Source organism: Chromobacterium sinusclupearum (assembly GCF_002902845.1).
In the GTDB taxonomy this organism is placed as follows: Bacteria; Pseudomonadota; Gammaproteobacteria; order Burkholderiales; family Chromobacteriaceae; genus Chromobacterium; species Chromobacterium sinusclupearum.
On the sequence record NZ_PPTF01000016.1, the window covers coordinates 1 to 57,671 of the forward strand.

Annotated in this window: 54 protein-coding genes (1 of these 54 running past the window's edge); 26 read left to right on the top strand and 28 right to left on the bottom strand. The window is 60.3% G+C overall.

Annotated features, from left to right (window positions below):
- From C2134_RS04365 to C2134_RS04400, 8 genes are all read left to right on the top strand, one after another.
- A partial coding sequence (locus tag C2134_RS04365) for a molybdopterin dinucleotide binding domain-containing protein (RefSeq protein ID WP_304529167.1) occupies window positions 1-1,285 on the top strand: 1,285 nt, incomplete at its 5' end.
- 12 nt (window positions 1,286-1,297) lie between these two features.
- A complete protein-coding gene (fdxH, locus tag C2134_RS04370) occupies window positions 1,298-2,185 on the top strand; it encodes a formate dehydrogenase subunit beta (RefSeq protein WP_103317844.1) in 888 nt (295 codons plus the stop codon).
- Window positions 2,182-2,799 (top strand): formate dehydrogenase subunit gamma, encoded by a 618-nt coding sequence (locus C2134_RS04375; RefSeq protein WP_043621945.1) that lies wholly within the window; start codon window positions 2,182-2,184, stop codon window positions 2,797-2,799. The genes fdxH and C2134_RS04375 overlap by 4 nt, the downstream gene beginning before the upstream one ends.
- Before the next feature lie 435 nt (window positions 2,800-3,234).
- Complete coding sequence (gene fdhE / locus C2134_RS04380; RefSeq protein WP_103317846.1) at window positions 3,235-4,131, top strand: formate dehydrogenase accessory protein FdhE domain-containing protein; 897 nt, start codon at window positions 3,235-3,237, stop codon at window positions 4,129-4,131.
- A 63-nt stretch (window positions 4,132-4,194) separates the two neighbouring features.
- Entirely contained in the window at window positions 4,195-4,914 is a 720-nt protein-coding gene (gene rstA / locus C2134_RS04385; protein ID WP_043622070.1) for a two-component system response regulator RstA, read from the top strand.
- Between the two features lie 6 nt (window positions 4,915-4,920).
- Complete coding sequence (gene rstB / locus C2134_RS04390; RefSeq protein WP_043621954.1) at window positions 4,921-6,195, top strand: two-component system sensor histidine kinase RstB; 1,275 nt, start codon at window positions 4,921-4,923, stop codon at window positions 6,193-6,195.
- A 133-nt stretch (window positions 6,196-6,328) separates the two neighbouring features.
- Complete coding sequence (locus C2134_RS21135) at window positions 6,329-7,219, top strand: hypothetical protein (protein WP_146042094.1); 891 nt, start codon at window positions 6,329-6,331, stop codon at window positions 7,217-7,219.
- Between the two features lie 89 nt (window positions 7,220-7,308).
- On the top strand, window positions 7,309-8,127 hold the full coding sequence (locus tag C2134_RS04400) for a trypsin-like serine peptidase (RefSeq protein WP_103317848.1): 819 nt from the start codon (window positions 7,309-7,311) through the stop codon (window positions 8,125-8,127).
- A gap of 44 nt (window positions 8,128-8,171) precedes the next feature.
- Here the strand turns inward: C2134_RS04400 and rph are convergent, their stop codons facing one another.
- From rph to C2134_RS04415, 3 genes are read right to left on the bottom strand one after another with little or no spacing between them, the layout of a single operon-like run.
- Window positions 8,172-8,888 (bottom strand): ribonuclease PH, encoded by a 717-nt coding sequence (rph, locus tag C2134_RS04405; protein ID WP_103317850.1) that lies wholly within the window; start codon window positions 8,886-8,888, stop codon window positions 8,172-8,174.
- Window positions 8,889-8,930: 42 nt separating this feature from the next.
- Window positions 8,931-9,809: a PP2C family protein-serine/threonine phosphatase gene (locus C2134_RS04410; protein ID WP_103317852.1), complete on the bottom strand. Its 879-nt coding sequence runs from the start codon at window positions 9,807-9,809 to the stop codon at window positions 8,931-8,933.
- On the bottom strand, window positions 9,806-10,780 hold the full coding sequence (locus C2134_RS04415) for a serine/threonine-protein kinase (RefSeq protein ID WP_103317853.1): 975 nt from the start codon (window positions 10,778-10,780) through the stop codon (window positions 9,806-9,808). The genes C2134_RS04410 and C2134_RS04415 overlap by 4 nt, the downstream gene beginning before the upstream one ends.
- 100 nt (window positions 10,781-10,880) lie before the next feature.
- Between C2134_RS04415 and C2134_RS04420 the strand changes: the two genes are divergently transcribed.
- The 17 genes from C2134_RS04420 to C2134_RS04490 all read left to right on the top strand — a co-directional run bounded on the left by C2134_RS04420 (window position 10,881) and on the right by C2134_RS04490 (window position 24,757).
- A complete protein-coding gene (locus tag C2134_RS04420) occupies window positions 10,881-11,747 on the top strand; it encodes a YicC/YloC family endoribonuclease (protein ID WP_103317855.1) in 867 nt (288 codons plus the stop codon).
- Between the two features lie 241 nt (window positions 11,748-11,988).
- Window positions 11,989-13,260 (top strand): tyrosine-type recombinase/integrase, encoded by a 1,272-nt coding sequence (locus C2134_RS04425; protein ID WP_103317857.1) that lies wholly within the window; start codon window positions 11,989-11,991, stop codon window positions 13,258-13,260.
- Between the two features lie 94 nt (window positions 13,261-13,354).
- On the top strand, window positions 13,355-14,068 hold the full coding sequence (locus C2134_RS04430; protein ID WP_103317858.1) for a hypothetical protein: 714 nt from the start codon (window positions 13,355-13,357) through the stop codon (window positions 14,066-14,068).
- Window positions 14,069-14,265: 197 nt separating this feature from the next.
- The gene (locus C2134_RS04435) at window positions 14,266-14,529 is read left to right on the top strand and encodes a helix-turn-helix transcriptional regulator (protein ID WP_103317860.1); all 264 of its coding nucleotides are present in this window, start codon (window positions 14,266-14,268) and stop codon (window positions 14,527-14,529) included.
- Window positions 14,530-14,828: 299 nt separating this feature from the next.
- A complete protein-coding gene (locus C2134_RS21695) occupies window positions 14,829-15,005 on the top strand; it encodes a hypothetical protein (protein ID WP_199179871.1) in 177 nt (58 codons plus the stop codon).
- Window positions 15,006-15,007: 2 nt separating this feature from the next.
- Window positions 15,008-15,325 carry a hypothetical protein gene (locus tag C2134_RS04440; RefSeq protein WP_103317862.1) on the top strand — a complete coding sequence of 106 codons (318 nt, stop codon included), beginning with the start codon at window positions 15,008-15,010 and terminating at the stop codon, window positions 15,323-15,325.
- On the top strand, window positions 15,322-15,522 hold the full coding sequence (locus C2134_RS04445) for a hypothetical protein (RefSeq protein WP_103317863.1): 201 nt from the start codon (window positions 15,322-15,324) through the stop codon (window positions 15,520-15,522). The genes C2134_RS04440 and C2134_RS04445 overlap by 4 nt, the downstream gene beginning before the upstream one ends.
- Window positions 15,519-15,812, top strand: a complete 294-nt coding sequence (locus tag C2134_RS04450; protein ID WP_103317865.1) for a hypothetical protein — start codon at window positions 15,519-15,521, stop codon at window positions 15,810-15,812. Before C2134_RS04445 ends, C2134_RS04450 begins: the two co-directional genes overlap by 4 nt.
- A gap of 92 nt (window positions 15,813-15,904) precedes the next feature.
- Window positions 15,905-18,781: a DUF927 domain-containing protein gene (locus C2134_RS04455; protein ID WP_103317867.1), complete on the top strand. Its 2,877-nt coding sequence runs from the start codon at window positions 15,905-15,907 to the stop codon at window positions 18,779-18,781.
- Window positions 18,778-19,599 (top strand): hypothetical protein, encoded by an 822-nt coding sequence (locus C2134_RS04460; protein WP_146042095.1) that lies wholly within the window; start codon window positions 18,778-18,780, stop codon window positions 19,597-19,599. Before C2134_RS04455 ends, C2134_RS04460 begins: the two co-directional genes overlap by 4 nt.
- Window positions 19,596-19,757 (top strand): hypothetical protein, encoded by a 162-nt coding sequence (locus C2134_RS21465; RefSeq protein WP_158248692.1) that lies wholly within the window; start codon window positions 19,596-19,598, stop codon window positions 19,755-19,757. The genes C2134_RS04460 and C2134_RS21465 overlap by 4 nt, the downstream gene beginning before the upstream one ends.
- A 535-nt stretch (window positions 19,758-20,292) precedes the next feature.
- Window positions 20,293-20,505, top strand: coding sequence for a helix-turn-helix transcriptional regulator (locus C2134_RS04470; RefSeq protein ID WP_103317872.1), 213 nt, complete (start codon window positions 20,293-20,295; stop codon window positions 20,503-20,505).
- 3 nt (window positions 20,506-20,508) lie between these two features.
- Window positions 20,509-22,755 (top strand): translocation/assembly module TamB domain-containing protein, encoded by a 2,247-nt coding sequence (locus tag C2134_RS04475; RefSeq protein ID WP_103317874.1) that lies wholly within the window; start codon window positions 20,509-20,511, stop codon window positions 22,753-22,755.
- Between the two features lie 47 nt (window positions 22,756-22,802).
- Window positions 22,803-23,207 (top strand): hypothetical protein, encoded by a 405-nt coding sequence (locus C2134_RS04480; RefSeq protein ID WP_103317876.1) that lies wholly within the window; start codon window positions 22,803-22,805, stop codon window positions 23,205-23,207.
- Between the two features lie 35 nt (window positions 23,208-23,242).
- The gene (locus C2134_RS21470; protein WP_158248693.1) at window positions 23,243-23,392 is read left to right on the top strand and encodes a hypothetical protein; all 150 of its coding nucleotides are present in this window, start codon (window positions 23,243-23,245) and stop codon (window positions 23,390-23,392) included.
- Between the two features lie 129 nt (window positions 23,393-23,521).
- Window positions 23,522-24,172, top strand: a complete 651-nt coding sequence (locus C2134_RS04485) for a hypothetical protein (protein ID WP_103317878.1) — start codon at window positions 23,522-23,524, stop codon at window positions 24,170-24,172.
- Window positions 24,173-24,346: 174 nt separating this feature from the next.
- On the top strand, window positions 24,347-24,757 hold the full coding sequence (locus C2134_RS04490) for a hypothetical protein (RefSeq protein WP_146042096.1): 411 nt from the start codon (window positions 24,347-24,349) through the stop codon (window positions 24,755-24,757).
- 312 nt (window positions 24,758-25,069) lie between these two features.
- On the opposite strand, the gene C2134_RS04495 is transcribed toward C2134_RS04490, so the two are convergent.
- On the bottom strand, window positions 25,070-26,734 hold the full coding sequence (locus tag C2134_RS04495) for a B12-binding domain-containing radical SAM protein (protein WP_103317881.1): 1,665 nt from the start codon (window positions 26,732-26,734) through the stop codon (window positions 25,070-25,072).
- Between the two features lie 944 nt (window positions 26,735-27,678).
- Between C2134_RS04495 and C2134_RS04500 the strand changes: the two genes are divergently transcribed.
- Window positions 27,679-27,948 carry an HU family DNA-binding protein gene (locus C2134_RS04500; RefSeq protein WP_103317883.1) on the top strand — a complete coding sequence of 90 codons (270 nt, stop codon included), beginning with the start codon at window positions 27,679-27,681 and terminating at the stop codon, window positions 27,946-27,948.
- 72 nt (window positions 27,949-28,020) lie between these two features.
- Here C2134_RS04500 and C2134_RS04505 read toward each other — a convergent pair whose 3' ends face one another.
- The 24 genes from C2134_RS04505 to C2134_RS04620 all read right to left on the bottom strand — a co-directional run.
- Window positions 28,021-28,887 carry an NAD(P)-dependent oxidoreductase gene (locus C2134_RS04505; RefSeq protein WP_103317885.1) on the bottom strand — a complete coding sequence of 289 codons (867 nt, stop codon included), beginning with the start codon at window positions 28,885-28,887 and terminating at the stop codon, window positions 28,021-28,023.
- Between the two features lie 67 nt (window positions 28,888-28,954).
- A complete protein-coding gene (locus C2134_RS04510; protein WP_103317887.1) occupies window positions 28,955-29,293 on the bottom strand; it encodes an EscU/YscU/HrcU family type III secretion system export apparatus switch protein in 339 nt (112 codons plus the stop codon).
- Window positions 29,274-30,335, bottom strand: a complete 1,062-nt coding sequence (gene fliK, locus C2134_RS04515; protein WP_103317888.1) for a flagellar hook-length control protein FliK — start codon at window positions 30,333-30,335, stop codon at window positions 29,274-29,276. Before fliK ends, C2134_RS04510 begins: the two co-directional genes overlap by 20 nt.
- A complete protein-coding gene (locus C2134_RS04520) occupies window positions 30,332-30,685 on the bottom strand; it encodes a DUF2802 domain-containing protein (protein WP_071109586.1) in 354 nt (117 codons plus the stop codon). The genes fliK and C2134_RS04520 overlap by 4 nt, the downstream gene beginning before the upstream one ends.
- A 135-nt stretch (window positions 30,686-30,820) precedes the next feature.
- On the bottom strand, window positions 30,821-31,168 hold the full coding sequence (locus tag C2134_RS04525) for a flagellar protein FliT (RefSeq protein ID WP_103317890.1): 348 nt from the start codon (window positions 31,166-31,168) through the stop codon (window positions 30,821-30,823).
- Entirely contained in the window at window positions 31,168-31,590 is a 423-nt protein-coding gene (fliS, locus tag C2134_RS04530; protein ID WP_233196352.1) for a flagellar export chaperone FliS, read from the bottom strand. Before fliS ends, C2134_RS04525 begins: the two co-directional genes overlap by 1 nt.
- Before the next feature lie 68 nt (window positions 31,591-31,658).
- Window positions 31,659-33,020 (bottom strand): flagellar filament capping protein FliD, encoded by a 1,362-nt coding sequence (gene fliD / locus C2134_RS04535; protein ID WP_103317894.1) that lies wholly within the window; start codon window positions 33,018-33,020, stop codon window positions 31,659-31,661.
- A 37-nt stretch (window positions 33,021-33,057) separates the two neighbouring features.
- Window positions 33,058-33,483, bottom strand: a complete 426-nt coding sequence (locus tag C2134_RS04540; RefSeq protein ID WP_103317940.1) for a flagellar protein FlaG — start codon at window positions 33,481-33,483, stop codon at window positions 33,058-33,060.
- 74 nt (window positions 33,484-33,557) lie between these two features.
- Window positions 33,558-34,406 carry a flagellin N-terminal helical domain-containing protein gene (locus C2134_RS04545; protein ID WP_103317896.1) on the bottom strand — a complete coding sequence of 283 codons (849 nt, stop codon included), beginning with the start codon at window positions 34,404-34,406 and terminating at the stop codon, window positions 33,558-33,560.
- Between the two features lie 216 nt (window positions 34,407-34,622).
- Window positions 34,623-35,471 (bottom strand): flagellin N-terminal helical domain-containing protein, encoded by an 849-nt coding sequence (locus tag C2134_RS04550; RefSeq protein ID WP_103317898.1) that lies wholly within the window; start codon window positions 35,469-35,471, stop codon window positions 34,623-34,625.
- Between the two features lie 178 nt (window positions 35,472-35,649).
- A complete protein-coding gene (locus C2134_RS04555; RefSeq protein ID WP_233196353.1) occupies window positions 35,650-39,507 on the bottom strand; it encodes a glycosyltransferase in 3,858 nt (1,285 codons plus the stop codon).
- Between the two features lie 726 nt (window positions 39,508-40,233).
- The gene (locus tag C2134_RS04560; protein ID WP_233196354.1) at window positions 40,234-41,979 is read right to left on the bottom strand and encodes a B12-binding domain-containing radical SAM protein; all 1,746 of its coding nucleotides are present in this window, start codon (window positions 41,977-41,979) and stop codon (window positions 40,234-40,236) included.
- 126 nt (window positions 41,980-42,105) lie between these two features.
- Window positions 42,106-45,651 (bottom strand): hypothetical protein, encoded by a 3,546-nt coding sequence (locus tag C2134_RS04565; RefSeq protein WP_103317900.1) that lies wholly within the window; start codon window positions 45,649-45,651, stop codon window positions 42,106-42,108.
- A gap of 76 nt (window positions 45,652-45,727) precedes the next feature.
- Window positions 45,728-46,801, bottom strand: a complete 1,074-nt coding sequence (locus C2134_RS04570; protein ID WP_103317902.1) for an NAD-dependent epimerase/dehydratase family protein — start codon at window positions 46,799-46,801, stop codon at window positions 45,728-45,730.
- 5 nt (window positions 46,802-46,806) lie between these two features.
- Window positions 46,807-47,607 carry a hypothetical protein gene (locus tag C2134_RS04575; protein ID WP_103317904.1) on the bottom strand — a complete coding sequence of 267 codons (801 nt, stop codon included), beginning with the start codon at window positions 47,605-47,607 and terminating at the stop codon, window positions 46,807-46,809.
- 40 nt (window positions 47,608-47,647) lie between these two features.
- On the bottom strand, window positions 47,648-48,760 hold the full coding sequence (locus tag C2134_RS04580; protein ID WP_103317905.1) for a radical SAM/SPASM domain-containing protein: 1,113 nt from the start codon (window positions 48,758-48,760) through the stop codon (window positions 47,648-47,650).
- 112 nt (window positions 48,761-48,872) lie between these two features.
- Window positions 48,873-49,481: an NUDIX domain-containing protein gene (locus C2134_RS04585; protein WP_103317907.1), complete on the bottom strand. Its 609-nt coding sequence runs from the start codon at window positions 49,479-49,481 to the stop codon at window positions 48,873-48,875.
- Between the two features lie 2 nt (window positions 49,482-49,483).
- Window positions 49,484-50,635: a class I SAM-dependent methyltransferase gene (locus C2134_RS04590; protein ID WP_103317909.1), complete on the bottom strand. Its 1,152-nt coding sequence runs from the start codon at window positions 50,633-50,635 to the stop codon at window positions 49,484-49,486.
- Window positions 50,636-50,638: 3 nt separating this feature from the next.
- Window positions 50,639-52,468 carry a thiamine pyrophosphate-binding protein gene (locus tag C2134_RS04595; RefSeq protein WP_103317911.1) on the bottom strand — a complete coding sequence of 610 codons (1,830 nt, stop codon included), beginning with the start codon at window positions 52,466-52,468 and terminating at the stop codon, window positions 50,639-50,641.
- 2 nt (window positions 52,469-52,470) lie between these two features.
- Entirely contained in the window at window positions 52,471-53,958 is a 1,488-nt protein-coding gene (locus C2134_RS04600; RefSeq protein WP_103317912.1) for an N-acetylneuraminate synthase family protein, read from the bottom strand.
- Between the two features lie 11 nt (window positions 53,959-53,969).
- Window positions 53,970-55,283 carry a lipopolysaccharide biosynthesis protein RfbH gene (rfbH, locus tag C2134_RS04605; RefSeq protein WP_103317914.1) on the bottom strand — a complete coding sequence of 438 codons (1,314 nt, stop codon included), beginning with the start codon at window positions 55,281-55,283 and terminating at the stop codon, window positions 53,970-53,972.
- A 16-nt stretch (window positions 55,284-55,299) separates the two neighbouring features.
- Entirely contained in the window at window positions 55,300-56,346 is a 1,047-nt protein-coding gene (rfbG, locus tag C2134_RS04610; RefSeq protein WP_103317916.1) for a CDP-glucose 4,6-dehydratase, read from the bottom strand.
- Window positions 56,343-57,113 carry a glucose-1-phosphate cytidylyltransferase gene (gene rfbF / locus C2134_RS04615; protein WP_046167903.1) on the bottom strand — a complete coding sequence of 257 codons (771 nt, stop codon included), beginning with the start codon at window positions 57,111-57,113 and terminating at the stop codon, window positions 56,343-56,345. The genes rfbG and rfbF overlap by 4 nt, the downstream gene beginning before the upstream one ends.
- Before the next feature lie 392 nt (window positions 57,114-57,505).
- On the bottom strand, window positions 57,506-57,671 hold the 3' portion of the coding sequence (locus tag C2134_RS04620) for an S-methyl-5'-thioinosine phosphorylase (protein ID WP_103317918.1). It continues 563 nt past the right edge of the window; the window shows 166 of its 729 coding nt (coding positions 564-729); the start codon falls outside the window, past its right edge — the gene reads right to left on this strand; its stop codon occupies window positions 57,506-57,508.

Consider the following 57,671-nt stretch of genomic DNA (forward strand, 5'->3'; position numbering starts at 1 on the left):
CACCTTCTGGCAGAACCACGGCGAAGCGCACGACGTCGACCCGGCCAAGATCCAGACCGAGGTGTTCCGGCTGCCGTCCACCTGTTTCGCCGAGGAAGACGGCTCCATCGTCAACTCCGCGCGCTGGCTGCAATGGCACTGGAAAGGCGCGGAACCACCAGGCCAGGCGCGCGGCGACAACGAGATCATCGGCGAGTTATTCGTCGCCATCCGCGACCTTTACCGCAAGGAAGGCGGCAAGCTGGCCGATCCTATCCTGAAAGTGAACTGGAACTACCGCAACCCCAAGGCCCCGACGCCGAGCGAGCTGGCGATGGAAATGAACGGCAAGGCGCTGGCCGACCTGCCGGACCTGGCCGACCCGTCCAAGGTGCTGGTCAAGAAAGGCGAGCAGTTGCCCGGCTTCGCCGTGCTGCAGGACGATGGCCGCACTGCCTGCGCCTGTTGGATCTTCTCCGGCTGCTGGCCGCAGGCCGGCAACCAGATGGCGCGCCGCGACAACACTGATACCGGCCTAGGCAACACGCCGGGCTGGTCATGGTCGTGGCCGGCCAACCGCCGCATCCTGTACAACCGCGCCTCCTGCGACCCGTCCGGCAAACCGTGGGACCCGAAGCGCAAGTTGATCAGCTGGAACGGCGAAAAATGGGTGGGCGGCGACGTGCCGGACTTCAAGGCCGATGCCGCGCCGGACTCCGGCATGCTGCCCTTCATCATGAACCCCGAAGGCGTGGGCCGGCTGTTCTGCGCCGACAAGCTGGTGGACGGCCCGTTTCCTGAGCACTACGAGCCGATGGAAAGCCCGATCGGCACCAATCCGCTGCATCCTAAAGTCGTCTCCAGCCCGGCGGTGCGGCTGTTCGACAGCGACAAGAAGCGGCTGGGCACCCACCATGACTTCCCCTATGTCGGCACCACCTACCGGCTGACCGAACACTTCCAGTTCTGGACCAAATCGGTGCTGCTGAACGCCATCGCCCAGCCCGAGCAGTTCGTCGAAATCGGCGAAGCCTTGGCCCGCGAAAAAGGCATCGTCCAGGGCGACATGGTCAGGGTCAGCTCCAACCGAGGCTTCGTCAAAGCCAAGGCGGTGGTGACCAAGCGGCTGATGCCGCTGAAGGTCAACGGCCAGACCGTGCACCAGATCGGCATCCCGCTGCACTGGGGCTGGGAGGGCGTGGCGCGGCCGGGTTATCTGACCAACTCGCTGCCGCCGGCCGTGGGCGACTGCAATACGCAGACTCCCGAGTACAAGGCCTTCCTGGTCAAACTGGAAAAACTATAAGGAGCTCCGGCCATGCCATTGCAATCATTGGACATCAACCGCCGCTCCGCCAGCCCGACCGAAAGCCCCAAGGTCCGCAAAACGCTGGAAGTGGCCAAACTGATCGACACCTCCACCTGCATAGGCTGCAAGGCCTGCCAGGTGGCCTGCTCGGAGTGGAACGACATCCGCGAGGAAGTCGGCCACAACATCGGCGTCTACGACAACCCCACCGATCTCACGGCCAAGGCCTGGACCGTGATGCGCTTTGCCGAGGAGGAAAGCAACGGCAAACTGGAATGGCTGATCCGCAAGGATGGCTGCATGCACTGCGCCGATCCGGGCTGTTTGAAAGCCTGCCCGTCGCCGGGCGCCATCGTGCAGTACAGCAACGGCATCGTCGATTTCCACCAGGAAAACTGCATAGGCTGCGGCTACTGCATCGCCGGCTGTCCGTTCAACATCCCGCGCATCAGCAAGGAAGACAACAAGGCCTACAAGTGCACGCTGTGTTCGGACCGCGTCGCCGTGGGCCTGGAGCCGGCCTGCGTCAAGACCTGTCCCACCGGGGCCATACAGTTCGGCTCCAAGGAAGACATGAAGGAAGTGGCGGCGGAACGGGTGGCGGACTTGCAGCGGCGCGGTTATCAAAACGCCGGCCTGTACGACCCGCCAGGCGTGGGCGGCACCCACGTCATGTACGTGCTGCACCACGCCGACAAGCCGGAACAGTACTCCGGCCTGCCCCACAACCCCGAAATCAGCCCCACCGTGCAGCTGTGGAAGGGCTGGCTCAAACCGCTGGCGACGATAGGCATCGCCGCCGCCGGCCTGTTCGGCTTCCTGCATTACATCACCGTCGGCCCCAACCGCGCCGAGGAAGACGATGAAACGGCGCCGCACGAGGAGGACAAGCCATGAAGGAAAAACTGCTGCAACGCTATAGCGCGGCGGAACGGATCAACCACTGGATCGTGGCCATCTGTTTCATCCTGCTGGCGCTATCCGGCCTGGCCCTGTTCTACCCGGCCTTCTTTTGGCTGACCGGCGTGTTCGGCACCCCGCAACTGGCGCGCATGGTCCATCCCTTCGTCGGCGTGCTGATGTTCCTGGGCTTCTTCCGCCAGTTCTTCCGCTACTGGCGGCGCAACCTGATCAATGGCCAGGACATCCAGTGGATGTTGTCGGTCAAAGAAGTGCTGCGCGGCCATGAGACCGTTGAGGTGGGCAAGTACAACGGCGGCCAGAAGGCGATGTTCTGGATCATGACCCTGTGCGTGGCCGTCATGCTGGTCACCGGCATCATCGCCTGGCGCCAGTACTTTTCCGACTACTTCCCTATCCCGGTGATCCGGCTGGCGCTGCTGCTGCACGCCTGGGCCGCCACCGCGCTGATCGCCAGCATCATCGTCCACATCTACGCCGCCTTGTGGGTGAAGGGCACGATACGGGCCATGGTGGAGGGCGTGGTCACCCACGCCTGGGCCAAGAAGCATCATCCGGGCTGGTATAAGGAAATGACGGGAAAAAAATAGCAAGGCTTTGTGTCCGCCGCGCGAACGATATTTAGATGCCGGTTCCAGCCGGCAAACGGGAAAGGGGGCTGCGCGGCCAGCCCCCTATCGCTGAGCGAATCAAAGATTCGCTCGCAGACATAGGCGCGCGTCGAAACCCCTGCTTGCGCTCCAGGGGAAACCGGACCCATTGATTCGACCCTAACGTTAGGGGCTGTTGACGTTTGATGCGAGGATCGCGTTTGAGCTACGCCAAACCCGCAGGGCCGGGCGCCTTTCGCGCCGACTCTTCGTTGTTCCGCGCTGGCAGAGAATGACTATGCGGCGCGCGAAACGCCTCGATTCGCCGCAAAATGCATTCCGGCGCGACCGCTCAGCAAACGTCAACAGCCCCTAGCAAATGCACGTTTTCGGCAATTTGAATTTCAAAATAACCTTCAAACCTCGACCGCCACCATGACATCCACCCACCCCATCCTCCCAGCAGAGCAAATCCGCGCCGGCCAAGCCCCCTTGCTCAGCCCGCCGGTGCTAAGGCCGCCGGCCGATCTGTTCGCCCGCCGCGCCGCCCGGCTGCGCCAATTGGCCGATGGCCATGCCATGGCAGATTTTCTGCGGCTGTGCGCCACGCTATGCGACCGCCAGCAGACGCTGCTGGACGCCGCCGCCGCGCCTTCGCTCGCGCCGGAATGGCTCGCCACCCTATTGCGGCAGCTGGCGGAAGGACTCGCCGGCCAATTGCCCGCGCCGGCGCAAACCGCGCTGGATCAGCTGACGTCACTCCCGCCGGCCGCCTTGCAGACTGTTGCGTCGGCTTTAAGCGAAGGGGCCATCAACGACGACGCGCCTCTGGCGGCGCTGCCGTTGCTGGGCGCCGCGCTGCAGGTGCAATACACCGCATATCATCGCGCCCGGCCGTTGCCGCAACCGGATCATCAAACAGAGCGCTGTCCGTGCTGCGGCGGCCTGCCGCTGGCTTCGGTGCTGACGCGCGGCGACAGCGGCCATGCCCAACGCCACGCGCTGTGCGCCTTATGCGGCCATGCCTGGCCGGTGGGCCGCGTGCGTTGCCTGGGCTGCGGCAATAGCCGCGATCTGCGCTACTACTCGCTGGCGCCTCAGGATTACGAACCGCCGGAACCCGACCATCAGCGGCCGCACCAGACGCGCGGCGCGCAGGAGGTGGAAGCCTGCGGCGAATGCCATGGCGCGCTGAAGCAGGTATCGCTGCTGCAGGACCCGGACGCCGAGGCCGGCGCCGACGATCTGGCCAGCCTGGCGCTGGACCTGCTGGCCGGCGAAGCCGGCTACGCCCGCCTCGGCTTCAACCCGCTGTTCCTGCCCGGCACTTGAGCCCGGCAGCCGGCCGCGCCATACTTGCCGGCAATTCGCTCAATCAATGGTATGGACGCACGCATGACTCATCGCATCGTATTTGTCGAGGACGACGCAGACCTGGCCGAGTTGATCAAGGATTTCCTGGATCGCCATGAAATGGAAGTGGTGATCGAACCGCGCGGCGATACCGCGCTGGACACCATCGCCCGCGAGCAGCCTGACATGGTGCTGCTGGACATCATGCTGCCGGGCAAGGACGGCCTGTCCATCTGCCGCGAGCTGCGCCCCAAATTCGACGGCCCCATCATCATGCTGACTTCGCTGGACAGCGATATGAACCAGATCCTGGGTTTGGAACTGGGCGCCAACGACTACATCCTGAAAACCACCCCGCCTTCGGTGCTGGTGGCGCGGCTGCGCGCGCAGTTGCGCAATCTGCGCCCGGCCCAGCCCGCGGCGGAGGCTCAGCAGGGCAAGGGCGGCTCGCGCAAGGTGGTGTTCGGCCAATTATCCATCGATCCGGTCAGCCGCGACGTGGTATTGGCCGGCGAAAAGATTCCGCTGTCCACCTCGGACTTTGACCTGTTGTGGCTGCTGGCCAGCCACGCCGGCGAAACACTGAACCGCGATATCCTGTTGAAGGAAATGCGCGGCGTCAGCTACGACGGCCTGGACCGCAGCATAGACGTGGCCATTTCCCGGCTGCGCAAGAAGCTGGGCGACAACCCCAGCGAGCCGTTCCGCATCAAGACCGTGCGCAACCGCGGCTACCTGTTCTCGCTGTCGGGCTGGGAGTAAGCGCGGATGCGCCGCCTGTTTATCCAGTTCTATCTGCTGTTGATGTCCTGCTTCCTGGTGGCGGTCATCATGGTCGGCGTGGTGTACAAACAAGCCGTGGACGACGTCGGCGAACGTTACCTGGCCGACCTGTTGCGCACCACGCTGTCGCTGATCGAGGCCGACTTGCGCGGCGTGCCGGAGGACCGCTGGGGCGAAACCCTGGCCAATGCCGACTACGGCTTCACCTTCCGCGTCAAAGTCGAGAAAATGAGCAACTACATCCTGGACGAGGAATCGCGCCAGGCGCTGGACCGCGGCGAAATCGTGATGCTGGAGGACAAGTATCTGTTCCTGCAAAAGCTGCAGGACAGCAACTACCTGCTGGTGGCGGGCCCGCTACGCTATCTGTTCTTCCTGCACCGGCTCAAGTGGTTCGACTACGCCCTGCTCGGCCTGTTGGGCCTGTCGCTGGCGATACCGGTATTCCTGTGGATGCGACCCCACTGGCGCGATCTGGTGGCGCTGGAGCGCGCCTCCGGCAAGCTGGCCAACGGCGACCTCGCCGCCCGCGTCAATCTGCCGCCGCACTCCGGCGTCCACCATCTTGGCGTCGCCTTCAACCACATGGCCGACAACATCGCCACCCTGATCAACAGCAAGAAGACGCTGACCAATGCCGTGGCGCACGAGCTGCGCACGCCGCTGGCGCGCCTGCGCTACCGGCTGGCCTTGCTGGACGGCGACGAGGACACGCCGGAGCGGCAGGCGATAGAACGCGACCTCAACGCCATCGACAAATTGGTGGAGGAACTGCTGTTCCACGCCCGCCTGGATCGTCCCGAAGCGCCGCTGAAGCTGAGCAGCTTCAACGCCATTCCGTGGGCGCGCGAGCGCATCGCCGGCCAGGCGGCGCTGGCGCAGGAAATCCACTGGATCGAGCCGGTAGGCGAAACGCTGGACATCACCGCCGATGAACACCTGATCACCCGCGCGCTGGACAATCTGTTGTCCAATGCCCGCCGCCACGCCGGCTCCATCGTCGCCACGCACATCCTGATCGACAAGCAGCAGTTCTGCATCATCGTCGACGACGACGGCCCGGGCATTCCCGACGAAGACCGCGAACGCGTGTTCGACCCCTTCGTCCGGCTGGACGAGAGCCGCGGCCGCAAGACGGGCGGCCATGGACTGGGCCTCGCCATCGTCGCCGGCATCGCCCGCGCGCACCATGGCAGCGTGGCGGTGGAGCGCTCCCCGCTCGGCGGCGCGCGCTTTCTGCTGAAGTGGCCAGTCGCCTGATGTACATTTTGTAACATTGAGATACAAGCATCCCCTAGACGCCCCGGGCTTGCCACCGCTAGCATCACGCCCTGAATTAGGACTATTTCATGTCCGTTTCAACCCAATCCAAAGAAACTTAGGAGTTTCGTAAATGAAAAAGCTGGCTCTGCTCGCCCTGACCGCTGCTTTCAGCCTGGCCTCCGCTAACGGCTTCGCCGCTGAAAAAGCTGCTGCTTCCGCTCCGGCCATCCACAAGGCCAAGAAAGTTGAAAAGAAAAAAGTAGCTTCCGCTGCTCAGAAGGCTCAAGCCGCCAAGGCCGAAGCTTCCGCTCCGAAGGCCAAGAAGGCTCACAAGCACCACGCCAAGAAGGACGCTTCCGCAGCTCAGAAGGCTCAGGCCGCTAAGGCCGACGCTTCCGCTCCGAAGGCCAAGAAGGCTCACAAGCACGCTGCCAAGAAGCACGAAGCTTCCGCTCAAAAGGCTCAAGCCGCTAAGGCCGACGCCTCCGCTCCGAAGGCCAAGAAGGCCAAGAAGCACGCTGTAAAGAAAGAAGCTTCCGCTCAGAAGGCTCAAGCCGCTAAGGCCGACGCTTCCGCTCCGAAGGCCAAGAAAGCCAAGAAGCACGCCGCCAAGAAAGAAGCTTCCGCTCAGAAGGCTCAAGCCGCCAAGGCTGACGCTTCCGCTCCGGTAGCCAAGAAGTCCCACAAGCACCACGCTAAGAAGCACGCTGCCAAGAAAGAAGCTTCCGCCGCTCAAAAGGCTCAAGCCGCCAAGGCCGACGCCTCCGCTCCGAAGGCCAAGAAGGCCCACAAGCACGCTGCCAAGAAAGAAGCTTCCGCTCAGAAGGCTCAAGCCGCTAAGGCCGACGCTTCCGCTCCGGTAGCCAAGAAGTCCCACAAGCACCACGCCAAGAAGCACGCTGCGAAGAAAGAAGCTTCCGCTGCTCAAAAGGCTCAAGCCGCCAAAGCCGACGCTTCCGCTCCGGCCAAGAAGGCTCACAAGCACGCTGCCAAGAAAGCCGCTGCTTCCGCTGCCAAGTAATCATGGCGCGAATGCCGCGGCTTCTCGCTTAGCGGCATAGCAAGATACGGGGCGCTCTGCGCCCCGTTTTTATTTCTGGTGCCCGCGCGATGAAACTCACCCGCCTTTTCCTCTGCCTCGTCCTGATCCCCGCGGTGTCCCATGCCGCGCCGCTGAGCCGCGAACACAAGATTCTGTTTTTCGGCAAAGACGATCGCGTGTTGACCAAGCCAAACAAGATGCCATGGCAGGCCGTCGGCCAGCTGGAAACCCGCTCGCAGAATATCTGCACCGGCACGCTGGTGGCGCCGGACGTGGTGCTGACCGCCGGTCACTGCTTCCTGGACGACAAGGGCCGGATGGATAAGGCGATCAGCTTCACCGTCGGCTTATGGGGCAACGAGTACGAAGAGCAGAGCCGCATCACCGATGTCTACGTGGACAAGGCTTTTCTGAAAGGGCTGATCCGCCGCAAGGATGGCGTCTACATTCCGCCGGCTATCGCCCCGCGCGATTTCGCCTTCGTCCGCCTGGCCAAGGCGCTGGGCGTGCAGCAGGGCGTGATTCCGGTATTCGCCGGCAACAGCGCGCAACTGAAGCAGCTGCTGAACGAACGCAAATGGACCATCACTCAGGGCGGCTATCCGGTGGACGACCAGCGCCACCTGCGCGTCCACAATCATTGCCAGGCTACCGCGCTGCGGGCCGATGGGCGGCTGACCCATCGCTGCGACACGCTGGAAGGCAATAGCGGCTCGCCCATCTTCGCCATCGACGGCCAGGGCCGCGCCACCATCGTCGCCGTGCAAAGCTCGGCGCCGCCGGCCTCGCGCCGCAAGCTGGAAGACAATATGAGCGTGTCGGCGCCGGTTTTCAGCCAGGCCTTGCGCGATTTCATCGCCCGCAAGACGCCGCAGTCCGCCAAATGAACAAAGCCGCCCGAAGGCGGCTTTTCTGATCAAACAGCCGGCGCTCAGCCGGCCAGCGCGTCGCGCTGCAGCTGCAGCAATTCATTGATGCCCTTGCGCGCCAGCGCCAGCATCGCCGCCATTTCCTCTTCGCTGAACGGCTCGCCCTCGGCCGTGCCCTGCACTTCGACAAAGCGCCCGCTGCCGGTCATCACCACATTCATGTCGGTTTCGCAGCCGGAATCTTCCTGATAATCCAGGTCCAGCACCGGCCTGCCTTGAAACACGCCCACCGATACCGCCGCCACCTGGTCGCGCAACGGGCTGCCCTCCAACTTGCCGGCGCGAATCAAACCATGGATCGCGTCGGCCAGCGCCACATAAGCGCCGGTGATGCTGGCGGTGCGCGTGCCGCCGTCGGCCTGGATCACGTCGCAATCGATGACGATCTGACGCTCGCCCAGCTTGGCAAGATCAATCACCGCGCGCAGAGAGCGGCCGATCAGCCGCTGGATTTCTTGGGTGCGACCGGACTGCTTGCCGGCGGCCGATTCGCGGCGCATGCGGCTGCCGGTGGAGCGCGGCAGCATGCCGTATTCCGCCGTCACCCAGCCCTGGCCCTTGCCTTTGAGGAAAGACGGCACAGTCTCTTCCACGCTGGCGGTGCAGATCACCTTGGTGTCGCCGAACTCCACCAGCACCGAACCTTCGGCATGCTTGGTGTAGGAACGGGTCAGACGGACGACGCGCATGGCGTCGGCGCTACGTTGGGAGGGTCGCATGAGGCTGTCCGGTAAAATCGATATGAACGCAATTATAACCGCTCAAGCGCCCTTTCCCACCTGGCTGGCCAGAATCTCTCTATGCATGGTTTCCAGATTGGATTCCAGAATCAGCCGGCCGCCCATGCGCGGCGGATTCTTTTCCGTGTCCAGCACATCGTCGCGCTCGCCCAGCTCCACGGCATCATCCAGCACGGTCACGGCAATCGCCGACAGATTGTCCCCGCCTGCGCCGGCGCGCCGCTCCGCCACATTGATCAGCGCCGGCAGTACCTGATTGACGCCGCGGCCGGCAAAGACGCGCTCCAGCTCGGCGTCCTGCACCTGGGACCACAGGCCGTCCGTGCATAGCAACACAGAACAGCCTGGGCCTATCGGTTGGCGCTCGCCGATATCGATGCTTGGATCGCTGGAGGCGCCCAGGCAGTTGTAGATCTTGTTGCGATCCGGGTGCGTCTTGGCCGCTTCCTCGGTCAACAGCCCCTGGTCGATCAAGCGCTGCACCTGGGAATGATCGCGCGAGCGCAGCCGCATGCCTTTCTGATCGATCAGATACAAGCGCGAATCCCCGACATGGCACCAGAACAACTGATCCTGCTGCAGGATGGCCGCCACCACGGTGGTGCTGGGCACGTCCGGCAGCCGGTGGTCGGCGGCATACTCCAGAATCACTTGATGAACCGAGCTGATGGCATTCACCAGAAAACGATTGGGATGGTTCAGCGTGGGCGACGCCTGCTGGTAGAACAGCTCGCACAACAGATCCACGGTGATCTGCGCCGCCACTTCGCCGCGCATATGGCCGCCCATGCCGTCCGCTACGACCAACAGCACCGACTCCGGGGTATGGGCAATGGCCAAACGGTCTTGGTTGTAGCTGCGGCCGCCGATGCGGCTCTCCTGGAAGACCGATAATTTCATTCCGTTCCCTTTCCATGCCGGCCACCAGTCAAGCCCTTGATCCAGCCGACCAATCGATTGCCCTCGCCTGCCGTTTCGCGCAGCGGATCGCTATACGCCTCCTGCTGCAGGGATTTTTGCACCTCCAGCACCGTTGTCGGCCGGTCATCGGGACGCAGCGCCAGGCAGCGGTCGCACAGCTCGGTCAACTCGCGCGAATACTGATGACGAAAGGCCTTGGTAGCCGGCACCAGCGTATCGCTGGCCAAGCGCGCCTTGGCGCCGGGCGGCACGTCTCCCCCCATGCAGACATACAGGCAGGCGCCGATGGCGTAGATATCGGTCCACGGGCCCAAGGGCTGGTCTTTGTCATACTGTTCCGGCGCGGCGAAGCCCGGCGTATACATGGCGGCAAAATGCTTGGCGGTGCGCGACAGCGTCTGCCGCGCGGCGCCGAAATCCAGCAGCAGCGGCACGCCGTTGCGGCGCAGATAGATATTGGCGGGCTTGATGTCCAGATGCAGCAGGCGCTGGCTGTGCACCTCGCGCAAACCGGACAGCAGCGCGGCAAACCATTTGCGGACCTGCCGCTCCTGCATCTGGCCGCCCACCAGCTCCAGCTCACGCGCCAGCGAGCGGCCTTCGGCATACTCCATCACCATATACACCGTATGGTTGGCGCGAAAGAAGTTGCTGACGCGCACGACCGTGGGATGGGCAATGGCGGACAGCACCCGGCCCTCTTCGAAGAAGCATTTCAGCCCCAGATTGAAGGCATCGCGGTCCAGCTCAAGCGGAACAGTCACCTCGCCGTTGGGATTGCGCGCGGCCAGGTTGCGCGGCAGGTATTCCTTGATGGCGAACTTGCGATCGTCGTCGTCCAGCGCCAAATAGACAATGCTGAAGCCGCCTACGGACAGCTGGCGCACAATGGTGTACTCCGCCAGACGGTAGCCAGGCGGCAACGGGGTTTGCTTGCTGGATTGAGTCATGGGGTCGCAGTTGATATAGTGTCCTCTGGCCCAGGATTGATCTTAGCAAAGCAATTCGGGCCCGGCCGTTGGAAATCTTTTCAATAAACAGGAGCCCCGCATGATACTGAGCATGACTGGCTTTGCCGCCGCTACCCGGGAATTCCCTGGTGGGATGTTGAGCCTAGAGGTTCGCGCCGTCAATCATCGCTATCTCGATGTGCAAATGCGTTTGCCGGAGGAGTTGCGCATCATCGAGCCGCAACTGCGCGAACAGATCGCCGCCCGCGTCACCCGCGGCAAGCTGGAATGCCGCGTCGGCCTCAACCAAGTCGATAGCGCCGCCCCGACGCTGGAGCTGAACCAGGCTTTCCTGGGCCGGCTGCTGGAAGTCTCCCGTGAAGTGCAGCAACAATGCGCCGACAACAAAGGCTTGTCCGTCGGCGAGCTGCTGCGCTGGCCCGGCGTGCTGAAGAGCAACGAACTGGCGCCGGAAGTGCTGCACCAGCTGTGCCTGGATGCGCTGCAAACCGCGCTGGCCGACTTCAACGCCTCGCGCGGACGCGAAGGCGAAAAACTGAAGGCGGTGCTGATCGAGCGCATCGAAGCCATGGAAGGCATCGTCGCCGCCATCAAGCCCAAGCTGCCGCAAATCCTGGAAGGCTATATGACCAAGCTGGCAGGCCGCCTGCAGGAAGCGCTGGGCAATGTGGACGACGACCGTCTGAAACAGGAATTCGCCCTGTTCGCCCAGAAGATAGACGTGGACGAAGAACTGTCGCGCCTGACCACCCACTTGACCGAAGTGCGCCGCATCCTCAAAACCGGCGGCCAATCCGGCAAGCGGCTGGATTTCCTGATGCAGGAACTGAACCGCGAAGCCAACACCCTGGGCTCCAAGTCCGTCTCCACCGACACCACGCAGGCTTCAGTAGAGTTGAAGGTGCTGATTGAGCAGATGCGGGAGCAGATACAAAACATTGAGTAAACTTTCACGCCGTGTCATGGCGTGTCAGCGAAACCACAAAAGCCCCGCCAGTCGGGGCTTTTTCAATTCATGCCGTGTCATCAAGAGTCAACAAAGCGCATAATTAGCGTGTACATACAGGTGTACATACAGGCACTTTTCCACCCTCAAGTGTGTACACACCCCTAATCGCTGTTTGGATTTTTGCCGATCAAGCAGCGGCGCGGGCTAGCAGGGCAGACTCAGTATTAAGGAAATAAACATGGGCAAGCTGACCGACATGCAAATCAAGGCCTGGATCAAGGCGCAAGAACACTTCGAAGCGCGTGCCGATGGAGACGGCCTGTATCTGTGCTTCCCTGCCCGCTACTCGGTCCCATTCTGGAGGTTCCGCTACAAGATCGCCGGCAAGGCTCGCGCCGTGGTGATTGGCTCATATGCCGATCTCTCGCTTGCCAAGGCCCGCGAAACCGCAAAACAGCTTGCCGCGCGCGTTGCGCTTGGCTATGACGTGGCCGGTGAGAAGCAGGACCGTAAAGCCGCCGCCCTGGCCAAGATCGAGGAAGAGAAGAACGCCATCACCATGCTGGCGCTGGCCAACGAGTATTACGAGCGGATGATCCTGGGCCGCTGGAAGCACCCGGACATCGTACGGCGCCGGATCGACAAGGACATCGGCCCAATGCTGGGCAAGATGAAGGTGGAAGACGTCAAGCCCCGCCACATTGACGACATGCTGCAGAGCATCGTCAAACGCGGCGCGCCCACCATCGCCAACGATGTGCTGCGCTGGACTCGCCGCATGTTCGACTACGCCATCAAGCGCCACATCATCGAGGTCAACCCCGCCAGCGCCTTTGACATTGGCGACGCAGGCGGCAAGGAAGAAGCCCGCGACCGGGCCTTGAGCCGCGACGAGCTGGCTAAGCTGTTTGCAGCCATGAAGCTGGCCAAGGGTTTCAGCGTGGAGAATGACCTCTCCATCCGCCTGCTGTTGCTGCTATGCGTCCGCAAAATGGAGCTGTGCGCCGCGCGCAAGGAAGAGTTCGACTTGCCGGCCAGCGTCTGGCACCTGCCAGGCGAGCGCAGCAAGACCGGCAAGCCAATCGATATCCCCCTGCCCGCCCTGGCCGTGGAATGGCTGCAGCAGCTGTTCGACCTGGCCGGGCGCAGTGACTGGCTACTGCCGGCCCGCAAGATGCAGCACCGCATGGTGCCGCACATTCACGAAGGCACCATTGGCACCGCGCTAGGCAAGGTAAAGCCGCACATGCCAGGCGTTGCCGACTTCACCATCCACGATCTGCGCCGCACCGCGCGCACCCACCTTGCAGAGCTGGGCATAGATCCCGTAGTAGCGGAGCGCTGCCTCAATCACAAAATCCCCGGCGTGGAAGGGATTTACAACCGGCACGACTATTTCAACGAGCGCCGCGACGCCTTGAATAAATGGGCCGGGCTGCTCAATGCACTGGACAAGGGCGAAGCCTACAACGTGACACCGATTGCCAAGGGCCGGAAGAAACAGGCCTGACACCAACTTTGCCACGCCTAGATCGGCCAATCGAAAAGCAGGAAACCCCTGCCCGGTTGGCGTGGCATCTTAAACAGGGTTTTACGGAAACGTGATGGACTATAAGGAAATAAATCCGCTTTGGAGACTTGCCGATCCGCTGACAGTACAACAAGCTGCAGCGTTAATTGCAGGCTTTGATCCGAACGTGGTTCGCTTCAACTCGAATAATGCAGCATGGTTTGAGAACGATAGCGGGTATACCGATAACAGCGGCATAGGATGGGTTCAGACCGCTTTTGCTGCGCTAGTGAATGCAATCAATGCGCACAAGTTGCCTGCAATCATTAGGCGTAACGCAAGAATGGCGGGGTGGGATGAGTGGCCGGAGGTAGGAGAGCAGGCCAGGCAGCTGGGCAGTGATGAACTCATTCCCAGCCTAAGCTATGAGCCTGTCGTTATTTACTGTGAAACACCAGATTGGGGAAAGTCTACCGTCGCAGTTTCCGATCTGGTGGCGTGGTTGGAGGCCGCCGGCATTCGCACCGGATTTTTCTTCCCAAACACAACCGACTCGCCTGACTACCTTGATCCTAAAAATCCCCGGTATGCTCCCAAGTTAGCCGCAGCAGTAAAGGCATGGAAAGCGGTAACGGATGAGAGTGGAAAACATCCTAAACAGGCACTTACAACGTGGCTAAATGAGCATGCTGCAGAGTTTGGACTAACAGATAGTAATGGCCTACCAATAAAAATGAGCATCGAAGACTGCGCCAAGGTGGCCAACTGGAAGCCTGCCGGCGGAGCACCCACCACCCCAGGCGACTAACCTACCTACCTCCAGAAAGCCGCGCCAATGCTGGATTCCCCAGTATGTGCGGCTTAAAAACTCCATCACACTTGGCGAAACCCACCCACCCACCCCCATGTTTTAGTGGGTAAGTTTTCGTAACCTAACCGGCTATTTCAGCCCCGCATTACGGCTTTATCTTTGCCTCGCAATGTCAATCAACGGAGCGATGCAATATGAAACCCCACGACACAACTGGAAAACCCATCAAGATTACCGACGCCCAAGCCGGTATCCTCGCCACCTACGGCGCTCTGCCTGCCACCGGCTACGTCCGCCTTTCCGACCTTCGCCCCATCATCCCGCTGTCTGACTCTTCCATATGGCGGCGAGTAAAAGCAGGCACCTTCCCAGCCCCAGTAAAACTATCCGAGCGCGTTACTGCTTGGAAAGCCGAAGACATCCGCCAGTGGCTGGATGAACAAGGCCAGGCGGCTTGAGGTGACACGCAATGACACTTGCCACCACAAACCAGCCGCGACATAATGGCCCCGTGCTGGTCAATCCCAGCGCCAGGCTTGGCGGCCTGTTAGACTCAAGGCGGATAGCCGCCTATTGCGGCATTTTTTACGTCCGTCACACGCCATTGGTGCGCCTTTTCCTATGGGCTGGCCATGGTGGGAGCGTGCATGCACGCGCCGGTTACCTTGAGTCCCGGTCCGCCAATCCCGCCATCGTGCCAGCCCACCCCGCTTGGCGGCGGGAGGCTGGTCTTACCAGACTCAAGGAGACATGCACCATGTCTAGCCTCACCCTGCGCGCTATCCGCGCCCTACTCCCCGTTTACTCCGTATCCATTGCCACGACGCCGACCAAGGCCGAGGCCAACGCGCTTGCGCGCCTGCTGGTATCGCAAGGCCGCCGCGCCGTGATTCTGCCGGCCAGTGCCGGCTTCAACGTGATGGAGGTTCGCTAATCATGGCCAACCTCGAAAACCCCATCGCCCTGCTCGCTGACCACCACCAGGCATTCCAGCAGCGTACCGCCGACGCCGCGCTGTATGACCTGGCTGACAGCCACGCCGAAATGCTGCAAGCGGATGTCGCCGCTTCCATCGCCCTGCTGGGCGAGCTGGTGAGCAGCTACCCGCAAGATACCGGCATGGATACTGCCGTCCTGCACCACCTGGGCCAGACATTGCGCCTGTTGGGCGCCATCAGCTGCTTCGCAGGCCAAGAGCGCTGCATGATTGCCACGGCGCGCGAGCTGCCGGCCAAGAAAGGGGGCCGGAAATGATCCAGCCCACTCCCATTCTGCCAGCCAACCGCATTGGCACCATCACTCTGCATCTGTTCGATAACGGCGTGGCCGAAGCCATCATCGAGAACCCTGGCCGGCCGCTGCAAGATGCCCTTGCCCGCTGCATGGGGCGCTTGATCCATGAAGCGGGGATCATCCGCGCCGACAAACTACAGCAGGAGGCCCAAGCATGAACACCTTCACTCTCGCCCCGGAAGTCATGGACAGTCTCAAAAGCGAAGGCGTGGACGTGATGTCCTATCACGTGGGCGCCATCGAAGGCTCCATGATCTTTTCCCTATGCGCAAACAGGGGGCGGCCCGGCGAAACCATCAACAACTGCAAGCGTCACCTGCTGCTGCGCCTGGGCCTGGAGGGCAACGCCCTGACGCTGGAAGAGCAGCGCCTGCGCGGCTGGATTGTGGGCCTGATGGAAAGCGCCATCGAAGCCCTAGACCCCGAGACCGACGCAGAACCCGCCTAAGCCACCACACGACAATTTGACGACGGGGCGGCCCTGACCACCGAACGGACACGTTTCCGGGCGCGGGCCTCCTCACGTCTGAAGGGCACAGAATGAGCAACACATCCGAGCAAATCCGCGCCGCCCTGGCGCACATCGACGCCCATGCGCGGGAAACCTGGGTGGCCATGGCGATGGCGATCAAGTCCGAGCTGGGCGAGGCCGGTTTCTCGATCTGGGACGACTGGAGCCAGACGGCCAAGAACTACCAGGCGAAGAGCGCGCGTAGCGTCTGGAAGTCGATCAAGCCCGCCGGCCGCGTCACCATCGCCAGCCTGTTCGCACTGGCTATCCAGCAGGGATACCGGCCCGAACAGCCTTACCAAGCGCCCAGCGCAGAGGAGCGGGCCAAGCTGGAGACCGAGCGCGCCGCCGCCCTGGCCGAAGCGGAAGCACTGGCCGAGCAGCAGCGGCAGGAAGCCAAGACGAAGGCTGCGCGCTTATGGGAACGTGGCCACAGCATCAGCGCGGAACATCCCTACATCAAGAGCAAGGGCATTGTGCCGGCTGGTGCCGCCCAGCTGCGCGACATGCTGCTGATCCCGCTCCGCGCCGGCGGCGAGCTGGTCAACCTGCAGATCATCGGCCAGGACGGCAGCAAGCGCTTCCTGACCGGCGGCCAGGTCAAAGGCGCGTCGCTGGTGCTGGGCCGGCTGAAAGATGCCCCGTGCGCGCTGCTGTGCGAGGGCTGGGCCACGGGTTGCAGCTTGCACCAGGCCACCGGCTTGCCTGTCGTGGTCGCCTTCAACGCGCACAACGTGGTGGCGATAGCCGGCCGGCTGGCCGCTACCTTGCCGCCGGACGTGCAAGTGATCGTCTGCGGCGACAGCGACGAGAACTTGACCGGCCAGCAGGCCGCCGGCCGCGCCGCCCAGCTGCTGCACCCGCGGGGGCGCTCTGTCGTCCCGGTCTTCACCCCGGAGCAGATCGAGCAGCACCGCCAGCAGCACGATGACAAGCTGCCATCCGACTTCAACGACCTGCACCAGCTGGCTGGACTGGAGGCCGTCACCGAGAGCATTTTTCAGGGTGACTCAAAATTGGTGGGTACAGTGGGTACAGTGGGTACAAACCCGCCAGAATCCTTGCCAGATAAGGATTACAGCCGTACCCCCTTTGACGTACCCACTTCGGAATGTACCCACTTTCCCCCCGAAAACACCCCGCCGGCACCGGCTGACGGCTCGCCATTCTTCGTGGTGGAAGGCATCCCCGGCCAGCGCGATGGCGTGTATTGGGTGCCGCCGGCCGAGGATAGTAAAGATCCGGCTGCGCCGTGGTGGCTGTCTTCGCCGCTGCACGTCTTGGCGGAAACCCGCGATGCCAATCAATCGAATTGGGGCCGCCTGCTGGAGTGGCGCGACAATGACGGCCACCCGCACCGCTGGGCCTGCCCGGTGGAAATGCTGGCCGCCAGCGACACGGCCGAGTTCCGGCGCGAGCTGGTGCGGGGCGGGCTGACCATGTCGACCAGTCCCAAGGCCCGGCAAAAGCTGGTGGACTACGTGTTGAGCCACCGCCAGGCCGCCGCAACGCGCCTGCGCTGCGTGTCCCGCATCGGCTGGCATGATGTGCGCTATGTCTTGCCTGGCGAGGTCCACGGCGAGCAGGACGGCGAAGGCGTGATCTACCAGGGCACCGACAGCGGAGACTTTGACGGCGCCGGCACGCTGCAGCAGTGGCAGAACCACGTTGCCGCGGCAGCAGCGGGCAATACCCGCATCGTGTTTGCAATCTCTGTCGCATTCGCCGGCGTGCTGGCGGAAATGGCCGGTGAGTCTGGCGGCGGTTTCCACTTCGTCGGCACCACCAGCAAAGGCAAGACATCCACCCTGCTGGATCCTGCCGCCAGCGTCTGGGGGCATCCCGACCACTTCGCCAAGAAATGGCGCACCACCCAGAACGGACTTGAAGCGCTCTGCCTGGGGCGGAACGACAATCTGCTGATCCTGGACGAACTGGCCCAGATCGCCCCGGCAGATGCCGGCAGCGCCGCCTATCTGATCGCCAACGGCCAGGCCAAGGCCCGCATGACCAAGGAGGGCGGCAACCGCCCGGCACAGACCTGGCGCGTGATGTTGCTGTCTGCCGGCGAAATCGATCTGGCCCAGCACATGGCCGAAGCGGGCAAGAGCGCCAAGGGCGGCCAGATCGCTCGTTTACCAGCCATCCCCGCGGATGCGGGCGCCGGCATGGGCACCCTGGAAGCCCTCCACCACCATGCCAGCGGCCAGGCGTTTGCCGATGCGATGAAAGCCAACACCCGCCAGCACTATGGCACCGCCGGCCCGGCCTTCCTCGCCGCGCTGACACCGCCCGAGCGGCTGGACGAAATCCGGCGCGACATCAAGGACAGCATCACCGGCTTGATTGCCCACCTGGGCGTGCCGGCTGGCGCTGCGCAAGAAGTGGGCCGCGTGGCCGCGCGCTTCGCGCTGGTGGCTTTTGCTGGCGAGCTGGCCACCCGCTACGGCGTCACCGGCTGGAAGCCAGGCGAGGCGGCACAGGCGGCGCGGCGCTGCTTCCGCGAGTGGCTGGCGGAAAACCAAAGCGGCATGGCCGCAGATGACCGCGCGCTTTTTGCCCAAGTCAGCGGCTTCATGCAGGCCCATGGATCAACCCGCTTTCCGCCGCACGATGCCGCCCCGGAAGTCTTGGCGCGCTACCTGAACCGGGCCGGCTTCAAGTTCACCGACGATCAGGGCACGCTGCAATTCTGGGTCTTGTCGGAACCGTTCAAGAAGGAGCTTTGCAAGGGCTTTGCGCCGCTGGCAGCTGCCCGCGCTTTGATCCAGTCCGGCTGGCTGCTGGCCGGTGATGTGGAAGGCACCAAGCAGCGCAACACGCGCCAGAAGCGCATCAAGGCGCTCAACTCGACCAAGGTCAATGTCTACGTGCTGACCAGTGCAGCACTAGGAGGCGAAGAATGAACCTGCCGCAATGGCTCAAGGCCACCATCCATCCCGACCCCGAAACCGCCCCCGATGATGAAAAAAGTGGGTACAGAAAAAAGTGGGGGCAAGAAGTGGGTACGTCTGAAATCCTTACCCAGCAAGGGTTTCAGGAGGTTGTACCCACTGTACCCACTGTACCCACCAAAAAACAGTCACCCGGAAAAACACTCGCAACTCTTCCGGCAGAGGCTGGCGACATCCCTTCCGCGGGCGATTTTGCCGCCGGCATTGTCACTGCCCTGGTGATGAAGCAACCGCTGCCGCCGGCCACGCTGCCCGCCGATCTGCTGGAGCGGGTCAACCTGATCTGCCACCTTGAGCGCTGGCCGAGCACCGATCGCGCCGAGTGGCTGGGGATGCTGCGCGCGCAGATCGAGCGCGACGGAGTGCCGGTGGCGGAACTGGTGGCCGCGCTGGATGCCCACCTCGAGCGCCACCATTCCGGCGCAAGCGCGGATGATGACCGCGAGGCCATCGAGGAACGGGCCGCCATCATGGAACACGACGGCGGCTTGCCGCGCGCCGAGGCCGAACGCCGCGCCAAGATGGCGAACGACTGCATGACCTGCCGCCATTGGAAGGGGGAAGTCACTGTCCCGGATGCGCGCCAGCGCGCGGCGCAGATGGTGGGCCTGCAGACCCCGCACCGCGGCAACGCCACCCAAGGCATGTGCGGCGCCCGATACCGGCCGTGGCGCATCTCCAACCTGGCCAGCGAGGCAGATTACACCCGTTGGCACTTCATCGGACAATGCGCCTTCCAGCCGGCGCACACTCAGGAGCGCGCAGCATGAAGAAGCCCTTCCGCCTAGAAGACCACTTCCGCCCCATCCCCAACGATCAGGAGGGCGGGCTTTACCTCAGCGCTGCGGCAACTATCTGGATGGCTTACGCTGCGCTGTTCGACTTGGAAGACGGCAGCGAGCAAGGCCGCGCAATGCCCGTGAGTTGATCCGGGCTTGCCTGTCGGTTTTCAGGGCCGCACGCTTTCCGAAGGCGGCCTATCTCGAAACTTGGCTTGCCCGGCCCGGGGCGGATGTGTGCCGCGTCCTGCCCGTCCTGGCCGAAGCCTGCGACGCCGTGGACAAGATGCACTTGATGGAAACCATGAACCGCGCCATGCCCGGCGCTGACAGCGCCAACTGATCCAACCCACACAAGCCCCCGCCAAGGGGGCTTTTCATTTTCTTGGCCAGGGTATGAGGAGGTTTTGCGGCAAGTACGCGCGCCCGCGCGAGGCGTAGGGCGACAGCTTGCATGTCAAGTTTTGACAACCTTTCCCGGCGGCCAGAATAGCCAGGGGTCGCGTTTGAAGCGCGATCCTTTGCGTCACTGGCGGCTCAATCTTGAGCCACCACCCCTCCTCCTGATAGCCACCATCTATCCGCATCAACCCAAATGATTGACTTTTGCTATTTTTAATCCAAGAATAATAGCTTGAATCAATCAACAGCCTGCCGACGGCAGGACGTAGAAAGGGGGTGGGCATGAAGCTGATCGAGGCGGCCCGATCCATGGGCAAGCATGTTTTCAGCACCAGCGAGGCGGCGGCCATTCTTGGGCGCAAGCCGCAGACCCTGCGCAAGTGGGCCAGCAAGCAGACCGGCCCGCTTCGTCCCGTCCGCATCGGCGGCCGCCTGGGCTGGCCGGTGGAAGCCGTGGCGGCGCTGGCCGGCCAAGCACCGAAGGATGGAGGCTAAGCCATGGCGTCCGAAGCATATTCTGTCGCGGTAAAAATCAGCCTGCTGAACGAGATAGGGCCGGGCTTGCGGCTGCTGTCGTCCGATCTGACGCGCTCGCAGAAGGATGTGGACAAGCTGCAGCGCAAGCTCGACGCGCTGCGGGACTTCATCAAGTCCGGCGCGCTGGCGATTGGCGCGGGCGCCGGCATCACGCTGATGTTCAAACAGCCGCTGGAGGATGCCCGCAAGCTACAAACCGAGATTGCGCGCTTCTCGACGCTGGGCTTTGGCGATGGCATCAACCGCCAGGCGCAGCAGTTCGCTATGGGGATGAAGACCTTCGGCACCAGCCTGACCGACAACATGACGCTGCTGTCGGATGCCATGGCGGTGTTCAAAGACCTGCACCATGCCGAGTTCGCCGCGCCGATCATGGCCCGCATGAAGTTTGCCAACGAAACGCTGTACGGTAAGGCCGGCGGGGAAGCCAACGAACGCAAGTTCATGGATCTGCTGAAAGTGATTGAACTGCGCGGCGGCACGCTAAGCGAGAAAGCCTTTGCGGAACAAGCCGACTTTGCGCAGAAGGTCATCACCGGCAGCCGCAACCGGGTAGACGCCTCGCAGATGCTGCAGGCCCTGAAAACCGGCGGCCTGGCGCTTACCCGCCGCAGCAATGAGGCGTTCTACCTGGGCGCCGAGCCGTTGATCCAAGAGTTTGGCGGATCGCGCTATGGCACCGGCACGATGTCGCTGTATCAAAACTTGGTGCAGATGCGCGGCTCCATCACGTCGCAACAGGAGATGTACCGCCTGGGCCTGCTCAATCCCGCCATGGTCGAGTTCAACAAGCTGGGCAAGCTGAAGAAGGCCAAGGCCGGCGCATTTATCGGCTCCAACATCCTGGAAGAACGGGGCGAACTCGCCTTCTTGAAAGAAGTCTTGCTGCCGGCCTTCAAGCGGAAAGGCATCACCGGGGATGAAGCCATCATCCGCGAGCTGGGCATGATCCTGAGCAACCGCACCGGCTCTGCCTTGCTGGGACGGATCTATCAGCAGATACCGACGCTGGAACGCCAGATACAGGCCAACAAGTCCGCCATGGGGATTGGCCAGAGCGAGAAGACCGCGCGCGGCACCATGGACGGGCAGATGCTGGAGCTGCACAAGCAATGGAACACCTTGATGACGCAGCTGGGCGTTTCGGTGCTGCCTACCGCCATCGGCGTGCTGAAGGAGGTGAATAGCTTCCTGAGCATCACCAACGACCTGATGAAGAAGGACGGTGACGGCATCAAGGCGCTGACCAAAGACTTGTTCATTCTTGGGCCGGCCCTGTTCATCGGCGGCACCATCCGCATGACCAGCCGCGCAATGGATGGCCTGAACGTCGCCATGAACCTGTCCAAGCTGCAGGCGGAGCTTGCTGCCTCTGGCGTCAAGGGCATGACCGGCGCCACTGGGACCTTCACCGCCGCCGCGCGCGTCGCCAAGATGCAGACCGAAGCCGCCGCGGCCAGCATGGGCGGCCTGACGCGCGCCACCCGGCTGGCTGAGGCCGAAACCACGACCACCGCCGGGCGCGTGCGCCGACTGTCGCAAGAGGTGAACGCCCTGGGCAATGCGGCCGCCGCATCCAAGCTGAAAGCCGAGGGCGCGGCTCTTGGCGTGGGCAAGCTGTCCGGCACCGTGGGCGAACTCGACAAGGCCGGCCGCCTGGCCAAGATATCCGGCGGGCTGTCCCGCGTTGCTGGCGCGCTGGGCGAAATCGGCCTGGTGCTGATGATCCTGCCGGACATCTTCCGGGCCGCGGCAGACGCCGGCACCATCGCCGGTCGCTGGCTGGCGAACTGGGGCAATGACGACAAAGACAAGAACAAGAATGCCCACTTCAAGCCAGGCCAAAGCCTGGGCGTGATGGACAACTACCGACCCGGCCCAACGGTCGAGCGGGCCAATCGGATGTTCCCGAAGAAGAATGACTTCCTGGCCATTCCCAATGATGGCGCATATGGCCACAGCAAAGACGGGTATCAGTTCACAACGCCCGTGACCGTCCAGAGCCTGATGGCGCTTTCCCCGATTCCGCCGGCAGCGCCGCCCGTCATCAACGTCAAGGTTCAGGTCGGCGGCAAGGATGTGGCCGCCGTCGTCACCCGCGAGATGGTCCGCGAGGCCAGCAAGCCCTTGACCGGCACCAGAGGCTTCGACATCAACATGATGCCGCTGCAACCCGGCATGCCTTCAACGATTCTCCCCACGGGCTAAGGCCCAGCCATTCCGGCACCAACCCAACCAAGCAGAAAGGAAACACCATGAACCAAGCCGTTACCGTACACCAGGCCGCCGAGGCCAACACCCAGACCGTGGCGCGCGCCAAGCCGCAGTACACCGAGCTGACCGATAGCCTGGGCCGCGTGATCAAGCTGCGCCAGCTGTCGCCGGTTCAAGAGTCCCGCCTGATCCTGGCAGTAGGCCCGGAGCATGCCGCCAACGCGGTCTATCTGAACACCTTCGCGGTGCCGGCCGCGCAAGTCGCTTACATCGACGCCGAACCCTATGGCTTCCCCACCACCCTGGCGGAAATCGAGATGGTGCTGCACGACCTCGACACCGAAGGCATGCATGCCATCATCGACCACATGGTGATGAAGAACGAGGAAGCGCGCGCCGCCCTGGCCAAGATGCTGGACGCCGAGAAGGAAGCCGCAAAAAACTGAGTCGGAACCCCGAGTTTCATCAAGCGTGCTACCTGATGAAAAACGGGGTTCCTTTCCACATCCTGTTTGACGTGGACAAGCTGATGCCGCATGAGCATGTGGCCTTCTACGTCACCTTTGCCGAGATTGCCGGCAATGAATTTGACTGGCAAAGCATGACCTTCAAGAAGCCGAAAAAGGCTTGAATCAGGATGGAGGCGCGCCCTACCGCGGCCGCCTCCTCTGATTTCGAAAACCAACCCCATGGAAGCGCGCCATTCCGCTTGCACCTCTGGCAGTTCCCGCTATGATGCCATCATCGAAAGGGGCGCATTATGGAATGGATACTGTTGATAACTGCAGCCATTGCGCTGACGCTATTGCGGGCCCACTTCAAGGAGCAGGACCGGCAGCGCCAGCTTGAAGCGGCATGGGCGCAGCAGCAGGCCAGAGCCGACGCCCTCATGTGCTATTTCCGCCAGGTGGACGACGCGCGGGCCTTCCCCGACGTGCCGCTGTCGTTGAACATGCAGGCCGGCGAATTCGGCGTGATGGAAGCCGGCGCCACCCTCTACGGCTACCGCAAGCAATCCTACAACGTGGGCGGCGCGGTGCGTGTCGTCCGCGGCGTGTATGTCGGCGGCAGTCAGCGCATCAGCAGCGACGCCCTGACCCCGCTGGCCGGCGGCGCGCTCAACCTGACCAACCGGCGGGCCGTGTTTCTCTCCCCGCAGAAGACCATCAGCTTCAAGCTGTCCGATGTGATGTCCCTGGAGGCGCTGGACACCTCAACCATGGTGCTACATACCGCCAAGCGCACCGCGCCGCTGATCTTCTCCATAGATGGCTGCGACGCCGGCTTGGTGGTGCTGCTGATCAAGCTGTTCAGCGCCGGCACCTTTGACAGCCGCTTCTTGCCCGATGGCGTGCGGATCCAGCCGAAGAAGGTGCTGGAAGAAGTCGTCGTCAGCGTGAGTCAGGCCTGAGCATGCCTTAGCTGAGCCGGCCTCGATGGCAGAGCGAGCGACAGCCCGCCGGCAAGGGTGCGTCGTGGCGAAAACCAACGCGATGAAAGGAAGAAGTTGATCCCATCCACTCTAGCAAACAACCTACGGACTATTCTGCGATTTGTCATCGCATGACTGCGGGAGAAAGGCATAGTGGAAAATTCTTCTTTCCCTTCGGAACTGTCGGGGGTTGCTACTGAGTGGCGCATTGAAATGTTCCTCAACCAACATACGAGAGCCCAGAGCCTAACGGTTGACTACACGATGTCGATCATGCTGCATGGGCACTTTGAGAGAGGCACACACCAGATACCTTTTTCACTTCAGATAAGCCAGCGTAAAGACGAAGAGGCGTCCAAGTCCATTGGAGCATTGCTAAAAATCAAGCCGGAGGTCAACGGTGGACTATCCCTTTCCCCGGAACTCTTTCGCATGTTCATGATGCTGGTAGTTCACGGAGCCTTGGGATCGCTCTCGATTGATCTCGGGCCCATCCATCGCAACAAGGCCCCAATCATCGGTTTCCACTTTACCGGACAATCAGCAGGGTTCCATGAGAGGTAGCACTGCTGTTTTCCGTGTACACATGGGTGTACACACAAGAAAAAATCGAATAGCAAAATCCTTTACAGGAAAGGCTTTGAGCCGTTTACTCAATAATCAGATACAATTGAGTAAGCTTTCACGCCATGTCACGGCGTGTCAGCAAAACCACAAAAGCCCCGCCAGTCGGGGCTTTTTTAATTCATGCCGTGTCATGAAGAGTCAGCAAAACCACATAAGCCTCGCCAGTCGGGCATTTACCCCCTTGCATCTCAATAAAACACCGCCAGCCCAACTAGACATGGCGGCATCTGGAAATTGCCTTGCAAGTAATTAATAAGCTGGCATACGCAAATCATGATCAATAAAGTATTTCTTCCAAAATGCGCTCTCTTCGAGCATTTCATCGAGCTTTTTCGACAACATTTCTTTATTCTCATCCATTCCAAGATGGGATCGACATTCAATTAATTTATACATTGCCAACGCATGATCATTTCTTAACTGCAGGACGTTATTGAACGTTTCAAGAGCTCGCTCATACCGTCCATATTTCATATCAGAATTTCTCAAGAAGTTCATTTCTAGATTTATATCATAGGCGATAGATTCGATTTGAGCAGGTGTAAAATCCTTTGTTTCCACTACGCACTTCTTATATCCAGCCATCCGAATATCGCCTTTAATTTCGCCATTCTTGACTGCCTTGATATACATCTCGCTCCCCGCCAATGGTGTCGCGACATTGATTCGATACCAGTTGGCATCCAAGGTTCTTAGATACTCTCGGGTATCATCAATATCACTCAAGGTCTCGCCAGGCATGCCTATGATGATATTGCAGTCCGTATAAATACCCAGCTCGCGACAATCTTGCACTACTCGGTTAGTGATGGAAAGCTTCAGAGGCTTTTTCATAACCTCCTTCAGAACACGGGCACTGCCAGACTCGACCGCAAGCGTCAGCTGCCTCACACCAGTCTTATAAAGCTCTTCCAACATTGGTCTATCCAAGGCGTACAGGGCCAAAGCATTTGGGAAAAAGCAGACAAGATTCAGCTTCTGCGCGATTTTCAGTACGCTAGCGGCCCAATCCTTATCCCATAAAAACATATCATCTTCAATGACTAAGGTATTGGGCAAATATTTATTGCACAGATCTGTTAATTCCCGTTCAATCCTCTCGATTGTAAAGGCTCTCATTTTACGGCCATGCACCGTATGAGCGGCACAGAATGTACAATGAAACGGGCAGCCTCGGCTCCCCATATACGTAATGTAATTAGTTCTATCGCCTATCGAGGTATAGGCCTTAATAGTTGGATTGAGATGATAATCCTTCAAGTCAATACAATCATAATCCAAATCAGGAATCTCATCCAAATTAGAAATAAAATTGTGTTGATATACCCCACCCAAGACCAAGTTCTTCTTGGTAATCCACTGCATAGAGCTATCGCAATAAGATTTTTTATCCTTTGCAGCCATCAATTCGGAGATAGGCAGCTCACCTTCTCCGAAACAGAGTGCATCAAATGCATCTGCCGCATCGGAGAAAACCTCACGATACATTGTAGTAGGCAAATTGCCGCCACAAATTCGAAATGCCCTTGGGAATATTCGCTTCGACGCCTCAGCCAAAGACAGTAAATTTTCATATCCCGTTATGAACAATGATGAAAAACCAATTACATCGGGATCAAACCCGGAGTCTCTGACTGACGTCAACACCCTGTCAAACCAATCATGGAATGAGTCCGCATCAGGATCATCCCATGTTTTATGTACTTCCGTATTAAAATCGATTACTTTTACATCGGTATCGCACTTACTCTTCAACCAAGCGCTGATAGTCAACACCCCCAACGGCACGTCTGTAATCAATACACCATATTTTCTCCCATTGCGATGGGTCCAATATTTGCTATTCGCAGATGGGTTGACAAATGCGTCAAAGGTAATATTTGGGGGAATAATCAACAAACATTTAGAAGACATTTTGACCTCGCTTATTTTCTATTCCACACTAATAGTGATCGCATCACTACATTGTCCCAGCCCAAAGCAACTCTGTAAGCTTTCTATGCATCCGACCCATGTATTGCTATCGGTCGCCGTTGGCTTTGCTTAAGGCCAACCGTTTCCTTTCCGAACACTCCCCCAGCCCTCAGCGCTTGGTTCTCTGACAATGCTACTATCGCATCTGACCGGGCCGTCATGCAGCAACTTCGATGGAAATCGACAAACCGATGAATGATTTAATACCTTCGCAACAAAATTGCGGACGATTGGATCTTGTTGCTTTGCTAGCCGGCACCTTCCACAACCGCTTCCGTCTATCCAACACATGATGAGGCCATCAGCACCAAACTGGTGCTTGAAAGGATACACCTTCCAGGCAGTCCACGTTGTCAACATAGGCTTTGGGTCGAAACGCGCAAATGCTATTTGTATATTTTAAAAACAGTACTTGGCCATCCATGTATGGAATTTATTCTGCGCCAACAATGCTTCCCCATGTAGATCAGCCACCCCGTCAAAGAGATGAACGAACAGGTCGCTCTTCGCACGCCCCTGCCATGCCAGCTGGCCTTATGCCAGGAAGAATCTGGACTGTACTGATCTGGGTGTGATGGGTCATCACACGCTCTTGTCGATAGAGGGCAAGCTCAGAACACCAAAAGCATAGTAATCCAACAAGGCCTCAAAAACAGGCAGATTCGCGCCGAGCGCAAATCTTGGCTAAAACCCTATGATGCACCCGAGCGCATCGCTCGTTAACGCTCTTGAAATTCTCATCCCGACACATGGGCTGAGGCGGGCACGCCACGTAAACGCTCACCCTCAGTCGATTTGTAAGCGAAATATGCCAGATATGCTTTATTCCCTACGCGAAATCACGGAAAATGAATCTTTAAGCTGATACCTGAAAGAAACGCACCATGACTAAAGCCGAACTGATTGCCCTGCTCGCCGACAAGTCCGGCCAGACCAAAGCCGACGTACTGCGCGTATTGGCCGCTTTTGACGAAGTGCTGCTGGACACCCTGGCCAACAATGGCGAGCTCAGCATCGTGGCCGGCAAGTTCAAGGTGAAGGAAAGCGCCGCCCGCACCGGCCGCAACCCCAAGACCGGCGAAACCATCCAGATTCCGGCCAAGCGCAAGGTGGCGTTCGTCGCCAGCAAGCAATTGAAGGATCGTATCGGCTAAGCACCCGATCCCGCCTCTATCATTGAAAACGGGCCGCGCAAATTGCGCGGCCCGTTTTGCATGCCAACAAGCTTAGTTTTGTTGCCAGATCAGCCTGGCAATCGCCGCCGAATCCAGCTCGCCATCGCCCTGCTGGACCAATTGATCGATCAAATGCATTGTGCGCTCCGCCGCCGGCAGGCTAATGCCCTGCTCCCGCGCGGTATCCAGCACGATGTGCATATCCTTGGCGTGCAGCTTGGCCTTGAAGCCGGGCGCGTAGTTGTCGTCTATCATGCGCTGGCCATGCACATCCAACACGCGGCTTTGCGCGAAGCCACCCAGCAGCGCGGCTCGTACCGGAGCGGGATCGACATCGCACGCGCGCGCCAGTTTGACGATTTCGGCCACCGCCGCCACTCCCACCGCGACGGCGATCTGGTTGCATGCCTTGGCCACTTGGCCGGCGCCGCTGGCGCCGATGTGGGTAATGGTCTGCCCCATGGCCTGCAGGGCTGGCCGCGCCTTGTCCAAGGCCTCGGTCTTGCCGCCCACCATGATGGTCAGGGTGCCGTTGATGGCTCCCACCTCGCCGCCGGACACCGGACAATCCAAGAAATCGATCCCTTTTTCCGCCAAGGCCGAGGCGATGCGGCGCGCGCCATTCGGCGCGATGGTGCTCATATCCACACAAACCAGTCCCGGCTTGCCACCATGGGCCGCGCCACGCTCACCCAGCAACACCTGCTCCACATCGGCCGTATCGGACACATTGGTAACCAGCACGTCAACCTGCGCGGCCAACTCCGCAGGACTCGATGCCCATTCCGCGCCGGCATCCAGCAAAGCCTGGGCACTCTCGCGCTTGCGCGACCAGACGCGAACCGGGTAGCCCGCCTTCAGCAGATTGAGGACACAGGGTCGCCCCATGATGCCAAGACCGATATAACCAATTTGCATGCCATTCTCCCTGCGCGGAAACATAATCGGCTGAGCATAGGCGATTGCGCCGAACGGCGCTAGGGGCTTAACGGTTGCTGACCGGCGCGCGCCGATCGTTGATCCAGTCTTCGAATTCGGTTTGCGCCGAACCTGCCTGCTTTTCCAAGTAGTAGACGAATGCCAGGATTTCAGCGACGGCTCGATACAGTCCAGGGGGGATATGCTTGTCCAGATCAACCTGCATCAACAGCGAGACCAGCTCGGGCGAATCGTGGACGAAAACACCGGCATCCTGCGCGCATTCGATGATGCGTTGCGCCATCTGACCATAGCCCTTGGCCACCACCAGCGGCGAACGATGGCCATCCTGATAAGACAACGCCACCGCAGAGCGGCGCTTGTCGTCATTCTGCTGCTGATTCATTCTGACTCACCGCCAGGCCAGCCAAGGTCAGGCCCGCGGCCTCCATGCCATCGCGCAAACGCGCGGCATGCTGCCTGATCAGCTGGCTCGTATCCTCGTCATCGGCCTTGAAAGACACTTGTACCGACTGTCCAACCAAGCGCACCCTTACCCCCATGCCCCCCAGCGCCGGCAAAGCCAGCGATAGACTGGTATTCCACACCGGGATGTCCTCCTGTCCATCACCCTGGCGCTCGTTTTCCATGGGCTCCTGCTGGATTTGCATCTCCATCAGCTGGCCGGGCCAGGCCAGGCCTTGAAACTGCACGGTACGCTGTTCCAAGCCATCCAATTGCCGCTGCACCAAGTGGCCCAGCTCCTGCAATTGCGGCTTGACCACGTTGTTATTCTTTTGCCCCTCATCCAAGGCCTGCATGGTCAGCGTCAACTTGGCCTGCGGCTCCTGTTTCAACTGTTCCAGAGGATGCAGGCCATTGCTGAAGTCCTTGAGATGGGACTCATAGAACAGCCCGCTCTGTTTGACATTCAACTGCAACTGCTTGGCCAATTGCTCCGGCGGGTGCTCGCCGGCATCCAGCTGCAAGGGCAAATGCTTTGCCGTTGCGCCGGCCTCCGCCGCATTCGCACCCTCTCTAGGCGTGCTGAGCAAGGTAGTCAGGTAACGGGATGCGGTGCTGAGCTTGACGGCAACCGAGCTGTCCTGCGGCGGCGGCGTTTCCTTGCCGCCATCCTGCAATTGAAAGGTCAGCGTCGGAGACAGCGACACCACTTTCAGATTCAGGGTATCGCTGGGCAAATGGGTGCCTTGAGGCAGGCTCAGCGTGAATAGCGCGTTCTTGATCAGAACGGCCAACTGATTATTGCCCAGCTGGTCTGCCACCTTGGCCGTCAGCAATTCGCCCACCATCAAGGATGGCGCGCTATCCGGCTGGCTGAGCGCTTCCAGCAGCCGGCTGGTATCCACCGAGGTGCGTAGCTGGTTAAGCGTCTGCGCAGTGCCTTGCGAGGCGGTGGAAACGGCGTTGGGTAACGATGGGATCATGAGGTGGGGCTATTACGGTAAAGCGATACGATCAGCTCTGCCTCACTGCGGGAAATCCCACAGCGAGAAGCCACCTCGGAGGCGGTCAAACCCTGGCGTATCATTTCTATGGCTTGATTGTAAGGACTCAATCCCGCATCGCCGGTCGCCTGATGATCAAACTTGGACTGCAAGCGCGCCACATCCCGCTGCAGCGCGCTGATTTGCTGCTGCTGCTGGTCCAAATACAGCGAGGTGAGGCTGTCCCGCTTGCTTTCCAGTCGCTGCAATCGGCCGAACAGGTAAACAATGGCCACCGCCAGTACAAGCCACAGCGCAACCATCAGGTACGGAAAGAAGGCGCCGGTCATGGAGAATCCCCTTGGGTGAGCATCCACATTGACTTTAAGTGTATGGCGAAAAATAGCGCAACCCAAGTCAAAACCGGCTCATTCCTCATCCAAGACGCCGCCCCGCCAAGCGGGCCGGCATATAGCAACGCGACATCATGGTTTGTACTGACGATTGAGCTTGGAACTCTGGCTCAAAGCCCTCAACTCATGCTTGACCTGGTCTGCCCAGGACGCGATCTGCGTCTGCACCTCAAGACGCAAAGCCAACACGCGCTTCAAGGCGTCGCGCTGCTCGAGGCTGAGTTTGTCTCGCTCGCCAGCCTCCAGCCGTTGCAATAGCTGGTGAGTATAGCCTTCATGCAAGGTGAACAATTCAACAAAACGCGGCCGCTCGCGTTGATTGGCCGCTTCCAGCAACTGTTTTGTCAAAGGCTCTAACTGGTCTATTAAATTAGCCAAGCCCTTCGGGGTGGAGGCAAATTGCGCGGGCATGCCTGTCATCACGCTCCTGAACCTGTATTCGCCTCGGCCTGCGCGGCGGAATTGGCTCGGTCCACCTGTTGCCAGGCAGGCAAAATGGTTTCCATCAGGCCTTTGACTTCGGCCAGGATTTCCTTGTCGTTCTTCAGGCTGGCCTTGGCCAAGCGCATCTTCATATAAATGTAAAGGTCATTCAGATTGACCGCAGCTTCGGAGCCTTGTTCCAAGTCCAGCGCGATGCGAAGCCCCTCCAGGATATCGACAGCCTTGCTGATCATCCGAGCCTTTTCATCGAAACGATCATTATCGATGGCTATGCTGGCAGAACTCAACGCTTTGATCACGCCTTCGTAGAGCATCACGACGATGCCAATCGGACTCGCACCGTATATCGCCGCCTTCAAGGCGTCGTTGGCATATGCCTGATTGAACTGCTTGAGCATTCGTGAATTCAGCATGTGTCACCATCAATTCTAAGGCGTTAAGGCACCAAGCGCCGCCTTCTTTGATTCTATTTGGAAATCAGGTTGAACAAGCTGTTCGAGCCTGTTTGCATCTGCGCTAGGGTTTTGTTCAGGTTCGTATACTGCTGCAACAACTGACTTTGCTTGGTATCCAGCCTGGCTTGCAGCGAGCTTTGCAACTGGGCTTCCTGATCCACGCGGCTCTTGATCGAGGCCTTGCTGGTTTCGATCAAGCCGGTTGGTCCCAGCATGCTGTTGATAGCCTGATTGAAGCGCTGGGCAAAGCCAGTATTGTCGGCATTGCCAAACAGGTTGGCAACCGCTTGCTTGTCTTTCTTCAACGCGTCGTTGAAGGCGTTCTGATCGACCTTCAGCGTGCCATCCTTCTGCAGAGAAATGCCGACTTGCGACAAGAAAGCATACGAATTAACTGGATCCGCGCCCTCCACGCCTACCGACAGCACTTGCTGCAGCCGACTCTGGATATCCAGAACCGAAGCATTGCCCTTCAGGGCGCCCTTGCGCGCATCCTTTACATCACTGACAACCTGGTTATAGGCATCGACAAACGATTGCAGGTTCTTGTTGATGCCGGCGTTGTCTGAAGCAAGCGAGACTGTGAAGTTACCTTCCTTGTACAAATCGATTTCCACGCCGGCCACAGCCGATGATATGCGATTGCTGCCCGCGCTCACCGCCACACCATTGACGGTCAGGCTGGCATTTTTGGCGTCTTGGGATTCTTTCGCGGCAGCAGGGCTCTGTGTCAAACCCGCCAGCGTCGAACCGGCCGTGTTACCGGAGTCATGGTCACTACCGCCAATGGTGAACTGGTTGTCGGTGCCGGAATTAGCCGCGGTCAGCACCAGTTTGAACTGTTTGTTGTTCTCCACCAAGCTGGCGTTCACACCGATACTAGCGGCATTGATCTTGTCGTTGATGGTTTGCAGGGACACAGGATCGCCCGGCTTGTCGCGCAGTTTGATGGTCTGTGTCTTGCCATTGATCTGGAACGTCAGCTGGTCCGGCGCGTTATTGATTGCGGCCTTGCTATCAGTGATGGCCTGCCCGCCCGCCTGATCGAATACCAACTGCCTGTTGCTCGCCAGATTCTGTACTGATATCTGGAAAGTGCCGGCATTGCCGCCACTGGTCGTGGATACGGCAGCCATCGAGGCATCGCTGACCGATGCCTTGAAAACCTGCAGGAAACGACCAGACGACAGCGAGGTCATCGCCGTTTGCAGCGCGGACAAGGACGAGCTTAGCCTGCCAACGGTACTCAACTGGGTATTGTACTGGTCAGTTTTTCCCAAACTGGCATTCAGTGGCTGTCTTTCCACCATCATCAGCTGGCTGACGATGCCCTGCACATCCAAAACGCCCACGGAACTGGTAATGGCTGTCATGTTGTCCCCATGTTATAGCCGCGTCAGGACAGTTGGATCAGGCTTTGTCCTTCAGCAAGAGTCCTTTGAAGTCGCCGATCGCCTTGGCGATGCGCAGCGCCTCTTCAGACGGAATCTGACGAATCACCTTGTTGTTCTCTTTGTCGACGACTTTCACCACCGTTGCGCCGGTGTCCTTGTCGACCGAAAACTGCAAGGAGCTATTGTATAGCGTTGCCGCATTGTTCAACTGGTTCACCGATTCCTGCAGTTGCTTGGGATCGGTTAGCTGCTTTTTCTGCGCATCCGCAGAAGACTGTTGCTGCTGGCTCTGCCCAGCCGCTGCAACTGCCTGTGAGGAATCGGCCAAAACGGGCTGACTCTGATCACCCGCAGGCGCCTGAGCCAACTCAACCAACTGTTGACGCTGCACCGGCGCTGCCGACGCAGGCGCAGCAGGCGATAAAATGGACGGGATTTGCATGATCATACTCCTCATGAACGCAGCTCCGGCTGCCCAACCGGAGCTGCACTCTGACTATACCATCAGGCTACGCTTTATTGCAGCAGCGTCAAAGCTGCTTGGGGTATAGTATTCGCTTGCTTCAGAATCGAGGCGCCGGCCTGTTGCAGAATCTGATTTCTCGTCAGATTAGCTGTTTCCGAGGCAAAATCCACATCTACGATACGGCTGTTGGCAGCGGTCAGGTTTTGTACGTAGTTCTGCAGGTTAGCCACAACCGCGTCAAACCGGTTCTGCACCGCACCCCAGTTGGAGCGCACGGTGGAAATTTCCGCGATGTCGCTGTCCAACGTCGACAGGATGGCAGAGGCACCAGACTGTGTAGTGATATTGATCGTGCCAGTTGCCGTCAGCGAGGAGTTGTAGCTGCACAACACGCTTGCCGAGGTCAAGTCCACGGACGAAATCGATACCTGATTACTGCTGGCACCGGACGAACCTACTTGGAAAGTCAGCACCGCGCTACCAGACAACAGCTGCGTGCCGTTGAACTGGGTGGTTTGCACGATACGCGAAATTTCCTGGGTCAACTGGTCCACTTCCGCTTGCAGCTGCGAACGGTTGGTGTTGCTGACGGACGAGTTGGAAGACTGCACCGCGATTTCACGGATACGCTGTATGTTGTTGGCGATCTGGCCTAACGCGCCTTCGGCGGTCTGACCGACGGAAGTACCGTCGTTGGCGTTCTTGATCGCCTGGTTATTACCACGGATGGCGGAAATCAGGGTCTGCGAAATCGCCAGGCCAGCAGCGTCATCCTTGGCGGTGTTGACGCGCAGGCCGGAAGACAAGCGTTGCAGCGATTGCGACAGCGACATCTGTGAATTATTCAGGTTCAGCTGGGCTTGCAGCGACGTGACGTTGGTATTGACGGTAATGGCCATGATGACTCTCCTGGTGCTCTATGTGTGGGCAAAGTAGCTTGCTTACATCACTTATCGACCAGGTCGAACCGAACTTTACGGTGAAAATGTGAATTTTCACACTTGACTTTCCGTCAACGCCAAAACCCTATCATCTCATCTGTTTTCCTCCAGCCTACACCTATTTTCATGTCACGCCGCGGCGGCAAGCCACCGCGGAGTTCAACCCATTCAGCTTTATTGCAGCAACGTCAGCGCGGATTGCGGCATAGAGTTAGCTTGCTTCAAGATGGAGCTGCCAGCTTGCTGCAGAATCTGGTTCCTGGTCAGATTGGCGGTTTCCGAGGCGAAGTCCACATCCATGATCCGGCTCTTGGCAGCGGTCAGGTTTTGCGTGTAGTTCTGCAAGTTTGCCACCACTGCATCGAAACGGTTCTGCACAGCGCCCCAATTGGAGCGTACCGTGGATATCTGGGCGATATCCTTATCCAAAGCCGACAGGATGGCTGAAGCGCTCGCTTGCGTCGTGATATTGATCGTACCGGTATTGGTCAGAGAGGAGTTAAAGCTGTTCAAACTAGCAGATGTAGCCAGATCTACTGACGAAATCGAAACCTGGTTGCTGGGGTCACCGGATGAGCCAATTTGGAACATCAGCACCGCGCTGCCAGACAACAGCTGAGTACCGTTGAATTGAGTTGTCTGCACAATGCGCGAGATTTCCTGAGTCAGTTGATCCACTTCCGACTGCAGTTGCGAGCGGTTAGTGTTACTGACAGAGCCGTTGGCGGACTGTACTGCGATTTCGCGAATGCGCTGCAAGTTGTTGGCAATTTGGCCCAACGCGCCTTCCGCAGTCTGGCCAACGGAGATGCCGTCATTGGCATTATTGATCGCTTGGTTATTGCCGCGGATGGCGGAAGTCAGGGTCTGTGAAATTGCCAGACCAGCAGCATCATCCTTGGCGCTGTTGATGCGCAAACCGGAAGACAAACGAGCCAAGGACTGAGACAACGAGCCCTGTGAGTTGTTCAGGTTCAGTTGGGCTTGCAGCGACGTGATGTTGGTATTAACGGTAATTGCCATTTCATTCCCCTTATCAGCCCAATGGGCTCACCAAGATAATTGCCTGATGGTGAGTTGATCGGCTGGCCAGGAGGAACTTTGACGAAACCGGTAAAATTACCAAAATAAAACCAATTTCCCTTTGGAAATTGAAAAACCCTCGGGCGACATCCCGAGGGTTTTTGAAGCTTGCTGCGAATTAACCATGCAGAATCTGGAACCAGTCCTCGTAGTGATCCTCCAGCCAATAGTGCTGATTGAACCAGGCTCGCAGCGTATCGCCTTCCTTGGCCAGCGCATCCAGGTCATGAACGCGGGAACGTATCGCCTCGATCCAGGCATCCGCCCGGTTAGGCACCCGACATACCGGCGCATTATTGGTCTGGTACGGGTAGATGTCGGTACACACCACCGGCCAGCCCAGCACGCCATACTCCAGCAGGCGCAAGTTGCTCTTGGCCTCGTTAAACGGGTTTAGCTCTAGAGGCGCGACGGCGAGATCGAGGTTCAGGCTTGCAACTTTTTCCGCGTAATCTGCGAAAGTCACAGCATGGTGCATCTCGGCGACATACGGGCGGAATTGCGGCAGGCACATGCCCATGAATATCCAGTCCACCTCCTGATAGGTGGCCAGGATCACTTCATGAATCAACTCCAAGTCGCCGCGGTGCTGGCCTGCGCCCACCCAGCCGACGCGGGGCTTCTTGCCCGTGCGCCGCTCTGATTTCAAATCGCCCCAGATGGTTTTGCGCAGCCGGTTCGGCACCACCGCCACATCACCAACCATTTTCTGGATGAAGTCGGCCAAGGGTTGGGTGGACACCACGGCGGCGTCGCACAGCTTCAGCACGCGGCGCAGGCGTTGTTTGGCATCCGGGTAATGGCGGGACCAATGGTCATACAAGCTGCTCTTTTCCGGCACGCCGCCCACCAAGTCATCCAGGCCGAACACCACCCGCACTTCCGGCGTGTATTTACGATACGCATCCAAAGATTCATAGATGTAATCGCTGATGCCGGTATGCAGCAGGATGGTGTCTGGCGACTGGCGGGCCAGCTCTACCGCGGTAGGCAAGCCGGCGGATGGCTGGTGAATCTCGCCATCCAGCTTGCCTTTTTCTTGCAGCACGGATAAGGGCTGGCTCAAGCGATACTCGCCGCTGCCGCCGGGCACCGGGATGCCCAGCACCCGTTTGCGGCCAGGCAATTTGGGATCCCAGGCCACAATGCGGTCCGGGTCCAGCGCCACGCGTTTGGTGCGCAGCGACAAATGCCGACTGAAGCCAGGATCGTTTCTCATCACCGGCATCCACCGCGCCAGCATCGCCTCCATCTCGTCCCGCTCCCGCACTGCGGCGCGCAGGGCCGGACGCGGATCAGTGGTGACGCGGCCGATGCTCTTGGCGTGATGGTGGTACAAAACGACAAAGGGGTTGTAAACATTGCGCAGGCCCGCTGCCTGTACCTTCAGGCAGAAGTCGACGTCGTTGAAGCAGACTTGGAGCGTCTCCGCGTCCATGCCGCCCACCGCATCGTAAATCTGCTTTTCCACCAGCAGGCAAGCCGCCGTCACCGCGGAGTAATTCTGCATGGTCAGGCTGCGGTTCAAGTAGCCGGCAAACAGATAATCCATGTCCTCGAACACATGATCCGCCACCGAATACATGCCGCCCGGCATGCCCAGCACAATGCCGGCGTGCTGTACGCGGCCGATTTCCGGATACAGCAGACGGGCGCCCACCGCCCCCACACCCGGCTGCTGCGCCGTGGCCAGCATCCGCTCCAACCAATTGGCGAAGATCACTTCGGTATCGTTGTTCAGCAACAGCAGATACTCGCCTCGCGCCTCAGTCGCGCCAAGATTGCATTGCGCAGAGAAATTGAATGGCGCGTCATAGCTGAGCACCCGAATCCTGCCCGGATAGTGCGACTGGACTTTTTCGTAATACTCGAAGGTTTCCGGATCTTCCGAGCCATTATCGATCAGCAGCACTTCAAAATTCTGGTAAACAGTAATGCCGAATAGACTAGCCAGGCATGGCTCCAGACATTCCAGCTTGTCCTTGGTTGGAATGATGATCGACACCAGCGGCGTGGCCAGCAACTTGTAGTCGAAATGGAAGGTGCCGGGCACCAGGCCTTCGGATACCGTTACCGGCAAGCCGCAACGTTGGCTATGACTTTCCAGCGCCACGCGGCGCGAAGCGTTGCCCAGACTATCGAGCTTGGGATCCACCCAGGGCAGCGACACTAACACATCGTCGATGTGGCGAATGCCCTCCTGTCCCCAGGCTTCGAACACGCGCAGCAAAGCATCATAGCAATGCGCGCGCGGATAAGGCTGGAACCCGCCTATCTTGGCGATGGCCTCGGTATTGAATGCCACCGCATAGCCGACATAGTCCATCGAACGCAAGTACTCAGGCGAGAAGTCCGGCAGAAATGAGGGACGGAATCGCTTGCCCATCGGCGAGACGATATCGTGATCGCTGTAGATGGCGGCACGCCCCGGATGCGCATGGATCTCCTCGCCGATTCTCGCCAGCGCATGAGGCTGCAAACGGGCCCCGGCGGGCAACAGCATGATCCAATCTGACGGCACATCGGCGATGATGCCGTTGACGACTTGCGTCACCTGAGAGTCATCATCCAGATTATCCAGCTGCAGCCAGGCAAGCTGTGGATTGTTGCTGAAAATCGGGTCAGGTTGCGGCGCATCGGACACCACGATCAAACGCCACTGGCGATAAAGCACGCTCTCCATGGCGGTGAAGGTTTCCGATAGCCTGGCCAAACGGTTGGATGGCGCCAGCACGATCAAATTGAACATCGGCACCTGCTTCCAAGCCAGGCACATGCGCTCGGCCAGCTGTTCTGCGTGCACTTCCCGCAAAGCGCGGCGCTTGACCCATTTACGGTAGTCCTTCAAGCCATCCACATCATTTTCGGCCAAAGCGTAGGTGACAATCCGCCCGAGCTGCTGCAATGGCTGTGGTTTCAGGTGCGCGGGCAGCAAATCGGCATAGCGGCTCAGCAGCTCCTGCAACCGCCCTTCAAGCAAACGGTGTTCCAGCACATAGCGACGAGCCGCCGCGGCCTGGCTGGCGCGTAGTTCGGCATCGTCGATCAGCTTGCTGATCCCAGTCACCCAGCCATCTTCGGTATTCTCGACCACGGTTGCCAGGCCGCTATCCTTCAACGCCGCATAGGCTGTCACATCAGACACCACCGAAGCCGCGCCGACCACCGAATACTCCAGCCATTTCAGATCGGACTTGTAGTCGTTGAATTCGCTCTTGACCAGCGGCGCCACGCCGATGTCGATCTTGAGCTTGGCCAATTCCGGCAGGTACTCGTTGTAGGTGACAAACTCCGGCACTTTGCGCACATCTTTGATGCCGACGAAGCTGGAAGGCACGTCGCCCCAGAATACGAACCTCACCTGGCCTGCATACTCGTGATAAATCCGCTTCAGCGCGGCGGATACCATTTCAACGTCTTTGGCATGCGTGCTGGTGCCGGCAAAACCTATCGTAACGTGTCCACTGTGCGGCAAGGGCTCGACCAGACGCTCGCTGGCAAGCAGGTTAGGAAACACGAACACCTTGTCCGTATAGCGCCTGACCTTTTCCGCCAGCGCCTCAGTCGATACGGTGACCAGCGCGCATTGCGGCAACAGCCACTCAATGCCCTCAAACGAAGGCTGGCACATGCCATACATGACATGCTCTTCCGGCATGTCCAGCAACCAGTCGTCAATCTCATAAATGATAGGCTTGCCGGATGCCACCATCTCTTCAAGCAGAGGGCGGAACTCATAGGAAGGAAACAGGCGCTGCACGATGAACATATCCATCGCAGCGACAAAGTCACTGTCTTCCTTGAAGGGGTAAACGCCTTCGTAGCTGTGATCGGCCTGATTCTTGAAATGGTAGGACTCCAGCACCGGCGACATCAAACTCAGAGGATCGCCCAGCCTCAGCTTGTAGCAGGCGGCATCCTGCAGGTCTCGAGTCAGAACGCCGACGCGCGGCTTACGAGGTTTTAATGATTCCACGTTATTTTCCTGAGATTTCATGGCTGCTGCTCGCTTGGTCAGGTCATGAATGCTACAAATCGGCGCCAGCCTATCAACTGGCCGACAACGGCATGCTTTAAACGGCACATTATTAGGACGGATCAGATGGCCCAGCTGAAACCATACACATTTTTCTCGACAACTGCCTGCCAGACAAACATGAGGCATGGAATGCCTACGCCCGCCCCACTCGTCTGCAAACGACATGTCGGCAAGGCCATCCCGACCGGACATTCAAAATGCGATCGGTCCGGACTGCGCCACTATAGCAGTGTCGCGTTCCGGAATACCATGACACAGCAAACTGTAAATAAAAACGGGCCTCGATCAACATAAAGGCCCAAAACTGTTCTACATGGCGCTGAAGGGTACTTCCAGAAACCTCACGCTGCAGCATGATGGCCATGTACGGAACGGGACACGCCTGTCAAAGACATCTTTAGCGCCGGCAAACTATCCAAGCCAGGCGACCCGCCCGAATCTCTTGGCCAGCATATTTCCTCTCCTGCTGACGACCAACATTGACATGCGCAGCCCTGCCGCAATGCCGTGCGCCCCTCCGCGGACGGCTGTCACAGGCCCGACTCGACACAGCCGTGCTTGAGGAATTGAACTGCCTATTGCAAGCCAAGGCCTATCTTTATCAGACTCTTGAATCTACCTTGGCGCCTTTCCAAACTGGATTTATGCCCCTTGACGACGCTTTCAAGTCTGGGTGGCCATCGGCTCGGCTTCAAGTGCGGCCACCGGCTGCAGTATGTCGGCCAGCAGGCCATAATGCTCGGCGGACCAATCTGCCGGATTGATGCCCTCCAGCCCGAATATCCAGGCCCAGCGTCCCCAAAATGGCGTCTTGATCGCTTCCAGATACTGAAGGTAATGCTGGTCAGCCAGAGCGGTCTGGCCCATTCCCCTATAGCACTTTGCCAAGCAGTAGTGCGCAAACGCATGATCGCTTTTCAAACGCAGCACATTCTTCAATCCACGCTCAGCCCAAGCGTAGTTTCCACAGCGCAAGTCGTAATTGTGCACAAAGTTGAGATCCAGATTCATGAAATACTGGTATTCCTGAATGAACTCTGCTGTGAAATCCTCGGTATTGATCACTGCGGTGCGGTAGTCCGACCCCAGGTCATTGATCTTGATATACCCCTTAGCCTTGGATATCTCGTGAATCTCACTGCCAACGATGGGGCTCGCACAGGCGATGTTGAACCAATTGGAAGCAATTTCGCGCAAATTATGCCGCGCCTCCTCTAGGTCCTCCTTGGTTTCGCCCGGCATGCCAATCAAGATATTGGTATTGGTGTAGATACCCAGCTCGCGGCAGTCCCGCGCCACCCGCTCCGAGATTTTCATCTTCAAGGGCTTGCGCATCTGCTTCTTCAGCACTTTCTCGCTGCCGCTTTCCACCGGCAGCACCAGATGGCGGACGCCGGCATCCCAGAAAGCCTTAAGCATAGGCATATCCAGCGCGTACAAGGTCAGGCCGTTCTGGTACACCGAGTTAAGATTCAAGGACTTGACGATGTCCAGGATCTTGTACACCCGATCGGAATCGGCCATCAGATGGTCATCCTGGAAAATCACTGTCTGCGCGCCGTATTTCTCGACCAGCCGAGTGAAATCCTCGCGCACCCGCTCCAGCGAGTGATAACGCATCGAACGGCCATGCGTACGGTGCGAAGCGCAAAAGGTGCATAGAAAAGGGCAGCCGCGCGATGTCATCACATGAAAACCGCGGTTTTTGTCCAAATTGTGGTAGGAGGCCACCACTTGGTTGATTTCATGCTTGTCGATATCGCATAGGTCATAGTCGAAGAACGGAATCTCGTCCAAGTCGTCGATGAAGTCGTGCTTGGGCGCGAACAGCGCTTCTCCCATCACTTTCTGGCGGGTAATCCAGGAATCCGATGCCGCCAGATAGGCCTCGGCATCGTCGGCTTGCAACAGATGCAGCATCGGCTTCTCGCCCTCGCCGAAACACAGCGCGTCGAAGAAGGTGCAGCCCATGTCGCGGTAAATCTGCTCGTAGCTGTTGGTGGGGATGTTGCCGCCGCCCACGACCAGGCTGTCCGGCCACACTTCCTTGGCCATGCGTCCGCAATCCATGAAATTGGGAAAAGAGGGACTAAATAGCGACGAGACGCCGACAAAGTCAGGCATGAAATCTTGCGCCTGCATAAAGAAATGTCGGCACAAAGCCTCGAAGTTATCGAAGGGCACGGCGTCCAGCGCGTTGACCTCGGCGTTGAAGTCGATCAGTTTGACCTCGACGTCGACGAATTTCTTCAGATACGCCGAAATCGATAGCGGTCCTAGCGGCAAATCGGTGCGCGGGATGTTGTATGCCTTCCCGTCCGCCTTGGTCAACTGCACATTGTAATACTCGGGCTTGGTGAACGAATCCCAGGAAATGTGCATCGGCACGACCAGCAAAAGTTTCTTCATTCTACCCCTCCTCGAGTCATGAGCGGACGCAACGCAGGCAACCATCGCCACGCCGCCATGCAACTGCGAATTTAGCTTGTCGATTGCGCGGAATGGCGGGCCACGCCGCGCAGCGACACTGATTCTTTATCGGCTGATTGCCTGCAACCATGAGGGCAAATGCTGGCTTAACAAACGATTCGCCTTCACCCAGCGACTCAAGGCGTCGCCTGCTTGGGAGGCAACCTCCGCATCGCGTGCGAAATCCAGCACAGCACGGCCCCAATCAGCCAGCTCGCGGCCCACTCGCGTAATCGGCGCATCGCCTTCGCGCAATTCGCCCATCGCGGTGGCGATCACAGGAATACCCAGGATGCCGAATTGCAGCATCCGCAAAACGCGAACAACGTCATCCCCCCCCTCCTCTATCTTAGGCAGAACCGCCAGATCCAGCCCCAGGCTAGCCAATTTTCGCGGGAAACCTTCACTGTCCAGATCATAAGGATGGCATTCAGCCAGATAAGGCTTGATCACATCGGGACAATCGCCCAATACCACCCAGTCGACCTCAGCCACCGTCGCCAGCATCACGCCGCTAAGCAGCAACAAATCCTCTGCCTCGACCGTTGTCCCGACCCAGCCCAGTCGGGGCCGGCGACCGGTGCGCCGCAAGGAAACCAGGCCTTCCCACTCGGCCTCGTCCAAAGCGACAGGAATCAGCCGCACATCCAACGCCTCATCCTTGAATTTCCGTCTGAGCGTCTCGGTGGGGACAAGAACTCTATCTGCCTCACGCGCCAAAGCCTGCAGATAGGCCATGCCATAACGCGCGCTCATCTCCGACCCGTTTTCCAGCCCGTCCACCAGCAACACCGACAGCAAGTCCGGCCGGCTTTGCTTGCAGTTCCGCAGCCAATCCAGTTGCGCCGGTTCGAACCGGGCCGACATCAGCACGGTATCCGGCGCCAAGCGTTCGAACTCGCCCTCGCGCGGCAGCCGCTGGCCAACAGATGCCTGCGTAAGCTGACACTGGCTTTCTTCAGCCAGTTTGCGCAGGGGGGCGGAGATTCTGCTGGCCACGCCCGCGGATGCGCCCGGCAGCGCCAACACTCTATTGCGCTCATGAAACGCGCCATTCCAACCTGCCGGAAAGGCATCGTCGATCAGGAAGGCTTGCCGGCTGTCCAGGCTCAAATGCCGGTTGTAAGCCGTGTCGTGGCCCAGCCAGCCTTGCCAACGCAAAGGCAAGGCTGCTGCATTGCCCAGCTCTGCATCCCCGCCATGACGCAATGCAGAGGCGAAAGGCGTCCACAACGGCGGCAAGCCTGCCGCGCGCAGTTTGAGGCTGAAATCCGCCGCCGCGCTGAGCTCGTCGGGCCAGCCGGCATCCACACCGCCGATCTGTTGATAAACGGCGCGCTTCACCAGCAGGCAATCCAGCAAGACTGCTCCAGGACTATGCTCTACCTGCATACGCCGCAAATGGCCTGGCTCTTGCGCATCGCAGCCGTCAAAAAGCGTCGCCGCGCCCTCATCCGAGCCCAGCAAGACCGGGCCGCGCCAGATGGTCTTGCCGTCGGGGCGCAACAAGCGCGGCGCGACGCTGCCGACGTCGGACCTGTCCGCCAGACTCAACAGCGTCATCACCGCCTCCGGCTCTGCCAGCTCGATCCGGCTATCGAGGAAAAACAGGAAATCGCCCTTGGCGGCAGTCGCGCCCAACACATAGCGTTCGCGGCGAGTGGCTTCGGCCCCGCAGGCCACTCGCGTGGCGGGGGCGGGGATCGCGTCCCGCGCCGTGATCACCAGAATTTCCGCATCGACGCCATCCCAAGCCGCGGACAAAGCCTCGATACAAGCCGACAGATGGAAAAACTCGCCTTCGTCGGCGACGATGATGGATAGCCGCGCGCTCTGAGGCGCGGGGTAATGGATGCGGCGAACCCCATCAGCTTGGCAGGACGCCACGCGCCCAGGCACGCCCAGCCGGCCCAGGTGCTCGATCAGGACTCTTTCCTGAGCTGTCGCCCCCCCGGCCTTCACGCCTGGCGGCAGATGCAACAGGACATCGTCGATATGGCCGATTGCCCCCGCGCCGCAGCGATCGTGAATGCGTAACACTGCATCGAACCCATCCGCTCCCGCGCTGCCCGAAAACGCGCCCACTTCCAGCAAGGCGTCTCTGCGGAACCAAGCGCTAGGGCCGATATAGTCGCTGCCGCGCAGCCAATCGAGATTGAAATCCGGACGGAAAACCGGATCGATGCGCTTGCTACCCTGCGCCATCGTATCGCTGTCCGAATAGATCACCTGCCACTCTGGATGCATGGCGGAATAATCCGCCACCGACAGCAAAGCGTCGCCAGCCAGCTCCGCTCCCGGCGGCAAAATGGCCATCCAGTCGCAAGGCAAGGCGTCGAGCACGGCGGCGTAAGCCTGGCTGAGTTGCACCGGATCGCCGGCGTCGTCTATCCGCAACCAGCCCAACACTTCGGAATTCTGAAACGCCGCGCTCGGTTCGTCGAAATCGGCGACAAAGATTAGCTGCCATTGCTTGTACAGCTGCTGCGACAGCGCATTGACGGAGTTGATCGCAACCGCCAAATCCTCCTCCGTCAACGGCATCATGATGATGAAGCGTGGCTGACCGGTCCAGCTTCTGGCCATCCGCTCGGCATGCAGCTGCGCATCGGCGGGTTTGAGCGCACGCCCCTTCAGCCAGCCCTCGTAACGTAGCGCCTCCTGGGAGGGTTCAACGGGCTGGTGCTGGAACGAAGGCAGCACCAAATCGCTGGCCATGCCATTGGGCAACAGTTGGGACTGTTCGATAAAGCCCTCCAACTGCTCCAGCAGCTCAAGCTGGTACTGATGGTAAACCTGCTGATAATCGACTGTTTTGCTATGCGCGGCGGCGATACCCTCAGGCGTATCCACAAAGGTCGCGCCAGGCAAGGCCAGACCGAGCGCCACGCCAGCCCTCTCCTCTGGCTTTCTGGAATACACGGTTTCCTTGATCACCACCGGGCAGCCGCACAGCAGGGCCTCGGAAATGATGGCCGAGTTGGCGAAGGTATACAGCACCTTGCCTTGTCTGAGCAGCGCGGCCAACTCCTCATGGCTCTGCGGCCAGTCGTAAGTAATGACTATCGAATCACGGAACAGCTCGGGGTAGTCCTGCTGCGCCTGCTTATAACGACCGGGATACACCAACACCTTATCCCTTTTTCTATCATGGGCATTGTCGTCGTTGTTGAAAATGCCGGTATCGATGGACGGAATGAAAATGAAGGACGGGTCGGGGTATTTTGCGCTATCGACATAATCCTGGTGCCAGAACACCAACATGTCCGACTCGGGATAATCTTTTGGACCGCCCAACAAGCCAGGGTGGTTGAGAATGTAACGGACCACCGCCGCGGCATTGAGCGGATTGCCGTGCACCACTTCCGGATATACCACGATAGGCGAGCGCTGGGTCGCCTTGTGTCTATCGACGATGTCCTGAGTCAGATAGGGCGTTCTGAGCTTGGGATCGGTCTCAGGCGAAAACACGTAGGCTTCTTCGCCCAGTTTGTTCAGATAATGGCACAGCAAATGCATGGCCCGGACGCCATTGGATACCCGGGTGAAGCCTGGCGCGCAGATGTAATAAGGCCGGTGCTTTTCGTTGTAGAATCTTTTTTCTATCTGCATATTGGCTTGCTTTCATTTTGTCCAACCCGGCCCAGGGCAGAAACGCAAAGCGTGGCGCGACGTCAAGCGGGCAAGGTCATGAAGAGATAAACGCATCGGCCGAGAATTCGATGGCATCGGCCAGCGAAGTCCACGGCGCCAAGCCCAACTCCACGCGCGCCCGGCTGATATCAGGCACATACAGATTGCGCGCGGGGTTGCCGACATTGGCGTCTGATCGGCCAAGAATCCTCACCTCGCCCTCGGGATGCAATCGATCCCGCACCAAATGGGCGAGATCGGAGATGGAAACCGCCTCGTCCGAGCCAACGTTGAACAAGGCTGCATCGCCCCTGCGCAGCAACAAAGCCATCAACCAGGCCGCCAGATCGCCCATATATAGATAAGAGCGCAATGGCGAACCATCCCCTTGAATGATGATAGGCTCTCGCCGCAGCGCGCACTGGATGAAATTGCCGATAGCATAATGAATATCCAGCGGCATGAAAGGGCCGACAAACGCGAAACAACGGGCAACGCTCAGATGCCAGCCGTGCTGCGCGGCATAAGCTGCGCACAGAAACTCCGCCGCTCGCTTGGCCTGCCCCAGAGCCGTGACCGGGTCCATGGTGTCAGGGGCGACCAGATCCTCCTCCCGCAAGGGCATTCCGCGCGGCGAGGGTCCGTAGGCCGCGCCGGAGCTGGTAAACAGAAAATGCTCGGGCCTCGCCTGCGCTGCGAAGTCCAGCACCCTGCGGGTGCCGGACACGAGCGTGTCGAACTTGCCCAAAGGCGTTTCGCCCTGGAAGGTCTCATACGCCGAGGTGGTGGCTGCATGAAGGAAATGGCTGAAGTCGCCGCGCGGGAAATCGAAATTGCGCACATCGCCACGATGGAAGCGAATGGCCGGATCGGCGCCCAGATGCGGCGCGCGGCGCGCGAAGGCTTGCGGGTCGCGGCTGAGCGCCAGCACGCGGATGTCTGCGCTCAAACGAGCATTGGCATGGACGATGGTCTCCAGCAGCCAGCGGCCGAACCAACCGGTGCCGCCGCTGATGAACAGCGAAGCGCCGCGCAGGCTCTCCCACACTTCAGGCTGTCGCTCGAGAACGGCATCCAGATCCTGCTCCAGCGTTCTTTTCGGCGTCGTGGACAAGCTGTCTGGGCGCATCCGCTCTATTCCGCAAGTACCACCAGGGCGCTGGCCCAATACTCAGCCGCCATGTTCTGATGGACACGCCGGTTGAAAGTCAGGTCATAGCCATACGCCTCGAAATGATAGCCGCAACCTTCTTTTTCTGCGTCCAACCCCGATAGCCAAAGCAAGGGCGGATAACCGTTCTTGCGCAGCAGCAGGTCGGGCGCGGCGAGGAAGGCGGCGCAGCTGTCATATCCGCCGGCGAGCAGAAATGATTCCGGTAGCGTGGCGATCTGCTCGATGGCCGCAGGTATCGAATACTCCAGCAGACAGGGAAAGTAGACGCCGACCACAGGGCCACGGCGCATCGCCTCGATCAAACGCTCATGACGAGCGCCCGCAGCCGGCGTCAGTTTGCCGGCCAGGCCTGCCTTGTGGTGGTTGGTGAAGCCATACTCCGGCAGCGCCTCGGCAAAGCCGCGCCCCACCGCCGGCAGATAGCGGTGTTCCAGCGCTTCGCCGATATCGTCGTGGCTGGCTTGCGGCAGCAGGAAAGGCACGGCCGGACCGTTGAGGATGTGGCTCGCGACCGAGTCGTCGGCCAGTTGCGCGAGGATGCCGCGCGCGCGGCGCTCGAACTCGGCAGCGTCCATGCCCGCCGTTTCCCCCAGTTGGGCGACCGTGCGCCGATAAATGGCACCATAATCCAGGGCTGGCTGCTCGGGAAGGAAGTAGCGACGCGTCTGGCGATGGCAGGCTGCCTGGGTGCCGTCATGCGGCAGGCAGCGGCCATGGGCGTCGAAACGCGGCGCGGTTTGAATCATGTCAGGTGCGTTCATCTAAGTTGCCTTTACCGTGTTCTGGTCTGCGCGCCGCGCATCAATCGTACAACGTATCTTCGTCGGAGAAGCCCTGTCCCCACGGCAACGGCAGGAATTTGGCACCCGCGGTCTTTTCCGTATGGATCTTGATGAACTTGGGGTCTTCGCCGATCAGGCAGTCCGGACGATGCGGTCCCAGCCACGGGTTGCGCATGCCGCGCGCCAGCACTTCCTTCAGCGGGGTTTCGCGCAGGTTGCCGATGGAAAAATCGATGTACGGGCATGGCGTCACTTCCATGGTGGACGTGACGGTGATGATGCCCTTCACCGTGATGCAGCCCTTGTGCGAGCCGTAGGAAGGCGTCATGTGGGTGAAGACGTTGTACTCCTTCTCCATCTGCCGCAGGATATCTGCGTCTTCCTTGTCGATGACGAATTCCGGGTGCTCGGTGCACGATCCGGTAGGCTTGGCATACGATACATACAGACCGATATTGCGGGAGGTGGCGTACTCGCACATCTCGCGGAATTCCTCAGTCTTGGCGCGTCCCTTGACCAGCACCGTGGACAGAATCAGGTTGAGTCCGGCGTCCAGACAGGCATCCACCGCGCGCATCACCCGCTTGTAGGAGCCGGGCTTGTTGCGGAAGTTGTCGTGATCTTGCTCGACGAAGCTGTCCAGCGACATCTGGATCTTTTCCACGCCGATGGACTTGAGGTGCTTGGCGCGCTCCAGGTCGAGGAACCAGCCGTTGCTGTCGACGATCACATAGTGCTTGTCGGGATCGATGGCCGCGACGACATCGTCCAGGTCCTTCATCACCAGCGGTTCGCCGCCGGTAATCACGAAGCGAGCCAAGCCCAGTTCGTCGGCTTGGCGCGATAGATTGCGGATATCTTCGTAATCCATCTTGCTGCGGGTATCCACCACCTTGATCACGTTCTTCAGGTGGCGGTCCATATAGTATTCGGCCGAGCAGTGGGTGCATTTGAAATTGCACAGATAGCTTTTTTCCAGCCGGATGATGGGACTGATCTCCCCGCGCTCTTCCATTTCCGCAATGCGCGCCAGCTTGGCCGCGATGTACGGCTTGCGCTGTGCGAGATCATTGCGTTTTGCCTGCTCTGCCTGGCTCAAGGCTAGGTTCGCGGTTTCCAAGGGAGCATTCATGTGGGTGTCTCCAGGTCTTTCCATCCCGCCTTGGACGCAAGCGCCCAGGACGGGTGTTTCAGGTGTTCGAGTGTATCAGAGAGGCTATGCCAGATTAATTCTTCCTCTGGCTTTATATGTGAGCGTTTCTTACATGATCTTCGGCATTCCCATGCGAAACTTGAGCCGAGGGCAGCGGGCTGCCTGTCTGCCGGCCATCAAGAAAAGGCCGATAGATCTCGTGTACCCGGATCAGATTATCCGGAGCGCCGTCATGCCAGGCCCAGTCGCCATTGCGGGGGGCGGCCGGGTCGAAGCGCCGCGCCTCGTCCAAGGGCGTCAGCAAGCGGCACGCATGTAGCAGCGAAATGAAATGCCCACGCACATCGCGGCTGTGATTGACGATCTCGTGCTGGCACAGCGGACGCGGGTCGAAGCCGACCTCGGCACCGAGCTCCTTGGCCGCCACCGCGGCGATGCGCTCGGCCGAGCTCTCCTTGAAGCGTATGATGCCGCCCGGCACATGCCAGCCCGGCCCGTAGAAGCGATCATGCCGCCAGGTCAGCAGTGTGCGGCCCTGATCGTCGCGGATCAGCAGGTCGACGTTGACCATGGGCGTCAGGCTGCTGACGAACAGGAACACCTCTTCCGGCAGGCCGGCGCGCGCGGAACCCACCGCCTCGCGCAGGGTCTCGATCGCCTGCAGCACCGCCTCGTGGGAAACCGATGGCTGAAACGGCATGGTCAGGCCTCCGAAGGCAAGGTTCGCAACGTATCGCCGTCCAGCACGGCGATGGCGAAGCGCTCGCCGTGGCGGGCGCGGATCTGCCGCACTACTTCCGCGCTGTAGCTGGCCGCCAGCACGATGACCGCGTCCACCTCGCCGCCGTCCAGCCGCGCCGGCGCCACGATGGGCAAGTGGGTGGCCGGCGTGTAGCGGCCCTGCTTGAACGGCGCGGAATCCAGCACGTAGCGGATGCGGCCGGCGATGCCCATCAGGCTGATCAGCGCCAGCGACTGGTGGCCGGCGCCCCAGATCGCCACCCGGCCGGGCTCGAAGCGGCCCAGGAAATCCTCGAACGACCCGCGCAGCGCGCCCTGGCAGGCGGCCAGCGCCGACAGATCCTGCGGGCGGCGCTTCCTGACCGTGGCCGACAGCACGTAGTCGTGCCAGGCGGCGCGGCAGTCCAGCACTTCGAAGCCGTTGGCCTCCAGCAGCCGGACCAGCGTGCGCTCGGTGAAGTAGAACAGGTGGTCCGGGATGAACTCGGCGAACAGGCCTTTTGCTATGATCATGTCGAAATTCGGCACTTCCACCATGCCGACTGCGCCGTCCGTCAGATTGGCGACGATGCCCTGCAAAGTCAGATGGGCGGTCGGAATGTGCTCGAGAAAATTCAGAATCATGAAACCATCGAACGGACCTTCTGCCAATCGCGTGTTCGGCCCGTCGACAAAACCTCGTTCCACCCGCAGGCCAGCCTGATGGCAGGCGTCCACCGAGACTGAAAGATGCTCGACGCCGTAAGCGTCGGCGCCGGCCTCGGCCAGCAGCGACAGATACTCGCCGCGGCCGCAGCCGACTTCCAGCACCTTGCGGCCCGTCAGGTCGTGTTCGCTCAGCCAACCACCGAACTGCTCCAGCCGGAAGGCCCGCATTTCCGGCGAGATGCCGGCGGCGCGGATCACGTCGCGCCAGTACGGCACCGGCTCGGCATCCAACTGGACCAGGCCGCAGCCGCCGCATTGGCGCAAAGCCAGCGTCACGCCGCGGTCGGCAGACAGTTGTTCTGCGGTTGGCAGGCCCTGGGCGGCAGCCGGCATGTCATGCTGGACCAGCAGAGGCTCGGCAAACAGCGGCTGCGCGCAGATGCGGCAATGGTCGACGGCGGCCATCGCTCAAACGCCCCGTTTGGCGGCTTCCGACGCCGGCAACAGCGGAATCAGCATTTCCGCGCACAACTGCTCCAGCGGCAGCAGCGGCGACATGTCTTCCAGCGGCATCGACAGCATTGAGCCGTCCGGCTGCGGCAGCGCGGCGGCCTTGGGCTGCAGCGTTTCGTTCTCGTTCAGCCGCACATCGCACAGTATCGGGCCCGGATGGGCCATGACTTTGGCCAAACCCTCGGCCAGTTCCTCGACGCGGGCTATGCGCAGCGCCGGCAGGCCGTAGGCTTCGGCCAGTTCCAGCGTGTCCGGGATCAGCACGCCAGCTTCCGGCCCGGTGCCGACGTAGCGGCTGTCGAAATAATTGCGCTGGGTGTTGCGGATGGAGGCGTAGCCGTTGTTATTCATGATGAACAGACGGATGGGCAATTGCAGCGCCTTCAGCGTGGCCAGCTCCTGCAGGTTCAGTTGCAGGCTGCCGTCGCTCTCGATGGCGATCATCGGCTGGGAACCGTTGCCGAGGCAGGCGCCTATCGCCGCCGGCAGGCCGTAGCCCATCGATCCCAGCCCCGAAGTCAGGAACACGCGCTGGCCCGGCTTGTTGCGGAACACGGTGTAGAACACCTCGACCGCCAGGCCGGAGCTGCCGGTGGAGATCAAGGTGTTCTCCGGCGCGGCGTCGGACAGCGCGTCGACGAAGTGATAGTGGCTGATCTGGCCGCTAGATGGAAACGGCGCCCCGTCCTGCACCGGGTAGCGGCGCTTCCAGTCGGAGCAGCGGTCCAGCCACGGCTGCCATTTGGCCTTGGGCAGATGGTCTGCGGCCGCTAGCAAGCCTTCCAGACAGGCCTTGGCATCCATCGCCAGCGGCAGGTCGATCTCCATGTCCAGCTTGGCGATCTCAGCGGCGTCGACATCCACCACCACCTTGCGCGCCGCGCGGGCAAAGCCCTTGGGATTGTAGGCGGTAATGATGTTGTCCAGCCGGCTGCCGATGGCGATCAACAGGTCGCAATTCTGCACCGCGAAGTTGCCGGGACGCAGCGCCACCACGCCGGGACGGCCGGCGCAGAGCGGGCTGTCCCACGGCACCAGGTCCATCGCGTTCCAGGTGGCGGCCACCGGCACTTGCAGCGTTTCGCTTAATTGGCGCAGCGCGTCGGCGCCGCCGGCGATGCGCACGCCGTGGCCGGCCAGGATCAGCGGCCGCTCGGCCTGTTTCAGCAGATCGGCGATGGCTGCGACATAGTCTGGCGCGGCCGGCGCGGCTTCCGCCTCCGGCTGCCAGCCAGGCAGGCGGGAAGGATCGATGGGCGCGGCCTGCACATCCAGCGGGATGTCCAGCCACACCGGGCCAGGACGGCCGCTGTGCGCCAGATGCAGCGCCTGCTCCAGATGCTGGCGGATGGCTTGCGGATCGGTGACGGTGACCGCGTACTTGGTCACCGGGCGCGCCATGGACACCACGTCCACTTCCTGCACGCCCTTCTGGCGCAGGCCGCTGCCCTGCAGCAGGTCGGCGCGCTTCACTTGACCGGAGATCACCAACATGGGCAGCGATTCGATCCAGGCGCCGGCCACCGGCGTCAGGATGTTGGTGGCGCCGGGGCCGGTGGTCACCATGGCCACGCCGGTGCGCTCGGCCAAACGGCCATAGGCCTCGGCGGCGATGCCGCAGGCCTGCTCATGGTGGCAGTGCACGGCCGTTATGTCAGGCTGTTGCGCCAGCGCGTCGTTCAGATGCATCGCGCCGCCGCCCGGCAGCAAAAATACATGGCGCACGCCGCGCGCGGCGAGGAAATCCATTACGTAGTCCGCCAGGCGGACAAGCTTTGCTGTCATGCTCACATCCAATAGGTCAAACGGGTCTTGCGGTTCTGGTTGGCGCTGATCCGTTCGTCGGTATAGTAGGAATCGTCGACAAAATGGGTGGACGAGATTTCCTCGAACACCACGCCATTGCGGCTATGGAAGCGGTGGCGCACGCCGCGCTGCACGGTGATGACGTCGCCGGCCTGCGCCAGGCGCTCCTCGTCGTCCAGCCAGATCGTCATCTCGCCGTACAGCACGATGAAGGTTTCTTCCTTCTTGTGGTGATACTGCTCCGGATGGGTCTGGCCCGGCAGCATCACGATCAGCTTCTTGCAGTACTCGCGGTTGACCACGGTCACCATGGTCAGGCCGTATTCGTGAAAATGCTCCATGCCGTAATGGTGGGAGATTTCCAGCTCGGAACGGCCTGGCACCACGATCTTGCCGCGCTTGAACAAGGCCTTCACCGCCTCCACCGCCTTTTGCACCTTGTCGCGCAGGTTCACCGGCTCCAGATCGGCGGCCATCACGGGCGCGTCGGCGGCGATCGGCGTCTTGGCGGTGTAGCGGACATATTTGGACCATTCGTTGGCGGTCAGCTGCCCTTCCACCGGCGGGAAGGCGAAGGTGACGTTGTCGGCGGTCAGCGCCTCGCCGGCGGCCACCGGGCGGGTGGCGAACACGCCGCGGCGCAGCGAGCGCAGGCTGGCCTGCTCGGTTTCCGACACCGCCTCGTCCTGGCCGTCGCCCAGCATGGCCAGCGCGCGCGCGGCGGCGGCCAGCCAGCGGCGGACCTGCTCCGGATTGGCGGAGTAATTGTTGATGCCGTACTGGTCGGTGGGCAGGCCGACATGCTTCTCGAACACCGTCGCGCCTTGGGCGACGGCCAGCATGATGGGTTCCATCAAGTCCGGGTCTTCGTGGGTGGAATAGCCGATGCGCACGCCGGCGTACTGCTGGCGCAACGCCTTGATCCGCGACAGGTGCAGATGGTCGTCCGGCGTCGGGTACTCGGCCACGCAGTGCATGATGGTCAGGTCCTTGCCGCGATGCAGCATGAAGCTGACCACCTTGTCGATGTCCTCGCGCCGCGCGCCGGCGGTGGAGGCCACCACCGGTTTGTCGCTCTGAGCGATGCGCTCAAGCAGCGGCCAGTCGGTGAACGAGCAGCTGGCGATCTTGATGATCTCGATGCCATGTTCTTCAATCAGGTCCACCGACTCCTCGTCGAACGGGGTGCAGATCGCCTTGAAGCCGTTGGCCTTCATCTCGGCCACCAGCTTTTGCATCTGCTCCGGCTGCAGCCGGGTTTCCTCGAAGCGCTTGACGTATTTGACGTCGTCGCGGCCCTTGAAGCTGGAGTGGATGAAGGTGTCCAGATTGCGGTACTGCAGCTTGAAGCCGAAGTCGAAATCGAAGCCCTGGCAGGATTCGCGGATGGCGCGGATCAGCGCGACGCCGTGCTCGACGTTGCCCATGTGGTTGTTGGCCATCTCGAAGATGAATAGCGGCTTGCTCATGATGGGCCTCTCTAGTCGAAGTTGGCGCCGAGAAAGGTTTCCAGCTTCTCGACGGTGAAATCCAGCATTTCCCGGCTCAGGCCCGGATAGAGGCCGATCCAGAAGGTATCGTTCATGATGCGGTCGGTCACCGGCAGCGGCGTGGCGCAGCGGTAGTTTCGGCCCTGCATATAGGGCTGCCGGGTCAGGTTGCCTGCGAACAGCAAGCGGGTGCCGATCCGATGCTGGTCCAGGTAGTGCAGCAGGTCGACGCGGCTGACCTGCGCCTCCGGCCTCAGCGTCAGCGGGAAACCGAACCAGGATGGGTCAGAGCCCGGCGTCGCCTCGGGTAGCGCCAGGAACTCGGCGCAGCTTTGCAGCCGCTCGCGCAGATAGGCGAAGTTCTGCTTGCGCGCGGCGATGAAGCCCTCCAGCCGGTCCAGCTGGGCCAGGCCGCAAGCCGCCTGCATGTCGCTGATCTTCAGGTTGTACCCCATATGGGAGTACGTGTACTTGTGGTCGTAGCCACAGGGCAATTGGCCTAATTGCCATCCGAAGCGCTTGCCGCAGGTATTGTCCTTGCCCGGCGCGCAATAACAGTCGCGGCCCCAGTCGCGCACCGACTCCATGATCATTCTCAGCTGCGGATCTCGGGTGAACACCGCGCCGCCCTCGCCCATGGTGATGTGGTGGGCCGGGTAGAAGCTGAGCGTGCCGATGTCGCCGAAAGTGCCGACCTTTTGGCCGTTGAAAGTGGAGCCCAGCGCGTCGCAGCAGTCCTCCACCAGCCACAGGCCATGCTTTCTAGCAAAGGCGACCACCTTGTCAAGGTCGAACGGATTGCCCAGGGTATGGGCGATCATGATGGCCTTGGTCCGCGGCGACAGCGCAGCATCCAAGAGACTGGCATCGATGTTGTAGGTCGGCAGCTGCACGTCGACGAACACCGGCACCGCGCCGTTCTGGATGATGGGGTTGACCGTGGTGGGGAAGCCCGCCGCCACGGTGATCACCTCGTCACCGGGCTGGATCGCGCGCTCGCCCAGTTTGGGCGAGGTCAACGCGGTGAAGGCCACCAAATTGGCCGATGAGCCGGAGTTGACGGTCAACACGTGCGGCAAGCCGATGAATTCGCCCAGCCGGGTTTCAAAAGACGTGTTGAAGCGGCCGGTAGTCAGCCAGGCGTCCAGCGCGGCGTCGACCATATTCGCCACCTCGGCGGCGCCGACCACCTTGCCGGACGGCGGCACCGCGGTCTGGCCGGGAATGAATTCGGCCTGGGCCAAGCGCGCTTCGGCGTATTGACGCACCAGGGCGAGGATGGCCTCTCGGCTTGTGTCAGTCATGTCTTGCTCTCTCTGCTCAGCCGCGCATATAGGCTGATATCTGCTTTAGGGTGAAGGCCTGCATGTCCTCGCCGCGCAGCCAGGCGCGGTGCCAGTCCAGCGTGGCCGACAAGGCCTGCTCCAGGCTCCATCGCGGCGACCAGCCCAGCCGTTGGCGGGATTTGGCGCTGTCCAGACGCAGGGTCTGCGCCTCATGCGGATGGCCGCCGCCGTCACGGTGCCAACTGGCGTCGCCGCCCCACTGCCGTGCCAGCGTGTCGGCGATCCAGGACACCGGGCGATTGCTGTCGTCGGCGGGGCCGAAATTCCAGGCCGACGCGGCATCGTCCTGCCCCTGCGCCAAGCGCTCGGCCAGCCGCAGGTAACCGGCCAGCGACTCCAGCACGTGCTGCCAAGGACGGACGGCGTCGGGGCTGCGTATCGCCAGCGAGCGGTTCTCGGAGAAGGCTTGCAGCAAGTCGGGCACCAAGCGGTTGGCCGACCAGTCGCCGCCGCCTATCACATTGCCGGCTCGAGCGGTAGCGATGGGGGCCATGCCTGGATAAGAGCGGCGGTATGCCGCGCAAACCAGCTCGGCGCAAGCCTTGCTGCTGCTGTACGGATCATGCCCGCCCAGCGCGTCGCTCTCGCGGTAGGCCCATGGCCATTCATGGTTTTCGTAGCACTTGTCGGTGGTGACAGCCACGACAGCCTCGATGCCTGGACAATGACGCACCGCGTCCAGCAGGTTGGCGGTACCCATCACATTGGTGGAGAAGGTGCCCAGCGGATCGGCGTAGCTGTGTCGCACCAAGGGCTGGGCCGCGAGATGGAATACGATGGAGGGTCGACAGGAGCGGACCGCGTCTGCCAAGGTCGCCGCATCGCGGATGTCGGCCAGCGTCGTCGCGCTCCTACCGCCGACACCGGCGGCATCGAACAGCGCGGGCGACTGCTCCGGCGCCAGCGAGTAACCATGCACCTCGGCGCCCATTTCGGCTAGCCACAGGCTGAGCCAGCCACCCTTGAAACCAGTATGCCCGGTCAAGAATATCTTGCGCCCGCGCCAAAAGGCCGGATTCACCACAGCTTCCACGGTGCCTCCCCGCTCTGCCACAACTCCTCGAGCAGGGTCTTGTCACGCAGCGTGTCCATAGGCTGCCAGAAACCATTGTGCTCGTAGGCCGCCAGTTGCCCCCTGGCCGCCAGCGTTTCCAGAGGTTCGGATTCCCAGACGCAGTCGTCGCTGTCTATCAGGTCCAGCACCGACGGGTTCAGCACAAAGAAGCCGCCATTGATCATGCCGCCGTCGCCGCGCGGCTTTTCCTTGAAAAACTCGACGCGCTCGTCGCGGATCTCCAGCGCGCCGAAGCGGCCAGGCGGATGCACCGCGGTGACAGTGGCTTCCACGCCCTGGCTGCGGTGGTACTCGACGGCGGCGGTGATGTCGATATCGCTGACGCCATCGCCATAGGTGAAGCAGAAGTCTTGTTCGTTCTCCAGATGCCGGCGCACCCGTCCAAGCCGGCCGCCGGTCTGCGTGCTTTCCCCCGTATCGACCAGGGTGACGCGCCAAGGCTCGGCGTGGCGCTCGTGGACAAACATCTGGTTATTGCTCAGATCCAGCGTGACGTCGGAGGTGTGGAGGAAATAGTTGGCGAAGTATTCCTTGATCACATATCCCTTGTACCCCAGGCAGATGATGAAATCATTGATGCCGTGCGCGGAATAGATTTTCAGAATATGCCATATGATTGGCTTGCCGCCGATCTCGATCATCGGTTTGGGACGAAGATGGGATTCTTCGCTGATGCGCGTACCAAGACCACCGGCCAAAATCACGGCTTTCATACATCGTCTCTCTTATTGCGCCTGGGTTATCTTAAATGAATTCAATAATCCATTCCAATGCCAAGCAGGCTCTTCGTCACTACGGCGCGCATCGTACGCATCCCGTCTGTAATGCGTCAGCTCCACACCCACCTCGGGATTTTGCTCAAAACCGCAGCAGGCAAAACCGACTGGGGGGGCGCTGAAAACCTGTTGATTTCTTATCGGCGAAAAGCCGCCGGCACTTGAGAGATGGTTTGAAGTCTTTTCCCCGCGGCAACGATATCCGCCAAATGCGCAACCGGAAAAACAAGCAGCCTGGCAGAACCGCCTACAACGGGCATGGTAAACCGACAGTCGGAGACACAGACAATCGGCGGGTTGCGCCATACGCAAAACCGCCGAGCCTCGTCTCAATCTCCAAAAAAGGCCTGCAAGGTGTTCATCAGATCCTGCACGCTCTTGGCCGCAACGGCCGGATCGAACTCCACCTGCGCCTGGCGGCCCTTGCCGGCCGCCCAGTTGCTGACCAGGCATAGATGGGCATACGGCAGATCCAGCTCTCGCGCCAACGCGGCT

Bases quoted from the DNA above. Each gene is read 5' to 3' on its own strand.
- C2134_RS04445 (WP_103317863.1), top strand. From the start codon at position 15,322: ATGATCCAGCCCACTCCCATTCTGCCAGCCAACCGCATTGGCACCATC.
- fliD (WP_103317894.1), bottom strand. From the start codon at position 33,020: ATGACAGCCATTACCAGTTCCGTGGGCGTTTTGGATGTGCAGGGCATC.
- C2134_RS04520 (WP_071109586.1), bottom strand. From the start codon at position 30,685: ATGACCGGCGCCTTCTTTCCGTACCTGATGGTTGCGCTGTGGCTTGTA.
- C2134_RS04560 (WP_233196354.1), bottom strand. From the start codon at position 41,979: ATGAAGAAACTTTTGCTGGTCGTGCCGATGCACATTTCCTGGGATTCG.
- C2134_RS21135 (WP_146042094.1), top strand. From the start codon at position 6,329: ATGAAAAAGCTGGCTCTGCTCGCCCTGACCGCTGCTTTCAGCCTGGCC.
- rfbH (WP_103317914.1), bottom strand. From the start codon at position 55,283: ATGACTGACACAAGCCGAGAGGCCATCCTCGCCCTGGTGCGTCAATAC.
- C2134_RS04485 (WP_103317878.1), top strand. From the start codon at position 23,522: ATGGAATGGATACTGTTGATAACTGCAGCCATTGCGCTGACGCTATTG.
- C2134_RS04590 (WP_103317909.1), bottom strand. From the start codon at position 50,635: ATGGCCGCCGTCGACCATTGCCGCATCTGCGCGCAGCCGCTGTTTGCC.
- C2134_RS04430 (WP_103317858.1), top strand. From the start codon at position 13,355: ATGGACTATAAGGAAATAAATCCGCTTTGGAGACTTGCCGATCCGCTG.
- rph (WP_103317850.1), bottom strand. From the start codon at position 8,888: ATGCGACCCTCCCAACGTAGCGCCGACGCCATGCGCGTCGTCCGTCTG.
- C2134_RS04475 (WP_103317874.1), top strand. From the start codon at position 20,509: ATGGCGTCCGAAGCATATTCTGTCGCGGTAAAAATCAGCCTGCTGAAC.
- C2134_RS04565 (WP_103317900.1), bottom strand. From the start codon at position 45,651: ATGCAGATAGAAAAAAGATTCTACAACGAAAAGCACCGGCCTTATTAC.
- C2134_RS04410 (WP_103317852.1), bottom strand. From the start codon at position 9,809: ATGAAATTATCGGTCTTCCAGGAGAGCCGCATCGGCGGCCGCAGCTAC.
- C2134_RS04570 (WP_103317902.1), bottom strand. From the start codon at position 46,801: ATGCGCCCAGACAGCTTGTCCACGACGCCGAAAAGAACGCTGGAGCAG.
- C2134_RS04600 (WP_103317912.1), bottom strand. From the start codon at position 53,958: ATGAGCAAGCCGCTATTCATCTTCGAGATGGCCAACAACCACATGGGC.
- C2134_RS04425 (WP_103317857.1), top strand. From the start codon at position 11,989: ATGGGCAAGCTGACCGACATGCAAATCAAGGCCTGGATCAAGGCGCAA.
- C2134_RS04415 (WP_103317853.1), bottom strand. From the start codon at position 10,780: ATGACTCAATCCAGCAAGCAAACCCCGTTGCCGCCTGGCTACCGTCTG.
- C2134_RS04450 (WP_103317865.1), top strand. From the start codon at position 15,519: ATGAACACCTTCACTCTCGCCCCGGAAGTCATGGACAGTCTCAAAAGC.
- rstB (WP_043621954.1), top strand. From the start codon at position 4,921: ATGCGCCGCCTGTTTATCCAGTTCTATCTGCTGTTGATGTCCTGCTTC.
- C2134_RS04580 (WP_103317905.1), bottom strand. From the start codon at position 48,760: ATGAATGCTCCCTTGGAAACCGCGAACCTAGCCTTGAGCCAGGCAGAG.
- fliK (WP_103317888.1), bottom strand. From the start codon at position 30,335: ATGATCCCATCGTTACCCAACGCCGTTTCCACCGCCTCGCAAGGCACT.
- C2134_RS04470 (WP_103317872.1), top strand. From the start codon at position 20,293: ATGAAGCTGATCGAGGCGGCCCGATCCATGGGCAAGCATGTTTTCAGC.
- fliS (WP_233196352.1), bottom strand. From the start codon at position 31,590: ATGCTCAAGCAGTTCAATCAGGCATATGCCAACGACGCCTTGAAGGCG.
- C2134_RS04440 (WP_103317862.1), top strand. From the start codon at position 15,008: ATGGCCAACCTCGAAAACCCCATCGCCCTGCTCGCTGACCACCACCAG.
- C2134_RS04455 (WP_103317867.1), top strand. From the start codon at position 15,905: ATGAGCAACACATCCGAGCAAATCCGCGCCGCCCTGGCGCACATCGAC.
- C2134_RS04420 (WP_103317855.1), top strand. From the start codon at position 10,881: ATGATACTGAGCATGACTGGCTTTGCCGCCGCTACCCGGGAATTCCCT.
- C2134_RS21695 (WP_199179871.1), top strand. From the start codon at position 14,829: ATGTCTAGCCTCACCCTGCGCGCTATCCGCGCCCTACTCCCCGTTTAC.
- C2134_RS04480 (WP_103317876.1), top strand. From the start codon at position 22,803: ATGAACCAAGCCGTTACCGTACACCAGGCCGCCGAGGCCAACACCCAG.
- C2134_RS04375 (WP_043621945.1), top strand. From the start codon at position 2,182: ATGAAGGAAAAACTGCTGCAACGCTATAGCGCGGCGGAACGGATCAAC.
- C2134_RS04575 (WP_103317904.1), bottom strand. From the start codon at position 47,607: ATGAACGCACCTGACATGATTCAAACCGCGCCGCGTTTCGACGCCCAT.
- C2134_RS04460 (WP_146042095.1), top strand. From the start codon at position 18,778: ATGAACCTGCCGCAATGGCTCAAGGCCACCATCCATCCCGACCCCGAA.
- fdxH (WP_103317844.1), top strand. From the start codon at position 1,298: ATGCCATTGCAATCATTGGACATCAACCGCCGCTCCGCCAGCCCGACC.
- C2134_RS04550 (WP_103317898.1), bottom strand. From the start codon at position 35,471: ATGGCAATTACCGTTAATACCAACATCACGTCGCTGCAAGCCCAACTG.
- C2134_RS04505 (WP_103317885.1), bottom strand. From the start codon at position 28,887: ATGCAAATTGGTTATATCGGTCTTGGCATCATGGGGCGACCCTGTGTC.
- C2134_RS04545 (WP_103317896.1), bottom strand. From the start codon at position 34,406: ATGGCCATTACCGTCAATACCAACGTCACGTCGCTGCAAGCCCAGCTG.
- C2134_RS04510 (WP_103317887.1), bottom strand. From the start codon at position 29,293: ATGAATCAGCAGCAGAATGACGACAAGCGCCGCTCTGCGGTGGCGTTG.
- rstA (WP_043622070.1), top strand. From the start codon at position 4,195: ATGACTCATCGCATCGTATTTGTCGAGGACGACGCAGACCTGGCCGAG.
- C2134_RS04500 (WP_103317883.1), top strand. From the start codon at position 27,679: ATGACTAAAGCCGAACTGATTGCCCTGCTCGCCGACAAGTCCGGCCAG.
- C2134_RS04525 (WP_103317890.1), bottom strand. From the start codon at position 31,168: ATGACAGGCATGCCCGCGCAATTTGCCTCCACCCCGAAGGGCTTGGCT.
- C2134_RS04585 (WP_103317907.1), bottom strand. From the start codon at position 49,481: ATGCCGTTTCAGCCATCGGTTTCCCACGAGGCGGTGCTGCAGGCGATC.
- rfbF (WP_046167903.1), bottom strand. From the start codon at position 57,113: ATGAAAGCCGTGATTTTGGCCGGTGGTCTTGGTACGCGCATCAGCGAA.
- C2134_RS04435 (WP_103317860.1), top strand. From the start codon at position 14,266: ATGAAACCCCACGACACAACTGGAAAACCCATCAAGATTACCGACGCC.
- C2134_RS21465 (WP_158248692.1), top strand. From the start codon at position 19,596: ATGAAGAAGCCCTTCCGCCTAGAAGACCACTTCCGCCCCATCCCCAAC.
- C2134_RS04400 (WP_103317848.1), top strand. From the start codon at position 7,309: ATGAAACTCACCCGCCTTTTCCTCTGCCTCGTCCTGATCCCCGCGGTG.
- C2134_RS04495 (WP_103317881.1), bottom strand. From the start codon at position 26,734: ATGTCTTCTAAATGTTTGTTGATTATTCCCCCAAATATTACCTTTGAC.
- fdhE (WP_103317846.1), top strand. From the start codon at position 3,235: ATGACATCCACCCACCCCATCCTCCCAGCAGAGCAAATCCGCGCCGGC.
- C2134_RS21470 (WP_158248693.1), top strand. From the start codon at position 23,243: ATGAAAAACGGGGTTCCTTTCCACATCCTGTTTGACGTGGACAAGCTG.
- C2134_RS04540 (WP_103317940.1), bottom strand. From the start codon at position 33,483: ATGCAAATCCCGTCCATTTTATCGCCTGCTGCGCCTGCGTCGGCAGCG.
- C2134_RS04595 (WP_103317911.1), bottom strand. From the start codon at position 52,468: ATGACAGCAAAGCTTGTCCGCCTGGCGGACTACGTAATGGATTTCCTC.